Here is a 55,529-nt window from a genome sequence, read left to right on the forward strand (position 1 = left end):
CCCACGGCAGGGGATGGGCATAGGACAGTTTTTCAAAGGTCAGTTCTTTGGGTTGACCGGGTTTGGGCCAGAAATAGGTTGAAAAACCACCACCGGGTGTGCTGCCTGCCTTGACCAGATCCTTGATGAAATAGGCGCCGGTTGAATCCTGAACCGCAGAGAAGTCCTTGCCGGCCAGTGCGGGGTTTGCACCATGCATGACCATGATGTTGTCTTTGGTCAGAGCAAAGAAATAGCCGATATCACCATCGTACTTGCCTGATGCCGCGACCTTGTAGAAGGCGTCAATCGCCGCCTGCTGTTCTAGTTCGCCGGACGTGACGCGTTGCTGGAAATCATTGGCGAGCGAGACGACATATTCCGTGGTCGCACGGATTTTTTCCTTTCGGTCTTCAAGCAGCGTGGTTCGCAAGTTCATCAATTCCACGAAGGAAATGACGATAAGTCCGATAAGAGCAACTATTGAAAGACCCGCAATTTTTCGGCCAATTTTGATTTTTTGCAGCATGAGACGTTTTCTCCCGGTGACGCCAATGGGAAAATGTCGGGCGGGACACCCCGGCCCGAACCCCTGATAGTCTTTATATCTACCACCATTTTTGTATAGCTAGCTATACAAAAGCGCTATGTTTGGGCGCAGTATCTCACGCGCAGGATATCAAACGTCGCGCGGGAATAGAAAACACCTGCCATCGGTTCGAGGGCAGGTGCCCGGTGTGCGGCTATTCGGAAGGGGCGGGGCCGTTGGTCAGCCGAGGTGTTTTTGCAGGAATTTTGTCGCCAGCATGATGCCGTCTTCGTCGATGCCGTGCTGAAGACCCGGGCGTTCGTGCAATTCGGCGGCAAAGCCGTTGGAGGTTAGGGTATCACGTGCCAGGCGCGATGCCTCGATCGGGACGACCGGATCAGCGGTGCCATGGACCAGCAAAACTGGCGGTCTGGTTTTGATCGCGCTTGCAAATGCTTCGTCGCCCAGAAGCGCGCCAGAGAAACCGACGACACCGGCCAGAGCCGGATCGCGACGCGGTGCGGTTTGCAGGGCCATCATCGTGCCCTGCGAGAAGCCGATCAGAGCCAGTTTATCCGCCGGAAGGTCATGTTCGGCGAGAAGGGTGTCGATGAAGCGGTCGATATAGGCGGCATTTTTCGCCGCCCCCTCGGCCATGGCGCGCAGCGCGCCCGACATGGTTTCGGGCTGCCGACGGAGGAATTCCGGATCATATTCGGCCAGACTGAACCATTGCCGTCCGAACGGCGACATTTCGCATGGAAACGGGGCATTGGGCGAATAAAACGCGGTGTCGGGCAGGGCACGGGCGAAATGCGGTGCCAGCCCGATCAGGTCATTGCCATCGGCACCATAGCCATGCAGCAGGATCACGATGCTTTTGGTCGTGCCTGATGCGGCCGACAGCATCGGGCCGTTCAATGCGGTTTCAGCGGTCATCTCAGATCAGATCCCTTTGTTTGTCTTTGTTCCTGATTAGCAATGCTGCGTGGCAACGGCCAGTCTTTTTATATCTGCTGATTCCTGTGGCAGCAATTTGACCGGCCTGGGTTCCCCTAAATGATGCGAGAGATGATCGGTTTGCCAAGGATTGCATCAGGCCAAAGAGCGGGTCCGTCGGACAAATGCCGGATGGGTATGCATCTGGCATGTAAATGACGGAACAGGGGTGTGATCCAGGTTGTGATAGCGCCTGTGGATAACTGTGTGGATGATTGGCCCGGTATAGTCGGAATTGATTAGTATTTATGCTGTGAAAGTATGAAATTGGGTCGAGAGGCTATGCATTGGGATAGTATTTTGGACAGGAAACATAGCCAAATGGCCGAAAATTTTTTTATAAATTTATCGCAGTTTCACAGTCGTTTGAGGGGGATTGTGAAAAAACTGTGAAACGTCGTTCCACGACAAACCGGAAATTTACCGATGCCGCGTACGCGCAAAAATCACCTAAAGGGTGAATAAGCCGCGGAGGTTGTTCACGAATGTGGATTCTTTGATGCATAACAGTTCCAAAGGTGCCTTTTGCGCCGGTGCAAACTGTGTCACAAGAAGTCCTCCGGGTGATCCGGAATTCGCCCCATCCGATCAGACGATTTTCCGAGGCCCCGATGAGTTCCCCGACGAGTTCCCCAGTGAGCCGCACGCGTCGCTGGTTCGGCAAGGGGGATCGACGCGTTCTGGCGTTGACCCTGCCGATTATCCTTTCGAATGCCACCGTTCCGTTGCTGGGCGCGGTTGATACGGCTGTGGTCGGCCATCTGGACAGCCCGCATTATATTGGGGCGGTTGCGGTCGGGGCGCTGATTTTTTCCTATGTGTTCTGGAGCTTTGGCTTTTTGCGCATGGCGACCACCGGGCTTGCCGCACAGGCCGATGGTCGGCGTGATCCGAACGGGGTCCGGGCGGTGTTTGCCCGTGCGGCCCTGATTGCGGTGACGGCGGGGCTTGCGGTTATGGTGCTGCAATGGCCGATCATTGAGCTTGCGATGGCCTTGATCCGGCCGACCGCAGCGGTCGAGGCGGCGGCACGGGATTATTTCCATGTGCGCATCTGGGCATCGCCCGCGACATTGATGCAGTACTGCATGCTGGGCTGGTTGCTGGCGATGCGTGATGCGCGCGCGGTGTTTATTTTTCAGGTGGTTCTCAACAGCCTGAACATGGTTCTGGATATCCTGTTTGTCCAAGGCTTTGGCTGGGACGTCAAGGGGGTGGCAGGGGCCACGGTGATTGCCGATTATTCCGGTGTGATGCTGGGCTGGTTTTTGATGCAGCCGCATTTAAAACGGCTTGGCGGAACGTGGCGCGGGATTGGTATTTTTGATCGTACGCAACTGGCGCGCCTGATGAAAATCAATGGCGATATCTTTGTGCGCACCATGGCGCTGACATCGGCCTTTGCAATTTTCACCGGTTTTTCCGCCCGCTTTGGCGAGGTGACATTGGCGGCGAATGCGGTTTTGCAGAATTTCCTGATGTTTGGCTCCTTCGCGCTGGACGGGTTTGCCCATGCGGCGGAAACGCTTGTCGGGCAGGCCTATGGGGCGGAACGGCGCAAACAGTTCCTTTGGGCGGTGCGCAAAACAACGATCTGGGCGATTGTATCGGCGGTGGTGATGGCGGCGATCTTTGGCCTTATGGGGCCGTGGATCATTGATGGCCTGACGTCGATCCCGGAAGTCCGCGCGGCGTCTTACAGCTATTTGCTGTGGGCGGTGATGTTGCCGATTACCGGGGTGCTTGGTTTTCAGTTCGACGGGGTGTTTCTGGGTGCGATGCAGACCAAGCACTGGCGGAACATGATGCTGTTGTCGGTGGCGATCTATGCCGGGATGGCATGGGGGGCGGTGGTGGCGGACAGCAACCATCTGCTGTGGGCGTCGTTTAACGCGTTTTTCCTGCTGCGCGGGGTGACGCTGGCGGTGCTGTTTCCGACGATCATTCCTGCCCGCCGGGTTGCCACGGTTTAGGGCAGGGGGCCGCGTGTCCCTTATGCCTCTGGCACGGGCAGGGTGGTGCTGTTTTTGACTTCGTGCAGGGTGAAGCTTGATTTGATGTTGGCGACACCAGGCAGCTTCATCATGACGTCGGACAGGAAACGCTGATAGGCGGCCGGGTCCTGCACGACGATGCGCATCATGTAATCCTGATTGCCGACCATGGCATAGCAATCAACGATTTCCGGGTGGGATTGCACGGCGGTTTCAAAACGGCGCAGCGACGGTTCGTCATGCTGGGTCAGGGACACGGTGACAAAAACATTCACCCCCAGACGCAGATGTGATGGGGCCAGCAGGGCGACATATTTACGGATCACGCCGCTTTCTTCGAGCTTGCGCAGGCGACGCAGGCAGGGAGAGACGGAAAGACCGACCTTGTCGGCCAGTTCGACCATCGAGATGCGCCCGTCTTCCTGAATCTCGCGAAGAATTTTGCGATCAATTGCGTCGAAACCGTTGCGCGCCATGGCGTGCCCCACTCCTTATACTCGATGGATATTATTGTGATCCGGGTTGATTTTGCCGCATTGCGGGCTTTGCATAAATTACCCGCCAGCGCAAAAATCATGCTGCGCGATAAGCCATGACTTCGCGTTCCTGTCAATCCTTGCGTGATCCGGGCGTGATCTTTTTACGGTAACAGATTGTGATTTCGAAGCCGGACCAAAAGACCCCGAAATTCCCGGTTGCCGGACAGGGCAAAACAGTCTGGTTTGCAGTGCGAAAAGCGTTAGGACTTGCATAGAACAAATATCGGCGTTATGTCGTTCAAATCCTTGCATTGCTTTGCTTTGTTCGCACTTGCGGCGGAACTTATCGTTGCCGCGCGTGGTAATGACAGTGTAGTATAATCGTACCAATTTACGTATTTTTACGATGGTTATTCTCCTGTCAGGAGCTGGGGGGTTGGGGTTTTGCCAACCTGCAGGACAAGAAAGGCATTACGTGGTGGACGCTGCGCAAGATACACCGGGATATAACCTAGTCTCGATTGGCGAGCATAAAATCAATATCCGTCCGGCGGTCAAGGATGACCTTGCCAATGTGGTCGCGCTTGACGACCGCACAACGGGCCTTCGCAAGCCGGAATATTGGGATGACCTGTTCACCCGTTATGGCAACAGGAAGGATTCCCGGTTTTTCCTGATTGCCGAAGAAGGCGATACGTTGCTGGGCTGCATTTTCGGGGAAGTCCGGTCATGGGAATTCAACTCGGTCCCGTGCGGCTGGGTCGGCACTGTCAGTGTCGAGCCGAATTTGCGCATGGGCGGGATCGGCAGCATTCTTTACAAGGAAATCTGCCGCTGTTTCCGCAAGGCCGGTGTGACCAAGATCCGCACCATGATCCCGCGCGATGCGACCGACCTTATGTCGTTTTTCCGCGCGCAGGGTATGATGGCCGGACCCTTTATCCAGCTTGAAACCGATATGGACGAAGGGGTGTAACGCCATGATGTCTTTGCAAAAGGCGACCCTGTTTGCGCTGTATGCCGTGCTGGAACTGGCCGAGGATACGGACCGGCAGCTTTCGGCATCCGAAATCGCCGAGAGATACAATATTTCGACCAACCATCTGGCGAAGGTCCTGCGCGATCTGGGCCGGGCGGGGCTGGTTGAATCGGTCCGTGGGGCCGGTGGCGGTTATCGTTTCTGCGGCAATGCCAAGCGCACGACGTTGCTTGATGTTGTCAGGCTGTTTGAGGAAGTCGGTGCAGGCCCGACAAGCGGCATTGTGCAGGACACCAATGCCGGTGTCGCGCTGTCGCAGGTGATGGACGAGATCGAGGAAATCACCCATGCGACGCTTCTGTCGATTTCGATTGAAACCATGCTGAAACTGATGCGCAAGCGCCGACCGGAAAAACCGCGGTCGACCGGATTGTTCCGCGCGGTATAAGCCGCCATTTAAGATAATCGCACCAAAATCAAAAGGCCGTCAGAGCAATCTGACGGCCTTTTGTGTATTCGATGAACCGGTAGGGATCAGCCTTCGCTGCCGGTCGTTTCGGCGTCCGCAGCAGTTTCGGTTTTGGCGGCCTTTTTCGGGGCCGGTTTTTTGCGCGGACGACGGGCGGCTTTCGGTTTTTCTTCCTTGGCGGGCGCGTCATCGGCCACCGGTGCAGATGCCGGTTCCTGAGCCGGAGCTGTAGATGCAGCAGGAGCAGAAACGGCTGCTGCCTCGTCCTTGGGCTCTGCTGCCGGGCTTGCCTTTTTTGCGGTTGCCCGTGTGGTTCTGGTGCGCGTCGGTTTGGCGCGTTCGGTTTTCGCCGTACCGGTTTTTTCCGACGCGGATTTTTCAGCCGTTACTTTTTCGGCAGAGGCCTTTGACGATGTTTTTCTGGCCGGTGCTTTTTTCTCGACCTCGTCGGCGCGCGGCTTGCCAAGGCTAGAGGCCGGGACCGGGGTCAGAAGGAAGGCCGGAGTATGGTCAGCAAAACCGATGACCGGCTTGTCGTCACGATCATGCCGGTCATGACGATCATAACGATCATCGCGATCACGACGCGACGCGGAACGGCCCGAAGAACGATCATTACGATCCTGACGTTCAGGACGGTTCGAACGTTCGTTACGCGGCTTTGCGTCACGCTGCGGCGTATTGTCTCGCGGCTGCTGGGCCGGGCGTGTGTCCTGCTGCTTTGCTTCTGGCGCGGCGGCAGGGGCATTGGCACCAGCATTGGCGGCCTTGCTGTCGCGTTCTGCGCGGTCGTTACGGTTATTGCTACGCGCCGGACGATCACTGCGCGGGGATGCATCACGCTGCGGCGCCTTGCGGCTTTTCTTCACACGGCGTTTCTTGCCGGTGAAGTCCAGTTCAAGGGTTTCGATGCCTTCAAGCTCGGTCAGGGGAATATCCATGTTGATGGATTTGTTGATCGCAGCAACAAGTTTGCCGTCTTCGGGCACGGCCAGCATGAAGGCCTTGCCTGCGCGACCTGCACGACCGGTACGGCCGGTACGATGGACGTAATCCTCGGCGTTGAAGGGCACGTCGAAGTTAAAGACGTGCGAGACATCAGCAACGTCAATGCCGCGTGCGGCAACGTCCGAGCAGATCAGCAGGGTGATTTCGCCCGTTTTGAATTTATCAAGCGTTTCGGTGCGTTCGCTCTGGACCAGATCGCCATGCATGCGACCGGCATTGAAGCCGTGCTTGGTCAGCGATTTGAACAGGATATCGACGTCTTTTTTGCGGTTGCAGAACACAAAGGCGTTTTTGACGTCTTCCTGACGGACAAGTTTGCGAAGGGCTTCGCGTTTGTCCATTTCATCCATGACAAGGAGTTTATGTTCCACCGTGGTCGCCATGGTCGAGGGCGGGGAAACGGTGATTTCCTTGGGATTGGAGAGGAATTTGTCGGCAAGGCGACGGATTTCCTTGGGCATGGTCGCCGAGAAGAAAAGCGTCTGGCGCTGTTTGGGCAGCATATTGACGATTTTTTCAATGTCGGGAATGAAGCCCATATCAAGCATGCGGTCGGCTTCGTCGATCACCAGCAATTTGCAGTCCGACAGAAGCAGTTTGCCGCGTTCAAAGGTATCGATCAGGCGACCCGGGGTCGCGATGATGACGTCGGCACCTTTTTCAAGGATTTTCTGCTGTTCGACGAAAGATTCCCCGCCGATGATCAGTGCCTTGGACAGCGACATGTATTTGCCGTAAATGTCGAAGTTTGCTGCTACCTGGGTCGCGAGTTCGCGGGTCGGTTCGAGAATGATCGAACGGGGCATCCGCATGCGCGCACGGCCATGATGCAGGATATCAAGCATCGGCAGGACGAAGCCTGCGGTTTTGCCTGTACCCGTCTGAGCACAGCCCAAAATATCACGTGCCATCAGAACGGACGGAATGGCCTGGCTCTGAATGGGGGTCGGGGTATCATAGCCGGCGTCTGCGACGGCTTTGAGGATATCTTCGCTCAGACCGAGATCGGCGAAATTCATATGGTTCGTTTTCCCGCAATAGAATGCGTTATGATGTGATTATCGCTGCGATAAAGCAGCTTGCGTCGTAAAGCGAAGCCTTAATTAAGTCAAGAAAAACGCCTCAAAAAAGGGTTAAAGAGGCAAATTAACCCGGTGCGAGAGGCTTGTTTGCCACAGACCGGAAGCGTAATCTGGTGAAATAGACAATGAAACGGGGAGAAAAACGGTGTTGATGGATGCATCACGTGCAAGTCTGGTGATTATCGATGTTCAGGAGAAACTCTATCCGGCGTGTCAGGACCCTGATCAGACCGTCGAGAATTGCTGCTTTCTTGTCAAATGCGCCAATCGTTTGAATGTTCCCGTCATTGTGACTGAGCAATATCCCAAGGGGCTTGGCCATACGGCGGCCCCGATCCTTGATCTGGTGATGAAGGCATCCGATACGGTCGATGGCGGCAATGTCGTTTCCAAGGTCAGTTTTTCAAGTGTGCCGGCCGATGGGTTCATGGAAAAGATCGAAGAAACACCGGGCCGCGACCAGATCGTCATTGCCGGGATGGAAACCCATGTCTGTGTGCTTCAGACCGTGATGGAGCTTATTGATCGCGGGCGAGAGGTTTATGTGGTGGCCGATGCGGTGACATCGCGCAGCATGCATGACAAGATTTTCGGCCTGGAACGGATGCGCGATGCCGGGGCGAAAATCGTGACGCGGGAAAGCGTTATGTTTGAATGGCTGCGCGTGGCAGGAACGCCGGAATTCAAGGAATTGAGCGCACTGATTAAATGACGGCCAATCCCCATACGACCATTCCGGTTGTCTTTCTGTCGGGGATGCTGGCCGATTATCGGATGTGGCAGCCGGTGATCGCACGCATGGAGGCGCGTGGCCGTATTGGTGCGGCCCCGGTGATCGCACCGATGATCCCGGCACTTGATACCAAGGAGGATGTGGCGGTGATGGCAAGGGATGTCCTTGATCTGGTGCCGGATCGTTTTGTGTTGGTCGGGATGTCGATGGGCGGTTATGTCGCGTTTGAAATCCTGCGCATGGCGCGGGAACGGGTATCGCATCTGATGCTGGTCAATACGCGCGCGACGGCCGATGACCCGCTGATGCGTCGGCGCAGGCTTTTGCTTGCCCGGCTTTCGGGTGTGAACCTGCCGTTCAGGGGGATCAATGACGCGATGCTTGACGACATGCTCCATCCCGATCATCGGCACAATCGAGAACTTGTCGGCCTGCTTTCGGATATGGCGGAGGATCTTGGCGAGGATGTTTTCAAACGTCAGATCATAGCTGTTGCCAACCGACCGGACAGTATGGCGTTGTTGCCGGAACTCGATATCCCCTGCACCGTGATGGTGGGGGAGGCTGATCGGGTGATCAGCCCGGCATCGCATCATGACATGGCGGCCCGCATTCCCGGTGCACGCATGATCGAGGTTGCCGGGGCGGGGCATTATGTGCCGCTGGAACAGCCCGATATATGCGCCGATGCGCTTTGCGAGCTTATTACCTAGGGCGTTGATGTTTTGGTGTCGGACGGGGTGAGTGTATCGCTCAGGACCATTTCGATGGTGTTTTCATTGGTCAGATACTGCGCATAGAGTTTTTCCAATGCGCCACTGCTGCGCTGTCTGGCGAGGTAGCTGTTAAAGTGCCGCATCAGGCGGGCATTGTCGGGGGTGGCGGGCAATATCAGGCGGTTGATCGTATTCATCAGTGATGTCGGGTGGATCGACAATGCGGCAATTTCATCATCGGTCAAATGGGCGATCTGTTTAAGCGATGCCTTTTGCGCATATCCGCAATAGATCAGCGCAACATCAACCCGCCCGGCAAGCAGCAGGGCAATTGATTGTCGAATTGAATTGAACCGGGTGATATCAAATCGACCTTCGCGCAGATGGCGGGCCAAGGGGCCATGCAGTTCAAGGCCGCGCGCGATGGAAACCTGAAGCCCGTCAAGGTCGGCGGCAGTTGTGATGTTCAGGTCGCGCTGCTTAAGGGTAAGGGCATGCAGGCTTGTCGTGCTGATACCGTCCGAAAATATGACGGTATTGCTTGCCGTGTTGCCGGGAATGCCGATGAAGCCTGCGCGATTGTTGCCGCTGTTTTCAAGCGCGCGTTTGAGCGGCAATTGCTGAAAGGACATATTGATCTGCTGAAACTTGCTGAAATCACGCAGCAGATCGTATAGCGCGCCATTGGCATGGCCGTTAAGCTGATAGCTTTGCGGATAGAATTCCTGATCGGCAAGCACGGTCAGATGCAGGTCATCGGCACTGGTTGCATTGGCGGCATCGGGCGCAACATCGGGATGGCCATCACTGGCCTTTGCCCCCGCGCCAAAACCGGTGATTACAACGGCGATGACAAGACCGGCACATGCCATGCGGAACAAGGATGGCCGGATCGATTGCCAGACGGACAGAATATGCGACGTCAATTCTACCCTGTTTTTCATTTCAGGGTCGCCAGCCAGTGCCAGAGGCAACCAGATGGGCGCGCGCAATTTGCCGATACGTGCCATTTCTGGCAACGGTTCTTCCCCATTCGAGTAGTCTTCCCTGTTTTTATCGGCACTTATTTTCATGCCTGAAACCTACCCTTCAGAGTAGTTGGCAACAGGGTGCCCGGAATAAAGGGCAAGAGCAAGCATGATAGGGGCAGAATTATACCAATTGCTATTTCGGGTTTAGCAACCGGCACGGAACATGCCGCAACGACGATCACTGTCATCGCGGATTTCGCGTGGGAAAAGCTGTGCGATGATGCTACCACCATTATTGGTAACCTGTTGTTCAAAATCAGCTTTTACGAAATTCGCATGCAGTTCCGAGATCGGTTTGTCGCCTGCGCAAAAGGCAATGCGTGTCGGGATTCTGGTTGTATCTGCGGGGTAGTTGGTAGCCTCGGGCGTGGTGCAGATTTTTTCACCCATCGTGGCTTGTGACGGGCTTACGACGACGACAACACGATACCCGTCACGCAAGACCTGATTCGGGCCGAGTTGGGTGGCATCGGTGATGAAATCAAGGCGCGGTGGAAATCCGTGACCGGACAGGGCGGATGCCCATGTTTCGGGCGATACAGATGATTGTTTGTCGTGGACTTCGACCATCATGATCTGGTTTGGCGCACCGTAAACCTTGAAGGTCTGCACATCATTGACCTGATAGGTTGGTGGTTCAATCGTTGTGATGTTGCCACATCCCGCCAGCAGCAGGGCACTTCCCAAAACGCCCCCTGCAAGCACGCGCAAGGTGACACGCGGAGACAATCGTTTGGGCGCATTGAAAAGGATTCTCATGGGGGCTCCTTGCGGGTGCGGGGCGATAAAAGTCCGGTCTGCGACAAATTGATACAGATGCGACAAAACCTTGCGAAACTTTGCGGCTAGATTGGTGCCGGGATCAGTTACGTCATAGTCAGCAATGAGGTTACAATTATGTCAGATGTCTCTGAAACGCAAATTTCGCGATGGCCGCACTGGTCTGTTCCGGCGCTACACTGGATCATGGCATTGTTGATGGCGGCCGCCTTTGGCATCGGTCAGGTCATGGAAGAAGTCCCGCGTGCCGAACGGGCTGAAATCATGGGATATCACGCGCTTGCTGGCCTTTCGGTACTGGTCCTGTTCCTGCCGCGGATTTTGGCGGTTTTGCACCTGTCCCCACCAGCGGTACAGGACGATCCCCGTCTGGTTAAAATCATGGCGCGCATTGCGCATGGTGTGCTGTATCTGGCGATGATTGCGATGCCGGTTACCGGGCTTCTGGCGGTGATGACATCGGGACGCAATTTTCCGGTCGCAGGATTATTTTCCCTGCCGGATCTGGGACGGATCGAATGGCTGCATGAAGGGGCCGAGGAAATTCACGAATTTTTCGTGCCGGTTCTGGTGACGCTGGTGGTGCTGCATGTGATTGCCGCCATTTGGCACCATTATATCCGCCATGATGATGTGCTGGCGCGTTATGTGCCATCGTTGCGAAGGCGCGATTCCTGATCCTTTTTGACCGGCAAATCCGGTCAGAAAACGGATCGTCCGATGGCGCGGATCAGCATTTCAAGCGCCTTGATGCCGGCTGCGGAATTGCCGCGTGTATCAAGGCGCGGCGACCAGACACAGACGGAAAATTCACCCGGAATGACGCCGATGATGCCGCCGCCAACCCCGCTTTTGGCCGGGATGCCGACGGTAAAGGCAAAATCGCCCACCCCGTCATACATCCCGCAAGTCAGCATCAGGGCATTGATCCGGCTGGTTTCTTCGGGCGTGATCACGGTGCGGCCATCAATGCCAACGCCCTTGTTGGCAAGGAAGAAGGCCGCACGCGCCATTTCACGTGCGGTCATCGCGACCGAGCATTGCTTGAAATAGGCCCGCACGACGTCTTCGACCGGGTTGTCGAGCTTGCCAAAGCTTTTCATCAGATAAGCAATCGCACGGTTGCGATCACCGTGCTGATCTTCGGACAGATAGACATCGTTATCGACGCGAATGCCGGGATTGCCGCAAAGCTGACCAAGGAATTCCGCAACCGAACGGTCCGGATTGGCGTAGCGCGAGGCGATCAGATCAGCAACACGGATCGCCCCGGCATTGATGAAGGGATTGCGCGGGATGCCGTGTTCCTGTTCGAGCAGGATCAGGGAATTGAAGGCCGAACCGGATGGTTCGCGCCGCACGGCTTTCCACAAATCATCACCATGCGCACGCTGGGCCAGCACAAGGGCGAAGACCTTGGAAATGCTTTGAATGGAAAAGGGCAGGTCGGCCTGGCCAATGGCAAGTTCGTTTCCGCCTGCGGTGCGCAGAACCATGGCAAAGTGATCATCCGGGACGCTGGCAAGGGCCGGGATATAGTCGACCTTGCGGGCGTCGGCAAAATCGGTCTGATGGATCGCGTCCGAAATATCCTGGAGGATGGCGGCATAATTGTGGGTCATTATGTGTCCGCTTTGTTTGGTGTTATGTTTTTCTGGTCGTCAGGGACAAAAAACCCGGCGCAAGGCACCGGGTTTTTGATGTGAAATTCTGTTCCGATCAGACGTCAATATCCTCGACAAAGCGGGCATGTTCCTGAATGAACTGGAAGCGGAGCTCCGGCTTTTTGCCCATCAGGCGATTGACCAGATCCTTGGTCTGGCCACGGGCATCGGGTTCGGCCGCATCGGGCAGGCAGACGCGCAGCAAGGTGCGTTTTTTCGGGGCCATTGTGGTTTCGCGCAATTGTGGGGGCGGCATTTCACCCAGACCCTTAAATCGGGAAATCTCGACCTTGCCGCGGTTTTTGAATTCGGTATCGAGCAGGACCTCTTTTTCCGCGTCATCCATCGCATAGATGGACTTTCCGCCCTGTGTCAGGCGGTAAAGCGGCGGCATGGCAAGATACAGGTTACCGTTTTCAATAAGGCCGGTCATTTCCTGATAGAAGAAGGTCATCAGAAGCGATGCGATATGTGCGCCGTCGACGTCCGCATCAGTCATGATGATGATGCGTTCATAACGCAGATCGGCAAGCCGGAAATCGGACCCGGAACCGCAGCCAAAGGCTTCGATCATGTCCTTGATTTCCTGGTTGGCCATCATCTTTTCACGCGTCGCGGATGCGACGTTAAGGATTTTACCGCGCAGCGGCAGGACGGCCTGTGTTTCACGATCACGTGCCTGTTTGGCTGAACCACCTGCCGAGTCACCCTCGACCAGGAAGATTTCAGTGCCAGCCGCGATGGAACGTGAACAATCGGCAAGCTTGCCCGGAAGGCGCAGGCGGCGGGTTGCTGACTGGCGCTTGGTTTCTTTCTTTTCCTTGCGGCGCTGGCGTTCTTCGGCGCGCAGGATGATGCGTTCAAGCAGGCGTTTGGCATTTTCGGTATCACCGGTCAGCCAGTGATCGAAATGGTCGCGAACCGCGGTTTCAACCAGCTTGGTTGCCGATGCGGTGCCAAGCTTTTCCTTGGTCTGGCCCTGGAACTGCGGATCGGGAATAAAGACCGATAGCATGATGCAGCCACCGCCAAAGACGTCCTCGGCGGTGATGGCCGCGGCCTTTTTCTGACCGACCATGTCGCCATAAGTCTTGATCGCCTTGGTCAGGGCATAGCGGAAACCGGCCTCGTGCGTGCCGCCAAGCGGGGTCGGGACGGTGTTACAATAGGAATGGAAGTACCCTTCGCCGCCGTCCGGCCATGCAATTGCCCATTCAACGCGACCGGCACTTTCGGAAAACTTGGCTTCGCCTGCGAACGGACGTTCGGTGATCAGATCACGACCTTCGATGGTCATGTTCAGGTAATCGAGAATCCCGTTGGGGAATTTCAGGACTTCGCTTTGCGGGGTCGGATCATCGCTTGTCAGCAATTCCGGATCGACCGACCAGCGGATTTCAACACCCTTGAACAGATATGCCTTGGAGCGCGCCATACGGAAGATCGTGGCGGGTTTCAGCTTGGCCCGGTTGCCGAAAATTTCGGGATCGGGGCGGAAGATGACCGTGGTGCCACGGCGGTTATTGACCGCACCGCCATCCTGAAGCGGACCGAGCGGGGTGCCTTTGGAATATTCCTGAAACACCAGTTTGCGATCACGTGCGACTTCGACCCGGAATTTGTCGGTCAGTGCGTTCACCACCGACATACCCACCCCGTGCAGACCGCCCGAGGTTTCATACGCCTTGCCCGAAAACTTGCCGCCCGAATGAAGCGTGGTCAGGATGACTTCAAGGGCGGATTTATCGGGGAATTTCGGATGCGGATCGGTCGGAATCCCACGGCCGTTATCGCGCACCATGACGGTGTTGTCAGGGCGCAATTCCAGCTCGATCCAGTCGGCATGGCCGGCAACGGCTTCGTCCATCGAGTTATCGAGGATTTCGGCAACCAGGTGATGCAGTGCGGCATCGTCCGTACCCCCGATATACATACCGGGACGGCGGCGCACAGGCTCCAGGCCTTCGAGAACTTCGATATCCTTGGCGGAATAGGCGTTTGTGGTCGATTGGTTTGAATCTTCGAAAAGGTCGGTCATGCCCCGGAACGCAACTTCTTTATTATGTTAAAACAAGGTCCAACGACGCATATCTGTTGATTGATTTTACGGGGTTGGATGCCTTTAGGCTTAACGAGTATCATATGTTTTCAGATGCGGCCCATAAAAATGTTTTTTGATCGCGAATGCAAGCGGTGGTCTTGCCAGAGATCATAATTTCGTTGTGGCAGCGCAGAAAACGATGACAAGGTTGTGACGAAAACCGTGACCGATTGGTCCAATAACAATGTCGGCCCAGACAGGAGTAAGCCCGATGGCGAATGAGAGTGAGATCACACACGGTACCGACAACAGCATGCCGCGCGGCGACATGTGCACCCGAACCCTTGCCATGCCCGCCGACACCAACCCGAGCGGCGATATTTTCGGCGGCTGGCTGATGTCGCAGATGGACATCGCGGGCGGCGTCATGGCAAGCCAGATCGCCGAGGGACGCGTTGCCACGGTGGCGGTGGATGGCATGACGTTCCATCGCCCGGTCTATGTCGGGGATGTGGTGTGCGTGTATGGCGATATCGAACGGATCGGCAATACATCGATGGTGCTGCATCTTGAAAGCTGGGTGCTGCGCAAAAACCAGCCGCCGCGCATCAAGGTGACAGAGGCAACCTTTACCTTTGTCGCGATTGACGCCGAAGGCCGCCCGCGCCCGGTGCGCAAGGATGAGGTTGCGGTTTAAGAGATAAGGGGAGGGGACATTTTGCTTTTTGGAGATGTCCCTTTTCCGGCATTGTCAAAGCCCGGACAAAACGGGGTTTTCGCGGCCTAAAATGCGCATGATGAGAGTGACGTTTTCATCCATGCGATAATAAATGGTGTGCGCGGCAAAAACACAGCGGCGATATCCGGGGAGGATATCATCGGCAGACTGATAAATTGTGGGCGACCGCGCGATTTTGTCGAACTGTTCAAACAACGCGTCGAAATAGATGTCTGCCTGTTGTGGCCCGAAAGTTTCAATGCCGTATCGATACAGGCGTCTGATATCGTCTTCTGCGAGTTTGCTAAGACGATAAGAGGTCATTTGAGCTTCAGGTCCGCCTTGACGGATGCGCGGATGTCTTCTTTATCCATCGCAGAAAAGCCGCTTTCCTCGGCGGCATTCAGAGCATTGCGAATGCGTTCGATTTCTGCCATGCGCATCTGTTTTTCCCGCAGGGCTTCGCGTACCACTTCGCTGTCGGAGGCGTATTGACCGGTTGAAAGCTGCGCCTGAATCCAGGCTTCCTGCGTTTCGGTGACCGTGATGCTTTTTTTGATCATAAGGTCATCTTTCGTCTTTTGATCCTACTTTATCCTACCATCAAGGCCGTGAACAACGCAAAGACATACGGCAAAGAGGGGATCACAAGACCAGAATAACACGGGAAAAACGGTGCCCTTGCGGCGGAACCGCAAGGGCAATTGAAGGCTGCCAATTACCATTCCTGCTGTGTGGGCATGACAAACATTTCCGCCATATTCATATGTGTAGGCGCTTTCAGGGCATAGAGAACCGTATCGGCGATATCGTCACCCTCCAGAAACGTCATTTGTGTGCGCAGGTCTTCCATCTGCTGGCGCGCGACGGGATCGCTGATTTGTTCGTACAACTCGGTCGATACGGCACCGGGTTGAATGCAGGTCACGCGTATATTGTGTTTTTTGCCGATCTCCATGCGCAGTCCGTCCGAAAAGGCGGTAACGGCGTGCTTCGTTGCACAATAAACCGTTAGTCCCTTGAAAACTTTGCGTCCTGCAATTGAAGACGTGTTGAATACGTGACCGGACTTCTGCGCAATCATGTGCGGCATGGCTGCGGCAGTGGTATTGAGTAGTCCCTTCATGTTGACATCGACCATGCGATGCCATTCATCGATCTTGAATTCGTCAATATCTGACAGCGGCATCAGGCCTGCATTATTGAACAGGATATCAATTGTTCTGGCTTCTGCGACAAGATGACCAACCCCGGTTTCAACGGATTTGACATCGGCCACATCCATTTCGATGGTGATGGCTTTACCGCCATCTTTTTCGATGTCGCTTTTCAGTTCTTCAAGTCGATCAAGGCGTCGAGCGGCGATGCCGACTGTAATGCCTGCCTTTGCCAGTTTTCGTGCGGTTGCGGCGCCAATGCCGCTGGACGCACCGGTGATCAATGCAACTTTGCCTTCAAGGTTCGCCATTTTGGACTCCTGTTACCCGTAATGGGCCAGCCAGAACGGATCATCGGATCTGGCTGGCGTGTTTGACAGGAGCAATCTAATCTTTCGGCGAAATGCGATCTTTCGGCCGATTGCGAAAACTATTGTGATATTGCGATAATTTTATTCAACCGTCGGCGACGGTTGATCAATTTGAACGGTATTGCCGGGGCGTTAATCCTGTTTCGCGTTTGAAAACCTGGGAAAAGTGACCGGGATTTTCATAGCCGACCGCAAGAGCGATCTCGATGATGCTCATCTCGGTTTCCTGCAAAAGAATTTGGGATTTTGCGATCTTTTGACGAATGAAATATTGCGAAGGGGAAATGCCGGTTGTCTTTTTAAACAGGCGCGTAAAGTGGAAAGGGCTTAGGCCTGCCTCTTTGGCGCATTGTTCCAGATCGAATTTTTTGTCCAAGTGGGCCTTTAGATAGGCTTGGACCCTGCTGAGCTTGAAAGCAGGTAATCGCGAGCCGTAAAGTGTTTTACCGGAATCCGAGAGGCCGTATTTCCGAACGAGATGAACAGCGATGCTTTGGGCAATTCCAGCTATATAAAGCGCGCTTTTCAAGTGTGGCGCGCGAATTTCCTGAGAAAGCAGCGTGAGGAGATTACCGATGATTTCGTCGCGTTCCCCAGATACCTCGCGAAGGGAGATCTGCTTTGCGCTTAATCCGAGTATTTCGGAGGCAGCTTCTTCCAGAAGAGGGATCGACAGATACACATGCATGACTTGGAAGGGTTCTTTGTCCCGAACCTTCCAGCGCATTTCATAGGGTGTTGACGAATAGGTGAGAAAAAAATCCCCGGCACTTACGTCCGAGGATACCCATTCTCCGTCAAGTTCTCGTTCCGCAACAGTTGCTGCACCGCTTAGGACCCAAACAAGCATTGGTTCTGCTACTGCAGGAACCAGAAACGGTTTTCTGAGGCTCCGGTGGGAAAATATCTGGATCTCGATATCTTTCCACGTACCGGCCTCTTCACGCAACAAGGTGTCTTCCTGCAGGAAAGACATTATCCCCTGTGGTGATGTCCGCGCGGGAAGGTCGATGTTTTCAGGCGACGAAAAGTTATCATTTTCTGTCATTTACACAGGATACCAATTGATATCGGATAGCGCTGCTGGCTTCTGGAAAATCAGTTACCAGAATCGCTCCATGTCAACAGAATTACCAGCTTTCCCTCGCGACGCGGACAAAGTTTTCACCCATGATTTTATCGACGTCGTCGGGTTTGTAGCCTCCGGCGATCAGGGCGTCGGCAAGGGCGGGTAGCTTTTTCGGATCGAACACCGCGGCACCACCGGCACCGGGGCCATAGCCGCGTTCGGCGGGCCAGTAATAGGCGCGGTCAACACCATCGGGAAAGTCGTTGGTGCCCGCGACACTGGGCATCGTATCAAGGCCGATGCCGACATGGTTCACACCGACCAGTTTTACCGCATAGTCGATATGGCGGATCATGTCAGGGACTTCGGGGGCGTTCGGTGATTTGATGAAGCGCTGGAAGCCGCAAATGCCGATCACCCCGCCGGTATCGGCACAGGCCTTGATCTGTTCATCATCGATGCAGCGTTCATGCCCGCCAAGCACCCTGGGGTTGGCGTGGCTGAAGACGACCGGTTTGGTTGATGCCCGCATGATATCAAGGCTGCTTTGGCGACCGGTGTGGGAGCAATCCATGATCATGCCGCTGTTATTCACCGCCCGGACCATGGCATGGCCCAGCGCGGTCAGCGGGATATCATCATCATGACAGCCACCGGCCACCGAATTGTTGCGGTTATAGGCAAAGTGGATTTGTTTCACGCCCAGTTTGGCAAAGACCGGGACCATTTCGGGCACGTCCTGCAACATGACCGAGCCTTCGAGATCGAAACCAACCCCCAGCAAGCCCTTTGATTTGGCGATTGCCAGATCATCAAAGCATTCGATCTGCATGTATTTGTCGGGGTGGGCGGCGATTTTGGCCCGGAAGGCGGCAATCACGCGCAGGATATGGGCAACGGAATTCATATCCATGCCGACATTGACACAGACATAATCAACATCGCCCGCGACATAGTTATCCAGCAGGGTAATCGGTGTTTTGGGATCAAGCGGCAGGCAGGCATGCGCATCCCACGTGAAAGCGGGGCGATGGCGTGACCTGTTGGCGGTGGTGTTCGGGGCGGTGGTGACGTTCATGATGTCCCTTGTTGTTCTGGCGCGTGCGGGGCCGGTGTTCAGTCCCAATCCACGAAGCTGTCGATGACGGCGCGGTCATATCCCGCGGCGGCCTTGAAAAGCTGCTGCGAATAGGGATTTTCCAGTTTGCCTTCGGCAAGTTCAACTGCGGTGGCGCGTTCGACGATGCGGCCGTGGTTCATGATCGCGATATCGTCGCACATATGGGCGACCACAGCGAGATCGTGACTGACCATGATATAGGTAAGTCCCAGATCATTGCGCAACCGGGTCAGCAGGTTCAGCACCTCGGCCTGGATCGAGACATCAAGGGCTGATGTCGGTTCATCAAGCAGCAGGATTTTCGGTTCGAGAATAAGCGCACGGGCAATCGCGACACGCTGGCGCTGCCCGCCGGAAAGCTGATGGGGGTAGCGGAAGCGGAAGGAGTTATCGAGACCGACCTGTTTTAATGCCTCGACCACGCGGGCATCGGAATTGCCGAGCCCGTGAATATTGACCGGTTCGGTCAGGATGCGGTCAATGGTGTGACGCGGATGAAGCGATCCGAACGGATCCTGAAAGACCATTTGCGCCAGACGGTAAAAGGTCTTGTCGCGCTTTTTGGTCAGTTCCCTGTCATTGACGATAATATTGCCTTCCCAGTCATCGACAAGACCGGTGATGGTGCGAAGGACGGTTGATTTGCCCGAACCGGATTCGCCCACCAGACCGAATGATCCGTTGGCCGGGACCGAAATATCGACATCCTTGAGCACGTGGTTGTCGTCAAACCAGGCATTGAGTTTGGTGATTTCAATCATTGCAGTCATTTTTATCTCAGGCCTCCGCCCAGCTTGCTTCGCGGGTCAGGACGGGAAGTTCGGCGTGATTGCCATCCATTTTCGGCAGGCAGTTCAGAAGGCCCTGCGTATAGGGGTGTTTCGCCTGATCGAGTTCGGATGCGCGGATTTCTTCGACGACATGGCCCTGATACATCACCAGAACCCGGTCGCAGAAGCTTGAGACCAGATGCAGATCGTGGCTGATGAAAACCAGCGCCATGCCGCGTTCACGCACCAGATCATCAAGGATCGCCATTACCTGGAGCTGTACCGTGACATCAAGGGCCGATGTCGGTTCATCGGCAATCAGGATTTCCGGATCGGGGATCAGCATCATGGCGATCATGACGCGCTGGCCCATCCCGCCCGATACTTCGTGCGGGTAGGATTTGAACACGCGTTCGGGATCGCGGATTTTGACCGCGGCGAGCATATCGAGGGCGCGGCGTTTGGCCTCGGTCGCGTTGACCTTGTGGTGTTCGCGATAGGCTTCGATGATCTGATCACCTATGGTCATGACAGGATTTAGCGAATATTTCGGGTCCTGCATGATCATGGAAATACGCGCACCACGGACCTTGCGCCAGTCGCGTTTCGAAAGGTTGCGCAGGTCCAGATCGTGGAACTGCATCTGATCGGCGGTGATTTTGCCGTTTGCCGCCGTCAGGCCCAGAATGGCGCGCCCGGTCTGGGATTTGCCCGAACCGGATTCGCCAACAATACCGAGCCGTTCCCGTCCGAGATCGAAGGACACACCACGCACGGCATGGACTGGTCCCTTGGATGTGGAAAAGGTGATGGCGAGGTTTTTGACAGACAGAAGGGTTTCGTTCGTCATGATCAGTCGCCCCCACGTGGATCAAGAACATCGCGCAGGCCATCGCCCAGAAGGTTGAAACCAAGGCTGACCACGAAAATCGCAAGGCCCGGTACGGTCGATACCCACCATTGTTCCAGAAGGAACTGGCGGCCTTCGGACACCATTGCGCCCCATTCGGGCATGGGCGGCTGTGCGCCAAGGCCAAGGAAGCCAAGACCCGCCGCAATCAGGATCATGCCCGCCATATCAAGGGTGACACGCACAACAAGCGAGCTTATGCACATCGGGGTGATGTGACCAAGGATCAGACCCATATTCGAGACACCCTGCAACCGGGCGGCTTCGATATAGTCGGACCTGCGGACGGTGATGGTTTCGGCGCGTGCAATGCGGGCATAGGGTGGCCATGCGGTCAACGCGATGGCCAGAACCGCATTTTCGATCCCCGGTCCCAATGCAGAAACGAAGGCAAGGGCCAGGATCAGTTTCGGGAAGGCCAGAAAAATATCGGTGATGCGCATCAATGTCGCATCAATCCAGCCGCCAAAGAACCCGGCAGCGGTGCCGACCAGAAGCCCAACGGGGGCCGCGGTAATCACCACGAGGGCCACGATCATCAGGGTGTATTGCGCGCCGTAAATCAGACGCGACAGGATATCGCGACCCAGCTGATCGGTGCCAAACCAGTGTTCGGCACTGGGCGACTGTATGCGATTGGCAAGGTCGGCGGCCAGCGGATCATAAGGTGCCAGAAGCGGGGCAAATATGGTGACAAGGATCAGGGCCAGCACGATCGAAAGACCGATCATGGCGAGCCTGTTTTCAGTAAATTTAAGCCAGCCCAGCCATGCGCGGCCACATTTGGCCTGCCAGCGTGATTGCGGGGTGTCGGATGTCAGCCACTGTTTCAGGCTGGGTTTGACGGCGTTGCTTGTGATATTCATGGTAACCTATCTCCGTGCGCGCGGGTCAAGCAGGCGATAGAGCACATCGGACAGCATATTGACCCCGATGAACACCGCACCCACGACGACGGTACCACCCAGAACCGCGTTCATATCGGCATTGAGCAGCGAATTTGTGATGTAAAGACCCAGTCCCGGCCAGGCAAAGATGATTTCGGTCAGAACCGATCCTTCGAGCAGATTGGCATAGGACAATGCAATCACGGTCACCAGCGGCACCATGACGTTGCCAAGGGCATGGTGCCAGATGATCCGGGTTTCGGAAATGCCTTTTACCCGGGCGGTCAGGATGTATTCCTGACTAAGCTGTTCGAGCATGAAGGATCGCGTCATGCGCGCAATATAAGCCAGCGAGAAATAGGCAAGGATGGAAGCGGGCAGAATGATGTGCGACACCGCATTCCAGAACAGGTCCATATCGCCTTCTATCAGGGTATCGATCAACATCAGACCCGTGGTCGGTTCGATGAAATCGACATAGAAGGCATCCAGTCGGCCCGGACCCGCAACCCAGTCGAGTTTCAGGTAAAACACCAGAAGCCCCATCAGGCCGAGCCAGAAAATCGGCATCGAATACCCGGCAAGCCCGATAATGCGCACGATATGGTCGGGCCATTTGCCCTTGTTGATCGCGGCAAAAACACCAGCCGGAACCCCAAGGAAAACACCGATAATGGTGGCAAGGGTTGCCAGTTCCAGCGTGGCCGGGAATACGCGTTTGATGTCTTCGAGGACCGGGTTTGATGTCAGAACTGACGTTCCGAAATCACCCTGGACAACATTGCTGATATAGACAAAGAACTGCTGCCAAAGCGGCAGGTTCAGGCCCATTTCTTCTTTGACGCGCTCATAGACCTGTTCGGAGGCATGATCGCCGACAGCGGCCAGTACCGGATCGATTGGCAAAACGCGCCCGATCAGGAAGGTGACCAGCAAAAGTCCGAAAAAGGTTATGGCGAGCGATGAAGCAATACGCACAAGGCTTGCGCCCGTGCTGGAAAAGAGACGGGCGCGTGTGCGCCCGTCCCGTGATTTTCGCGTAGCTGCGGTCATCCGACCGTTGCCTCCCTAGTCCTTGGTGACAAAACGATAATAGTTGTTATCGAACGACGGACCGAGGACGAAATTGTTCACATTGTCCCGCATCGCGGCGATTTCGGTTTCCTGGAACATGATTACGAACGGGCCGTTTTCGAGAACCTTTTTCTGAAGGTCCACATACATTGCAGCACGTTTTTCGCCGTCACGTTCAAGAATGGCCTTGTCGACCTCGGCGGTCATGTCACCCGGGTTCCAGGAGTTACGCCATGCAAGCGGCTTGGCCGATGCATCGTCGGAATTGTCGGGGTTCCACGCGAAGGTGGAGGCGTTGGTGTGCGGATCCTGATAATCCGGGCCCCAGCGACCGATATAGATATCGTGCTGGCGGGCGCGGTATTTGGTCAGGGTCTGTTTGTTATCACCCGGAATGATTTCCAGATTGATACCTGCCTGTGCCCAGGTCGCCTGGATCGACTGCGCCATCGACATCACTGCCGTGGTGTTGCGCGTATCCATGGTCACTTTGAAGCCATCGGCAAGGCCAGCGTCGGCAAGCAGCGACTTGGCCTTTTCGATATCAAGCGAGTAGGGGTTTTCGTTATAGGCACCAAGGAAACCTTCGGGCAGGAATGCCTGATGGGTCTGGGCGCGGCCCGCCATGATGGTTTCGGTAATGCCATCATAATCGACGAGATATTTAAGCGCTTCGCGAACTTCCGGTTTGGACAGGAATTCGTTTTTCTGTGACAGGCCAAGATACCAGAGTGCGCCTTTGCCTTTGGACAGCAGCTTGATGTTTTCGTCACCCTTGACCGAGGCAAGCTGATCGGCTTCGAGGTTACGCGCAATGTCGATATCACCTTTCTGCAACAGGAGCTGCTGGGAAGCGGCTTCCTTGACGTTGCGGATGATGACGCGCTTCATGGCTGGTGCGCCGTCCCAGTAATCCTCGTTCGCCGTCAGGCTAAGGCTTTCGCCCGGGGTCCATTTGTTCAGGACAAACGGACCGGAACCGGCATAGTTGGTTTTCATCCATTCTGCGCCAAGGTCGCCGTCCTTTTCATGTTCAAGGACGAGTTCCTTGTCGACAACAGCGCCCACGCCCGAGGTCAGGCAGTATAGCACGAAGCTAGGCGCATAGGGCTTATCGACTTCCATGACCAGCGTGTTTGCGTCGGTCGCGCGAATCCTGTCCTTGACGTTGTCGGCGGTAAAGCCGAACTGGCCGAGAATGAAGGCCGGGGACTGATCCATCAGGACGACACGTTGCAGCGAGAAAGCGGCGTCTTCGGCGGTCAGGTCGTTGCCCGATGCGAATTTGATGCCGTCGCGAATCTTGAAGGTAAAGGTCAGGCCGTCTTCGGAGACGTCCCAGCTTTCGGCGACGACACCATAAATTTTCGAGACGTCGTCATTATCAAAGCCAATCAGGCGGTCATATGTGTTGCCAGCATATTCCAAGGCAGTAAATTCGAACATCCCGGCCGGATCGAGTGTGATGAGGTCGTCGATGGCAAATGCCATGACGAGGGCGTTTTTCGGTGTTTCTGCCTGTGCCGCCATTGGTGCGGTAGCCAGTGCGGTTCCCAGAACCAGCCCTGCGATCAGTTTGCGCATTTTGCGCCTCCCGTTTTGTTGCTTGTTGGATCAACAGGTCATTCTGTGTGGGGCGACCTGTAGGATCTTCGACTAGAACCTGTAGAGCGAAGCATAAATTATACGATTAATCAATGACCAGACGGTCAGGAATGCCTAAAAAGCACGCAAGATATTGTGTGGTATCTTGCCTGTTCACGTTTGGGTTGTGATGGTCTGGTTGGTGAGGGGCAGGAGATAGGAGGGACCTGATTTCAGGCACAAAAAAAGCCGCTGTTAAAGCGACTTTCCGTACTCTTTAAAAAGAGTGGCGCGAGTGACGGGACTTGAACCCGCGGCCTCCGGCGTGACAGGCCGGCGCTCTAACCAACTGAGCTACACCCGCTTGGTGTGGCGCGGTTTATATAAGGGGTGGTTCGGTCTGGCAAGGGCTTTTTTTCAAAAAAATGAAGCCCTGATTGGTCAGGGTAAAGGGGGCTTTGCAAATGCATTGAAAACCGGGTGTCGGAATGCTTGGGCGGTGGGATGGAAATGCCGTTTTCGCGTGGTACCGTATTGGGAAATCGACTTGCCTGTTTTTGCAACATGTTGCGCATGAGCGATGGACGCCATGTCGCTCGTCGGCATGTCAGTCCAATACGAAAAAGGGGATGAGAAACAAAAAAAACGCCAACGGCGAACCGTGGCGTCTTTTTTGAACTTTCCATCAGGTGGAAAGTGGCGCGAGTGACGGGACTTGAACCCGCGGCCTCCGGCGTGACAGGCCGGCGCTCTAACCAACTGAGCTACACCCGCTCGGTGTGTGGCGCGGTTTCTAACAGCAGGTCCGAGGGGGCGCAAGACCTTTTTTGATCGTGTTCGATACTTTTTTGGCTGTCGCCACCATGGCGCGTTTTGTGTCGTGCAAAATATATCCTTGAGGTGATGGATATCTGCTGAAGATTGTTTCCGGGACCTGTTTGATGCTGATCAAAGTACAGGTCGGTAAGCAGATGTAAAAGTTTGGGATGATTCAAAAACAGGGTGCGGGGCCCTGACAGGGAATAACCGAAGCGGGGGCTTCATGGGGAACACGATCCTTGCCGTGCTTGATGATATAGATGCCGGATTAAAAGCTGATCTTGCGACGAGATCAAACGCGATATCGTCTGCAATCCGCCCCAGAGGCGGCGTGACGTGCGATATGCGGATCGTGCGCAGCCTGATTTTGCTGTGGAGTGGACAGAACGCCGCCTTGGCAGGGGGGAGTGATGAAGTCCGTCAATGGATCATGGATCAGCTGCCCGAAATTACCGAGCGGCTGGAGAGGATCGAGGCGCGCATGGAGCATGCCATTGATGACAATGAGCGTGACGCGGCCAGACAGATCATGCTTTTCGCGGTGAACGGGAACGCACGGTGATGGCATGCATCGTCAGCATCCCTGTCCGATGCGGGCAAAGGCCTTTGATGGCTGGTTTGCTGGCAGGCTATTCGCGTGGCAGCTCGTAGCGTTCGGCAAGCTTGGTCAGTGCAGCAACGGTTGCCTGTTCGACGGTGGTGCCAAACCCGGTGACGCGGCTTGCCAGAATGACGTAAAGAGAATCAATATGAAGCTGAATGACAAGAAGCTGCTTCATATTGGCGGTGGTCCGGTCTGCGACAAAGATTTCAAGTGACTTTGCGATCTGTGTCATCAGCGGATACTGGAATGTTCCACCCAGTGCCTTCACCGAATAGGCAAGGTCGGCACTGTTTTCCAGCGCGGTTGATGCCTTTGAATTATCACTGATGGCGGCAACGACCAGTTTGCGGCAGTCGGCAAGGTCCTTGCCTATATCGCGAACAAAGGTTTCCGTGCTGCGCTGGACGACCTGCTCAAGTTCGTCGAGCTGTTGAGGGGACAGATTGATGTCAAAGCCCTTGACGAAATTGACCGTACGTCGCTTCAGATCCGTCTGTGGCGGAATGATCTGGGCTTTTTTCTTTTTCTTTTCGGGCGTCACGATTGCTCCGGTCCCCCAGTCAAAATGGGTCATTAATCATCGGGGCTCCGTCTGTCGGGGCCGTCGAAGGCGACCTGTCTGCGGCGGCGATCCGGCCCGAAATAGGTGCCGGTATTGACGAAATGCCGCGGACGGGTGATGACCGATACCAGTCTGCTATAAAGTGCCTTGGCATTGAACGGTTTGGCAAGAAATTCCGTGATGCCGAGGTCACGCGCAGTGGTGACGTATCGCTGCTCCGAATGTGCTGTCAACATGATTACCGGAATGAACCGGTTGGGCGAATTGACCGAATTCCTGAGAACATCAAGGAATTCAAGGCCATCCATCCCGCGCAGACGCCATTCGGTGACGATGATATCAATCTGCTGGGTCCGGAGAACCTCGAACGCATCGTTCGGGGAGCGGACACGCTGCACGGCTGTCGCACCAAGATACGAAAGTGTATCGAAAACTACCTGGGCCGAAATCTTGTCGCCATCGACGACCAGAAAACTGATTTTACTGAAATCGATCTTTGCGCTCATTCGGCCTTTTATCCTGTGCGTCGTCACGGTCCCGGTCCTTGTTCTGGTCAGGGCCTTTTTTCGCGTGATGATCGTACTAGCGTGATCCTAATTGCTTATACCTTTGTCTGATTAGCAGCAAGGCTAAAGCGGCGTTTTGTCAGCTTGGAATTCTGACAAATACTGACGCCTAACCTTGTGCAGATATTGAACAAACGACGTTTACGTTCTTTTTGTTCATGCTCATGATCCCACAGATCACCCTATATTGGGCGGGTCTGCAAAATTAAAAGGGCAAGATCAGGAATGATCGGGAACGGTGTCGGGCAGGGGTTCGGTTGTGCCTTCTTCGTCAATGACCTGAACGGCCACGCCCGCCTCGCCAAACATTTCGGTCGAGATGGTCATGTCCTGCTGCCAGCGTTCGAGAAAATCGGCGGTCAGTTTGCTTTTATCGACAAATACTTCGGCGATGCCAGCCTGAATGATGGCGCGCGCGCAGTCACAGCAGGGGAAATGGGTGACATAAAGCGCGCAGCCATCAAGCGATGTGCCGGTGTAGCTGGCATTATAGATCGCATTGCGTTCGGCATGTTCGGTATAGGCGTATTTTTCCGGGCGTTGATGGCGGCTTTCGACATTGTCATCGACGCCGCGGGGAAACCCGTTATAGCCAACGGCGCGAATTTCTTTTTTCGGGCCAATGACAACCGCGCCGACCTGGGTGCTACGGTCTTTTGACCATTCGGCAATATGGGATGCCAGTCCCAGGAAGCGATGATGCCATTTGCTCATTTGTCCGATCCCCGATGTGTTCGCGCACGGTTGTAAATGTGCGGTTATCAAAAGCGATTGCCGGGCAGGGCCGCCTGCCAGCAATTGATTGCTGCACTGCTTCTTTAAAGGAGTGCCTGCTTGTAATTGTCCAGAGAAAAATCACATTTTTGTAAAGGCATTTAGCGAAAAGTCCCTGTTCAAACAGGGCTTGATTGACTATTAAGGGGATACCCCCAGAGAAAAATCAGGACGTCTCGACGCCTCGCCGGGAAGCTATGGCCGAAGCGGAGAGACCCAATGGAAACCAAAAAACAAGAGGTAAGAGCCGATGCGCCGACAACGTAAGGCGAAGATCATCGCAACCCTGGGGCCAGCGAGCTCTCATCCGGAAACTCTGGAAAAGATCGTAAGGGCGGGTGTTGATGTATTCCGGCTGAATTTCTCGCATGGTGAACATGCAGAGCATCAGGCGCGTTTTGAAACAATCCGTGAAGTCGAGGCCAAGCTTGGCCGTCCGATTGGCGTGCTGATGGATTTGCAGGGGCCAAAGATCCGCTGCGGTACCTTTGCCGACGAAAAGATCGAACTTGAAGCCGGTGCGACCTTCCATTTCGATATGGACAAGAAACCGGGGGATAAAACCCGCGTTTCATTGCCCCATCCCGAAGTTTTTGCCGCACTCAAGCCCGGTGCGAACCTGTTGCTTGACGATGGCAAGCTGCGTATGCGGGTGGAAAAATGCGATAGCAAATCAGCCGAGTGCACCGTTATCACCGGTGGGCCGCTGTCGAACCGCAAGGGCGTTAACCTGCCCGACGTGATGCTGCCGATGTCGCCCCTGACCGACAAGGATCGTATTGATCTGGATTACGGTCTTGAGATGGGCGTTGATTTCGTCGCACTTTCATTCGTCCAGCGTCCCGAAGATGTTGCCGAGGCGCGCAAGATCATCAATGGTCGTGCGGCAATCGTTTCCAAACTGGAAAAGCCGCAGGCGATTGAGCATCTTGATGAAATCGTGGCACTTTCGGACATCATCATGGTCGCACGTGGCGATCTGGGTGTTGAATGCCCGCCGGAAGATGTTCCGATCCTGCAGAAACGCATCATCAAGGCGTGCCGCGAAGCTGGCAAGCCGGTGATTGTTGCGACCCAGATGCTGGATTCGATGGTCAGCAACCCGGCCCCGACCCGTGCCGAAGCATCCGACGTTGCGACCGCCATTTATGACGGTGCCGATGCGGTGATGCTGTCAGCCGAAAGTGCGGTGGGCAAATATCCGATTGAAACCGTCAGCATCATGGACCGGATCATGATCCGGGTGGAGCAGGACGAGCTTTATTATCGTCTGCGCGATGCCAACCGTCCGGATCCCGAGCATAATGCGCCGGATGCGATCAGTGCTGCAGCCCGTCAGGTTGCCGGAACGATTGGTGCCAAGGCGGTCGTGACTTATACCACGTCGGGTTCAACGTCGCTTCGTGCGGCGCGTGAACGCCCGGAAGTCCCCATCCTTGGACTGACGCCGAAAATCCAGACGGCACGCCGGATGACGTTGTGCTGGGGCGTGCATGCGGTCTTTACCCGTGATGCGACCAACTTTGCCGAGATGGTCGGCATTGCCTGCGAGGTGGCCAAACGTGAAGAGTTTGCTGCGGCTGGGGATTCGCTGGTGATTACCGCAGGTGTCCCGTTTGGGACCCCGGGGGCGACCAATATCCTGCGCATTGCGTGGTTGTCCGCGAAAAACTGATCAGACTATTGCGTGACGAAACGAGACGGGCGGCAACAAGCCGCCCGTTTTTTTGTGCGAGAGTTTCGCGATGTTTGAAATACCGGCCATACCGCCGGATAGTGGTTTGTATTGTTAATGTTTTTTTGAGTGTTTGCCGTGATAGTCAAAGTGTTCTGACCTGTATCCTTGGTGTTTCCGAGAAACGGTCATGACCATGAGTTTAAAAGGTTTTTGGCTCTTGTATTGTTGTTTGGGGTGGATTGCTTTGCTATAAGCGATCCAAGGCCAGATAAAAAATGTTGGCGTTGCAAGGGGTTGACGCCGATTTGCCGAAAGGCAGGGGACAGGGGAATTACTGCGATAATGCTGAACTGGATGTTCAATCGGCAGAAATCGAAGGATGACGGCGCGCTTGACGACAAGTCGGCGGCGAAACTTCGTGATCTGGCGGAAACGGTCCGGAGCATCGCGCCAGACGAGTTTGGCGCGGCCGAACAGGCAAATTCGCGTGCCCCCCGTATCCCGCGTAAAAAAGATTCCGATGGTCAACTGGCGCAAAGTGGCCTTGATTATGCCGCGCGCCTGTCGGCCGACCTTGCCGATGATGACGAAGATGAAGACGGCCAGCCGGATTTTGACAGCGACGTCCGCATGGATGTTGCGCGCCGCCTGCGCCGTCATCTGAATGATCTTAGCCCGTCCGAACGCCTTGATATGGTCGAGGAATTCGTAACGGCGATCGGCAATATGGCCGATTGTTATCGTCCGCAGGTCATTGCCCTGATCGAGCAGGAACTGAGCCATACACCTTATATGACACGCCAGGCCGCGATGCGTTTGCGTCAGGATATTGCGGCGATTGGCCGGGTGTCGCTTGGCGAATATGTCGAACTTTTAAGCGATGCCGATTTCCTTGATATTCTGCGTGGGCGTGGCGAGTTTGTGCAAACAGCCGCCGAAAAGCTGGAAGCCGAACAGGAGGCCGCGGCACAGGCACGTCTGGCACGGGATCGTTCGGAAAAGGGCGGGTTGCTTAACCGGTTGCTGTCATCGGATGACGCGCCGCGCAATGTGGTGGCCCTGACCCCGAAATTCGGCAGCAGGAAAGAAGCCGCCAGCAAGACGCCACATGATGAAATGGCGGATGGTCGCAACAAGATTTCCCGTCAGGCGCAGCGCCGTGTGGCGCATTTCATTCTGGCATCGTTGTTCGACACGCTGGTCGAACGCGGTCGCATGCGGGCCGAAGTGGCACGGGCCATGCGCCAATTAGTGCGCCAGCGTATTGAAAAAGCAAAGTTCGAGAGTCGCATTGTAAGCCGCACGGCACCGGTTCCGGTGGAACATGAGTTTGACGATGTGATGCATGACGATGCTGGCGAGCAGGGCGGACCGGTCGAGCCGGTCACCATTGATCATTACATTCTTGATGCGTTGTCGCGTAACGAAGACGCGCTGGTGGTTCAGAGCCTTGCGCATTATGCGCAGATGCCTGCTGCAATCGTTTCCAAAATCCTTGATTCGGGAAGTGCGCGCGCCATTACCGCCCTGGCCTGGCGCGCGGGTATGAGTGCCCCGTCGGCGGTTGTCCTTCAGATGAGCGCTGCGATCCCCGAAGACAGCATCGAGCGCCCGGCGGCGGGTGGCCGTTATGCCATGGCATCAACGGATATGGATTGGTATATCGATTTCTTTAACGAGCTTCAGCCTTCCGGACCGCGTGGTCGTGCGGCGGGTACGACGGCTGCGGCATCGCCGCACGATTCCGAAAAGTCTGGTCGTACACGCCGCTTGCCGCATGAACGACCCCAGGGGCCGAAGGGAGAGTAAACGGGATGCGCAAGGATCTCGGAATCTCCTATGACGGGCTGAAATATGCCCTTTCCATCAAAGATAATTATCGCAGTGGCGAACCGCTGACCGTTACCGGGGCAGGGGCGCAGCAGCGGCTTCTGATGCCGGAGCATTTGCTGAGCAATGATCTGGCGTTGATGCAGTATGATGATCCACTGGCACTTGCGGTGATTGCAACCAAGGATCCGGAAAGCCCGATGGCATTGGCCGCAGCGATCCGTATGGGACCGCACGCCAAGTGCAAGGAACTTATTACCGGCGTTTTTGAAGTGGTGTCAGAAGCAACCAAGCATGAACTGGTGGCCGATTGTGCCAAGCTTCTGTCGCGGAATGCGTTCAGTCCGGAAGCGTTCCAGTTGGTGCGCAACCGCGCAAGCAACCATGTTGTCGAAATTCGCGAAGCCTATCGCCGGGCGATGGCGGGCAATTTGCGCGCGCTTCTGGATGGCAAGATGGCCGCGCGCGAATTTGTCGAGGAATTCATCGAACTGGCATCGCATGGCAATCTGCGGATTGATATCTATCGTCGTCTGGTGATGAAGCTGATGCGTTCCGACGCCGTGCGCCCAAGTGTCAAATTCATGCTTCTGGAGCGGCTTGATAAATTTCCGCAGATGGTCAAGCTGCAGATTGTTAACGAAGTTAACTCTGCGCCCGATACGCCGGAATACCAGACCCTGAAACAGGAACTGCGCTGGATCTACGAAAGCAAGGCGCGGGAAAAGACCACGCCAGAAGCGCCGGAAACATCGAAAAACTGGTTTGGCGGTTCGTCACTTGATTACGGTGCCGCAGCAGGGCTTCAAAGCCGCAATGCGATCATCAAGCCCCAGCAGCCAACCCTGAAACGGCAAAGCGTTCCGTCGATGATGGCCAGTGGCGGGTTCAGCTCACGTGAAATTTCATCCTGGCTGAACTGATTTAAGCCAGACGTGCTGCAACACCCGGCAATGCCTGTTCAGCCCGCCAGACGACTGGCGGGTTTTGTTGTTTCCGGGTGCGTGGCCAAGCCTGCCTGATGTTCCAGATAAACCGTGCAGACGACGCGCAGAAGCGATGCGAAATTGGGAATATCGCCGCGCTGGCTGACAACTTCATCATGCAGTTTGCCAAGAAATTGCGGGGTGCTGAAGCCTTCGCCCGCGGCGATTTCATCAAGAATCTGCCAGAATCGCTGTTCAAGGCGGACACTGGTTACAACGCCATTGATGCGCAAAGATCGACTGACGGACTGATAGAGTTCGGGGTTGGTGCCGGAATAGATCTGACACATGATGACGACCTCTCCTGTTTTTGCCACCGACGATGGAACGTCGGTGGCCGGTTACAGGGTCATGGTCCGGCAAACCGTGCCGAAAGGCAATCGCCGATTGTTCTAGAGGCTGATTTCAGTCCCAAGCAGGGTCAGGAAACTGGCCAGCCATTTTGGATGTGCCGGCCATGCCGGTGCGGTGACAAGATTGCCGTCGATGCAGGCATCATCAATCGCGATTTCAGCATAAGTCCCACCGGCAAGGCGTACTTCGGGGGCGCAGGCCGGATAGGCAGATACACGGCGATCTTTGAGGATATCCGCCGCAGCAAGAATTTGCGCACCGTGGCAGACCGCGGCAATCGGTTTGTCGGCGTCGTTGAAGTCACGAACCAGACGAATGACATCCTCGTTTAAGCGCAGATATTCCGGGGCGCGCCCGCCGGGGATCAGAAGGGCATCATAGTCCTGCACCCGGGCTTTTTCGAAATCGGCATTCAGCGCAAAATTGTGCCCGCGCTTTTCGCTGTAGGTCTGATCGCCTTCGAAATCGTGAATGGCGGTCGCAATCGAATCACCGGCTTTTTTGTTGGGGCAAACGGCGTCAACCGAATGACCAACTGCAAGCAGCGTCTGGAACGGAACCATGGTTTCGTAATCTTCGGCATAGTCGCCGACCAGCATCAGGATTTTTTTTGCTGACATTATTTTATCCTCCCGTTTGTTGTGATCTGAAAACTATAGATCATGGCAGGGATCAGCGGGTAACAGCGGGCTACTACGCGTCAAAACGGGCGAAACGGATTGCGTGAAACAAAAAAAGACGGCCCGGATGGGGCCGCCTTTGGCAGATCAAATTTTTATGACAAATCAGCTTTTGGTGGTTGTTGATTTGCTGGCAGCGGGGTTTTTGGCTGCTGTGGTTTTGGCCGCCGTCGCCTTGGTCGCCGGTTTTGCTGCCGTGCTGCGTGTTGCAGGCTTTTTCGCCGGGGCGGCCTTTGTCGGAAGGGCCGTTGATGCGGTTTCGACACCTTCTTTGATATGCAGGTCGCGCTGCGGGAAGGGAATCGCGTAACCGGCGGCTTCAAGTTCCGTTTTCGAACGGCGGCTGAGATCCCAGAAAGTCGCCCAGTAATCGGGCGTGCTGGTCCAGCCGCGTGCTGTCAGATCGACAGAGCTTTCGCCAAGGTTGGCGACGAAGCTCATGGGTTCGGGGTCCTTTAGAACGCGCGGATCGCTTGCGACCATATTTTTAAGGAAATCAAGTGCGGCATCGACATCATCGTCATAAGAAATACCAACCTTGATATCCAGACGACGGGTCGGATTGCGCGAATAGTTTTTGATCGCGCTGTTCCAGATTTGCGAATTCGGAGCGGAAACAAAGACCCCGTCTGCCGTTTTGAACAGCGTCGTGAACAGGGTGATTTCAACCACGGTGCCCGAAACAGAACCCGCTTCGATGAATTCGTCGACTTTGATTGGTCGCAGGATCAGGATCATTACGCCAGCGGCAATGTTGGACAATGTCCCTTGCAGGGCCAAGCCGATAGCAAGACCGGCGGCACCAAGTACGGCGATGATGCTTGCGGTCTGGACGCCGAAATTCGACAGAACGGCGATCAGGACAAAGATCAGTATCAGGTAGCGCACAATGTTTGCGGCAAGGGGTTTGATCGTCGCGTCGACAAATTTTGCATTCTTCAGGGAATGGCGGACCAGGGCGGAGGCGCGACCAGCGACCCACCAGCCGACAATCAGAATCAGAACCGCACCCAGCAGATCCATCCCGAAGCCCAGCGCAAATGCCTTTAGCATTTCGGCAATCGTCGCCATATCTGTTTCCATCATTTAAACCTCACTTGCTCAGAGATTGTATGTGCTGCTAACATGGGTTGTAGTATAAAGCCCACATACTAGCTTATGATGCTTCAGCATCGCAGGTTTAGGCGATCTTGAAAAGTGACCTCAAAGTACCACCTGAACCTAGTGTTATGGAACTTTTCGTATTTTCGGTCGTTTAGAGACATAATATGACCATCATTGGTGATATTGTTGGTTAGTGAATAACAACCTGAACTATAGGGGCAAAAACATGCAGCTTCGTCCGTCTTTTATCTGTGCTATCGGGGGCATCGCCCTTCTTAGCGCGTGTAGCAGTGTCGACAACTCGGGTACGGCAGTCCCGTATGGCGGTAACCCGTTTACTTACGGTAACTCCGTGAATGGTGCGATTACCGGCGCGGAACCTTCAACCGCGTTTGGCAAGGCGCTTAAAGCCGAATATATCGCATACGCACAGCGTGAAGCCGATGAATGGTACGATTTCTTCGACGCCGACTTCTTTGCGAAGAAAGCAGGCAAGGTCGCTGAAAACGAAACGATTCTTCCGGAAGATCCGGCCAACTGGCGTTTTGACGCCGAAGAAATCGCACAGAAGCGCGCAGTTCGTGATGAACTGATCGCTCTTCTTGACGATGGCAAGCGTGAAGCAAAACCGGATACGGCCGCAATTGCGCAGGCTCGTTTCGATTGCTGGATCGAAGAAAGCGAAGAAGGTTGGCAGACCGATCTGATCAGCCAGTGCTGGAAAGATTTCGAAGCCGCAATGTCAGAATTGCGTGCGGAAGAGCCGAAAGAAATGGCACCGGAACCGGTTGCAGCCGCGCCGCGTCTGTTCACCATCTTCTTCGACTTTGACAGCACCGCGATCACCCCGGTTTCCGAGCGTGTTCTTGATGCCGCTGCCGAGCAGTGGGCGTCGAGCATGAGCAACGTGACCGTCGTTGGCCATACCGATGCGTCGGGTGCGGCTTCTTATAACCAGGGTCTGTCGGAGCGTCGTGCTTCTTCGGCACTGTCAGAGCTGACCAAACGTGGTGTTAAAGGCGACATGGTTGACAGCGAAGCTGTTGGCGAGAGCGATCTGCTTATCCCGACTCCGGATGGTGTTCGTGAACCGCGTAACCGTCGCGTGACCATCTCGATCGACTAATCCGCGATCGTTTACCAAATCTTCGGCAACGGGGTGGCATGATGCCACCCCGTTGTTTTTTATGGATAGTCGATTAAATACAGATTTAATCCTGTGAATAACGGTTGAAATTGGACGCAATACACCTAATGTCTGCGGGATATCCGAGCCGCGAAAGGGAGAGACGGGGGAAGATGATCAGAAATTTGTGCCGTTCATTGCGCGGTGCCGGTATCTGCGCGATGGCCGTTGTTATCATGGCCGGAAGTTTTGCCCGACCAGGGGCTGCTGCAGATAAAACGCCACCAGTACCATTTGAAAAGCTTTATGCCGCCGAGCGCGGTGACGGCAAGTATCTTCGTTTCAATGCCTTTTCGGGCGAAATTCCGGGCAAGCGGATCAAGGCACTTTTGCGGTCCGGTCAGGTCATCGGTGATCGCATCCTTCTTGCCGAGGACGTCGCTGTTTATTTCCCGGACGGTTATATCGTCCAGTCACAGGTTCGTTTTGGCAAATATATTCCCCGTCCCGGTCTGATTGCCGGTGCTGTTGCCAAACGTGACCATCTGATCGAAAACCCGCGCTATGCGCTTGTCGGGCAGTTTGACCAGATTCTTGGCAAGGAATGCGCCCGTACCGAATATGCCAATGGCTTTGCTGCGCTCCGGATCAAGTCCGATGGCGTGATGTCGCTGGTGATGGAAACGTCGGGACTTTACGATCCGCTGGTTGACGAAGCGACGACGACCTACACGGTGACCAGTGCCGTGCAGCCGGATTTCATCGGCAATCAGGGGCTGGTTCCCGATTTGATGAAAATGTGCGGTCGCGGCTGATTTCGGCCTGCTTGGTATGAAATGAAAGGCACCGCCATCACGCGGTGCCTTTTGTGTTTTTGGCGTCGGTCCGGCGCGCCGTGTCAGGCGACTTTCCAGTCCGGGGCGAAAAGACGGGGGATTTCGATTGCCGGGCAACGGTTCATCACGACATCAAGCCCGGCATCCTGCGCGCGGGTGGCACCACTGATGTTGATGACGCCAAGCTGCATCCAGACGGATTTGGCACCAATCGCAATGGCCTCGTCAATCACGCCACCGGCATCCTCGCTATTGCGGAAGATATCGACCATATCGACCGGCTCAGGAATATCGCCAAGGGTTGCGAAGACCTTTTGACCGTGGATTTCACCGCCAGCCTGGCCGGGATTGACCGGAATGACGTGATAGCCGCGCGATAAAAGGAACTTCATCACACCGTTTGACGGGCGTTCGGGTTTCGGGCTGGCGCCGACCAGCGCAATTGTCTTGGTACGTTCAAGCAATGCCTGCGTGGCATTGTCGTTGGGATTTTCAAAATCGCTCATGTCATCTGCCTTTGGTTTGCGATGCGGCATCGTTATGTCTGTATGATACATAAGGTTTTGATCTGCTGCTGCAATCTTCTGGCGTCGGGATTATGTGATGCCGCGACGCTCGCAGAAAGTTGATGGCAAATTTAACTGACGGATTGAACGGAACAGGGTTGAGTAAGGATATATTGCCCATTATCCAAAACACCAAAGGTATCCCGCATGTTTCCATGGCTTGATCCGTCCGGCAGATTTTCGGTTTTTAAGCTGACCGTGTTTGTGCTGCTGCTTGTGCCGGGCTGTTTCATTCTCTGGCCGGTGATTGCCGAAGGCGGGGCGACCATTCCGGTCAAGGAGGCGATCCTTGAAAGCGGTGATTGGGCGATCCGGATGTTGCTGATCTCGCTTCTGATCACGCCGCTTCGCCGGATTATACGTGCCAGCAAGCTTGTCCAAATTCGCCGTCAGGTTGGTTTGGCGGCGTTGGGATATGCCTTAACCCATCTGTTGTTATATATGCTGAGCCAGTCATGGGATGTGCTGCGTGTGGCTAATGAAATTCTGGTGCGGATTTATCTGACCATCGGCTTTGTTGCGCTGACGGGGCTTGTCATTCTTGGGATGACATCGACCAAATCAGCCATGCGCAAGCTTGGCGGGAACTGGACCCGGTTGCACAAGATCAGTTATGGCATTGGCGTGTTGGCGGCCCTGCATTTCTTTATGCAGTCAAAGATCGATGTCAGCGAAGCGACCCTGATGTCGGGATTTTTTGTTGCACTTATGCTGTATCGCGTGGCGCATGCGCGTGACTGGTCGTTGAGATCACCGTTCGTTCTGGTCTCAATCGCGGTTCTGGCCGGGCTGGTAACCGCAGGGATTGAATATGCGTGGTACGGGCTTGCGACCGGTGTGCCGCCGTCGGCCGTTCTGGTCGCCAATCTGGATTTCATGTGGCCGTTGCGACCAGCATGGAATGTGTTGCTGTGCGGATTGGTTGTCGCGGTGATCAGCCTGTTCGGGCGAGATGCGATCGGCCGTGAATGGCTGGGCCAGATCGCATCGACCCTGTTCGTCAGACCGCAGCGTTCGCGCGGCGGGTAAGGGCGGTCAGGAGGCCCGCACCGATCATGACGGCACCGCCTGCACGGGTCAGGCGCAACATGGCGGTCGGTTTGCGGAATTTTTCGCGCAGGGCACCGGCCATGATTGCCCAGATCGCAACATTGACCGCCGCCAGCGAGACAAAGGTTGCGGTCATAATCACGAATTGAGGCAATATGGGCATCGAGGCATTGACGAATTGCGGCACAAAGGCAATGAAGAACACGATGCCTTTGGGGTTTAAGGCCGTCACGATATAGGCCTGCAGGAACATGCGTGACGGTCGGTTGCGTTTGGCATCCGGGTTATCTTCCAGTAATCCCGGTTTTTCGCGCCACATCTTGATGCCAAGATAAATCAGATATCCCGCGCCGCATAATTTCAGCACCGTAAACGCATTTGCCGATGCCGCCAGCAACGCACCGGCACCGGCCAGCGAAACCGTCATCGCGGTTAGGTCGCCCAGCGCAACACCCGGAACCGTCGCCCATGCGGTCTGGCGGCCCTTGCCAAGGGCATAGCTGACCACCAGCATGATGGTCGGACCGGGAATGGCCAGCACGATTGAGCAGGCCAGAACGAAGGTAAGCCAGATTTCCAAATTCATCATTCCCCTCCTTCGGGTGATTTTCAGCAATTATCAAGCCAGAGCCGACGGGGGAAGTCGAGGGCAAAGTAACGGGCGATATCGCGCCTATTCGTGCCGCCATTCCGGATGCCGTTTTTCAACGAATGCGCCGATCCCTTCGCGGGCATCATGTTTTTGCATGTTGTCGGTCATCACCCCGGATGCATAGGCATAAGCGTCGGACAATGGCATTTCGAGCTGGCGGTAGAATGCTTCCTTGCCCAGTTTTACCGTCATGCCCGAACGTGATGCGATGCGTTTGGCAAGGTCGTCAGTTGCGGTGATCAGGTCGTCATCTTCGACGACATCGGAAATCAGCCCCATCTGCCACGCGGTTTGGGCATCAATCGGGTCACCGGTCAACAGCATGCGCATGGCATGTTTGCGCGATACATTGCGGCTGAGTGCGACCATCGGGGTCGAACAGAACAGCCCGATATTGACGCCGGGTGTGGCAAATTTTGCAAATGTTCCGGCAACGGCAAGATCGCAGCTTGCCACCAGTTGGCAACCGGCAGCGGTCGCCACGGCATGAACGCGTGCGATCACCGGCTGGGGCAGGGTGACAATCCGCATCATCAGCGCGCTGCATTGGGAAAACAGGGCCGCATGGCCGTCGCAGGTGGAAATGCCGTTCATTTCCTTAAGGTCATGACCGGCACAAAAAGCCGGACCGTTTGCCGCAAGGATCACACAGCGAATGGCAGGATCGCCTGCGATCTGATCCAATGCCGTGTGCAGAGCCGCCATCATCGCCCCGGAAAGGGCATTGCGGCTTTTGGCGGCATTCAGGGTCAGGGTTGCGACCGGGCCCTCGTCTTTGCGCAGGACAAGGCTGGTTTCATCTGTGTGGCTGTTGGGCGAGTTTCTGGTCATTTATGCCTCCCTGTGATGGCGCGCACTGTATGTTTTTTACTTTTACGTCAATATACTGTCGTTGTAGAATTTCACGTCCCGGTTTTGTTGGAAACCAAAAATACCACAATAATGATCCTGACCTGTGGGGCGGTCCCGTTTATGGGCAGTGGGAAATGACCGACGACGAAAAACGTAAACCACAGCGGGCTCCTGGTCGTTTTGTCACGACCAAGGAAATCGTTAAAAAGCGCCAGCCGGTTTCGCCGGTCGCCAAGACGAAAATGAAACGCTATGACCGTAAGGAGGCCATAGACTGGGACATGGAACGTCAGCGCGCCGAGGCACGCGCCCGGTTGTTAAGCCGCGGGTTTGACGTTCCCGAAATCCTTCAGCCCCGCCGACCGGAAAAGGATCCGGATAACCCGGATGTCAGCGCCCCTGATCCCGATATGGCGCGTGATATTTCCGGGACGGCAATGGCGGGACCGAAACCCGCCGCGCCGAAAAAGATAAAGCCGGTTACCGCAAATGATCTGCGCAGTACCGGTAAACCGGGCGACAGGCCGAAACCCAATCGTCACGTCCTTGCCGGAAATGCCGCCCTGTATCAGGCCCAACCCAATGGGGCGCAGACAAATGCCGCGCAGGAAGACCCGCGGGGCGGGGGTGACGGGACAGGAAATGCGTATAAGGAATATCTGGAAAGTCTGGGCGATGGGGTGCAAACCGGTCTGGATATGCATAACGATATTGCCGGTCGTGTAGATGATCTGAAATCCACATCGCGCAATGGATCTGGCAATATCGATCTGCCTGATAACAGTGCAAACTGGCTTAGTCAGGAAGAAGCCCGTCGACTTAATGCCGGCATCGTATCGCCGGCACATTCGGCACGCGTGGGCGGCCGGAAAGCCACCAAGCAGCGCCGGGCCAACAAAAAAGCAACGGAACGCAGAAATGCTTTGGCGATTGATAAAGTCCTGCCGAAGCTGGGTGCATATATGGTTGCAGCCATTGCTGTCGGCTATGTTCTGGTACTGGTTTATACCGAGCTTGGCAAATTGATCAGCGGATAGCGTAAAGGCAATCCAGGATAGAATATCAATTCCTGAACTTTGCCTCAAACCTGCCTAAATGTGGGGACTATTATACCGTGTTGCACGCTTAAGCGTGTGACAGGGGATTTTATGATTCGTAATTATGCGTAATGGGGAGAGTGCAAGACGAGGGGGAACCCTGTATTGGCTGGCAAGGTATGCCGGGTAAGGCAGGGGCTGGAATGTGACATTAACCCTTGTTGCAGGAGACGGCGGAGGTAGCGCCGTAGTCGCCATGGAAAGTGACGTAAAAGGTCAGGAAGACCGCCACCCGGTTTACCTTCCGGAAAACCGGTATCACTGGGCGTCCAACGATGAAGTGGACAAGCCCACAGTTATCCTGCGTGGTCCGGTCAGGCCAAGATTTAAACGTCCCACATCCGATATCAGTTCCAATTTCGATCTGAATGACTGGTTGCGGAAAAAATTACCGCGCGCCAGTGCATCCCTGATTGTCAGTATCGTAATTGCGAGTGTGATCCTCGCGACCTATTCAGAACTTGCTGTTCTGTTATCACGATGATGGCACGTATATCAGGGGTGGATCGCGCGGCGCCAGCGCGTCTGGTGTCGGCCGGTGTCCGCCATCGGGCGCACATGCAGGGCATGGATAATCCCCAGCCTGATGGTAATATATCGGGGGAGCAGGACCCGATTGATCCTAACCCGGATCAGGATGCCCGCGACAGTGATCCGCGCGAAAGCGGGGAGCAACCCAAAAAAACAAATCCCAGTACCGCAGCGACCGAAACGATATCCGAAGACGTTAAACCGTTTGCTGATTTCATTTCGATCCTGACTCCCTTTGGACACCGCTCCGTTACCCAAGATGGTGACGACACGATGCATTCCAAGCTCCCACAAACCCGGCCCGGTGTGTTTTCCGAAGCCTTGCCGGGGCATCCACCAGAAATTCCTGTCCACGCAAATGCGCTCAGGCCGACTGCATTGTCTGGGGCTGCCGTGAAGCGGCGTGGAGTGGAAAAGTGGTTGCCCAATATCGGATCCTTCCTGATTACGGTCATTGTGATTCTGGCCGTGATCTGGATAACGGTGATCGAGCTTTCGTCAATTCTTGGCGGGTAGGAGAGGGGATTGTCGGGGGCGTTTCTATGCGGCACCGGTTGTGATCATCAAGGGTGTCTGGTTCTTCGAAAATATTGACGTTAACGTAAACGTTATGTCAGGCTGTGTTCAAAGGGAACAGTGCTACCAAAGGCAAGGGTGGCGACAGGGAGGAACCCGCAATGACAGCCATGCCACCCCGCACGGGTATAACGCCTGCTGATTTTGATGTGATCATGCGCGAGAAAGTTCCGTTCGTCGGGGACATGAACGTACGAACCGAAGAACTTTCGGGGGACCGTGCCCTGTTACGTCTGCCGTTTAACGAACGGCATATCCGGCCGGGCAATGTGATTTGTGGCCCGGCGATCTTTGCGCTGGCCGATATTGCGCTTTATGCGGTGGCGTGGCTTGTGGTACCCAAGGCCGATCTGGCGGTGACGACCGAGGCGACGGTGCATTTCCTTTCCGGGGCGAAGCCGGGTGATTTGCTGGCAGAGGCGAAAATCCTCAAGGCCGGGAAGCGGCTTCTGATTGCGGAATGTCATATCCGGTCGGCTGTTGATGGCGCACTTTGTGCGCATGTCATCGGGACCTATGCCATGCCGCCGGAAAAGGGGGCGGAGCCGAAACCGGTATGAAAATGATGAAAATCAATGTGGTAAAATAATACCTATTGATTTAAGTGTTTGAAATACAACGAAATATTCCTGTTGCTTTCCTGTTTAATGCTGGCATACTGCGCCGACTTTCAACGAGGGGCGATTCCCTCCGTGGAACCCAGTTTTCGAGTATTAAATTATGAAAACCTTCACTGCGACACCGAGTGACATCGAGCGCAAATGGTTTGTAGTCGACGCAGAAGACGTCGTACTCGGCCGTCTTGCAGCCGTTGTTGCCAACCGTCTTCGTGGTAAACACAAAGCAATGTTTACCCCGCACATGGATTGTGGCGATCACATCGTCATCGTCAATGCCGAAAAAGTCAAACTGACCGGCCGTAAACTTCAGAACAAGAAGTTCTACTGGCACACCGGTTATCCGGGCGGCATCAAAGAACGCACCATGGACAAGCTGCTGAATGGCGAGCATCCGGAACGTGTGATCATCAAAGCTGTCGAGCGTATGATGTCCCGTGGTCCGCTGCGCAGCCAGGTTCTTTCCAAGCTGCACGTCTATGCCGGTACCGAGCATCCGCATGATGCACAGAAGCCGGAAGTTCTCGATCTTGCCGCAATGAACGACAAGAATAAGCGGAGTGCTAAGTAATGGCCGACACCAAAACTCTTGAAGATCTCAAAGATCTGGCACAGGGCGGTGAAGCTGCTGCTGCAGAAGGCACCCTGCCGGAACCGAAGATCGACGCACAGGGCCGTTCCTATGCAACCGGTCGTCGTAAGAACGCAATTGCACGCGTCTGGATCAAACCGGGCTCGGGCAAAGTTACCGTCAATGGCCGCGAATTCGAAGATTACTTCGCACGTCCGGTTCTGCGCATGGTGATCAACCAGCCGTTCGGCGTTGCCAATCGTAAAGATCAGTTCGACGTCGTTTGCACCGTTACCGGTGGTGGTCTTTCCGGTCAGGCCGGTGCCGTTCGTCACGGTATTTCGCGCGCGCTGACCCTGTTTGAGCCGGCACTGCGTCCGTCGCTCAAGGCAGGCGGCTTCCTGACCCGTGACTCCCGTGCAGTCGAACGTAAAAAATACGGTCGCGCCAAAGCACGTCGTAGCTTCCAGTTCTCGAAACGTTGATTTTGTCAATCCTTCCGAGGCATCCGGATACGGAAAACCCGCTACCATTTGGTGGCGGGTTTTTTGTTGCGGCTAATAAGTGGTTTTCACAGGTTAGCTAATTTGAGACCTATGTTTCGCATTTATTCTCTAGAACATCAATAATATGATCTAAAAGCTCAACGAAGGTTATTTTATTGAAATAATTATTGAGTGAATCGCTCACCACAACTTTGCTCTCAAATTCCATAATTTTTTGTCTTAAGTTTTTTAGTTCGGAAACGGCATTTTCATAATTGAGATTTTCGGTGTTTTTAAGAATTTCTTCTGGCCAAAAACAAAATGCATCAATTCCGCAGCACTTAGCTTCGCAGTTAGTCTCTATAGATTTCCAAAAATCAGCCAATTCATCCATAAATGGGTCTATGTGAACAGCAGATTCTCTACCTTCATTAATATTGCGAAATTTTATCCATAAGTCTTTTCCAATGCTTATGTCATCGGTGGGATTATATTTAGAATATTTGGGCAATTGAATTTCCTTAAAATAATATGAGTATAATTATATGCCAATTTAATTTATCACTGGTTCTTCTCGCTGAAAACACTATTGAAGAGGTGAGGAATTGGCTGCAGACTATTTTTACACTCTATAATGCATTGAAATTAAAAAATTTACACAAGATTTCATTGTTTCAAGCGTTAAGTCGTTTTCGGGCATCGGGCTCGCGATTTTATTGGAAAAGCGTCACCTTCGGGTGGCGCTTTTTCTTTTTGCGGGATCGTCCGGCAGGACAACAAAAAAAACGGCGTCTTCACCATGGAAGACGCCGCTTTTTGTTTGGTTCAGCGGAATGTAACAGCGGGTATTGCGTTACTGCCAGCGGTCCGAAAAATCGCGCGGGATCATAAGGATGTCGCGATCCACCTTGGTCACGTCCGTACGCCCGCAAAGCGCCATGGAGACTTCAAGCTCCTTGTGAATGATCTCAAGCGTCTTGGTCACACCGGCTTCGCCCATTGCGCCCAGACCATAAACATAAGCGCGCCCGATATAGGTGCCCTTGGCACCCAGTGCCAGTGCCTTCAGCACATCCTGGCCGGAACGGATCCCGCTATCCAGATGGACCTCGATCTTGTCACCGACGGCATCCATGATTGCGGGCAATGCACGGATTGAGGACAGGGCACCATCAAGCTGGCGTCCGCCATGGTTGGAAACAATGATGGCATCTGCGCCAACGTTAAGGGCTTCCAGGGCATCACGCGGATCAATGATCCCCTTGATGATCAAGGGCCCATCCCACATTTTGCGGAACTCGCGAATACGGTCCCAATCAAGTGATTCATCGAACGCTTCGGCGGTCCAGGTACTCAGTGAAGAGGGGTCGGCAACCCCCTTGGCATGACCGACGATGTTACCAAAGAAGCGGCGCTTGGTACCAAGCATACCCAGCCCCCACTGCACCTTTGTCATCATGTTGGCGACCGATTTGACGGTCAGCTTGGGCGGGGCAGACAGACCGTTCTTCAGGTCCTTGTGGCGTTGCCCGAGCATCTGAAGATCCACCGTGATGACCGCGGCGGAGCACTTGGCTGCTTTCGCCCGGTCAAAAAGCCGCTTCATGAAATCGTCGTCTTTGAGCGTGTAAACCTGTAACCAGAAGGGCTTGGAGGTGTTCTCGGCAACATCCTCGATCGAACAGATCGACATGGTCGACAATGTGTAAGGGACGCCGAACTTCTCCGCCGCACGGGCAGCCTTGATTTCGCCGTCTGCGCATTGCATGCCGGTCAGTCCGACCGGGGCAAGGGCGACAGGCATGGCGACATCCTGACCGATCATCCGGCTTTTGGTTGAGCGCCCGGCCATGTCAATCGCGACCCGCTGACGCAGGTGAATATCCTGAAAGTCGGTGGTGTTTTCACGGAATGTCTGCTCGGTCCAGCTTCCGGATTCTGCGTAATCGTAAAACATGCGCGGTGCGCGACGTTTATAGATACGTTTCAGGTCTTCGACGCAGGTAATCACTGGCATGAGGTCAACTCCGAATAAAATGCGCTCGGTAATGGTAATACCAGTTTCGGAGGTTATCGCAAACCGAATTGAAAATCAGCTTCTTGTAGGGCCCAAATTGTTTCCGTATTCCGGAATCAGGGTGATGTTGTGGTCGGAAAAGAATTTTAAAAAGGAGGATCGAAAATTCGGAAGGTTGTGATAATAACAATGCATCGAAGAAACATTTTTTGAATTCAAGGTGACATCCAATGGTTGGAACAATGCGACGAGCTTTCAAGACATAAGTGTTTGAACCTCTGTTGGATTACCTTGTGATATGTGAAGGGCCGCTAATGGAGCGGTCTTTTTTTATGCCAATTCGGAAGGTTGGCAATTACCTGAAGCCCAAAGAAAGGGACCCCCGATATGCAGTACAGAAAGCTGCAAGATGATGATCTTCATGCCCTTGACGCATTTCTCGCGACCCATGCCGAAACCAGCATGGTTCTGCGCAGCAATTTGCGAAAAACCGGCATGAACCGACGTCATCATCCGCTTTCAGGCTGCTATTACGGTGAAGTTTCCAGCGATGGCACGGTGACGGCGGTTTTGACTATATTTGGCAACGGTAATGTCTTTGTGCAAACCGGCGGTAAGCCGGTGCCGCGCGATTTGATTGACCAGTTTCGTGCAGAGAATACGCAGGCAGTGGCTGGTTTCTATGGTCCGGCGGATCAGGCGAAAAGCGTGATCGAGATGCTTGGGCTTGGCGATGCGGAATTTGCAATCAATGCATGCGATGCCTTTTATCGTCTTGATCTTGCCAACCTGATCCTGCCGCAAAATGTGCGGTCGGACAGTTTCCAGATGGTTGATGCCGAACGGATTGATCGCAATACGCTGCTGCGTTGGCTGCGCGCCTACGAGATCGAGGCACTGGGCGGACAGGATACGCCAGCTCTTGATAGCCGGATCGCCAGTCGCCTTGTCCATGCGCTAAATGACCGCAACATGTGGGTGCTTGTGGTGGATGGTGTGCCGGTCAGTCTTTCGGGGTTCAACGCCGAACTGCCCGACATGGTCCAGATCGGCCCGGTCTGGACGCCGCCCGAACAGCGCGGCAATGGCTATGCCCGTATCCTGGTCGCCAAAACGCTTCTGGCGGCACGGGCGCGCGGCGTGACCCATGCGGTGCTGTCAACAGATAGCCCGGCGGCGGCGAAGGCTTATGAGGCCATCGGGTTCGAATGTGGCGGCGCGTATCGCTTGGCGTTGTTGGCGAGCCCGGTTAAGCTGCCCGAACCGATTTCATGTCCGTGAGGTGCGCCCGTGACCGGGCCTGAGAGATTGCTGCGTTTTAAACAAATCCTGCTGCCGGTCCTTGGACTGGTGGCAGGGCTATTTGCCGGTATAATGCCGGTTGATGCAGCCGCACAGAATTTATCCCAAGTCCTGTATCGTTTTGAAGACAGGCCGCTGGTTTTGGGGAAATATGGCGCGGTTGCCGATTTTCAGGGTCGGTTGTTTGTGGCCGCGGCAAGTTGCAAGCGCGGCAGCACGTCGGCCTATGGCGCGACGGATGGTATTGTTGGCGCCAAGACGCGCAACGCGATCATGGATTTACAGCCCTGTCTTGATCCGAGTGTTAAAGCGGCCATCGGTGGTGCGAATCCCGGCGCGATCACGGTCGGGCTCTGGAGGTTGCTGATGCCGGCAGAACAGCCCTTTCCCGATGCGATCACGCGGGCCAATCATCTGACCTTCGCACTGGAAGGCACGGATTACGACGCCATCCAGTTCAATTTCTGCCAGTCGCGCAACCCGAGGAGCGGCAAGCGATATCTGGAAGGGGATCCGTGGTGTTATACTAACGATCCCAATGCCTATCTGACCTGGGGGCCGCGCGGGGCGACCGCCGGGGCAGGGGCGGAAATCCAGCAGATTGTCTTTGCCGCCGAATGGGCCAATCCCGGGTTGCTCAATGCCGTCTTTGGCCCGCATACCGATGCGATTCACCGGTTGGCGCTGGGCAATAATCAAAGTGCGTTTGATATCCTGTGTGCGATCTGGATCGATCCGAAACGTCGGGCCGATTTCACCGAAAGGTTCGCACGATATGGTGCATTGCCCGAAGTGCAGCGTGCCTATCGCCGCGTTTATGATGCAGCCAATGCCGATGGCGGAAAAATCGCCCGGTTTTTCAAGATTTATGCTGCGCTAAAGCCTGTTATCGGTCGTGATCCGACGGAAATTGATCTGGCTTATTTTATCGACATGGCGACACATGGCATGGCCCCGCCCGGCAATGTTTCCGATCTGTCGGCAAAGATGGTCAAGTTTGCCAGCCGGACGCGCAAGGTGCCAAGCCCGGGAGAATTGCGCCGCCAGCTTGCCGCGTGGTTGCCATCACAGCACAAATATAACGACCGGATCGCACGTGATGCGATTTTCCTGATTGATGATCCGGAAATCACATTGTCCGATACCCATCGCCGTATCTGGCAACAGCGATCAGGCTTGAAAGCCAGCGATTTTGGTCTTTCGGATCATCGATATGTTTCGGATTATCCGGTGGCAGCGCCGACGGGTTTTGAGAAAATCGAACGGTTTTATACTGTTCTGCCTGAGGATAAGCGCGCCTGTCCGGCCAATGTGCGCAAATCCCGACGTCCGTAAAAGGCAACTTTTCCCTGTGATGCATGTCATCCCTGCATGGGGCATGATCGCGCAATGCAGGGGAAATACCGCCTAAGGGCTTGCATCTGCGGGGCTTGTTTGCCAACATCCGCCCGTTAATCGCGCCCGGTGACCATAAAGGTCCGGGCGAGCCTAAAGGAGCAGGATTTGAAATGAGCGACGTTAAGGTCAAAGTCGGAATTCTCGGTGCCAGCGGATATACCGGGGCGGAACTGGTTCGTATTCTTGCGCACCATGCCGCTTCTGAAATCACCCTGCTGACCGCAGACCGACGCGCCGGGCGTCCGTTCGGGGAGGTTTTCCCGCATCTTGCCCATCTGAAATTGCCGACCATGATCCGGATCGAGGATGCCGACTGGTCGATGGTTGATGTCATTTTCTGTGCGCTGCCGCATGGCACGACGCAGGAAGTGATTGCCGGGTTGCCTGATCATGTCAAAGTTGTCGATCTGTCGGCGGATTTCCGGTTGTTTGATGCCGCGACCTACAAGGAATGGTACGGGGCGGAACATGCCGCACAGGATTTGCAGAAGGATGTGGTTTATGGCCTGACTGAACTGCACCGTGAAAAGATCAAAAAGGCGCGTGTAGTGGCCAATCCGGGATGTTATCCAACCCCGGTGCAGCTTTCGCTGACACCGCTTCTGGAACAGAAGCTGGTGCATGCCGATGACATCATCATTGATGCGAAATCCGGTGTCACCGGTGCGGGCCGTTCGCCCAAGGAAGGCATTCTGTATGCCGAGGTCACCGAAGGCATTCATGCCTATGGCACCGGCGGGCACCGCCATGCGCCAGAAATCGAGCAGGGCCTTGCCTGGGCTGCCGGGCAGGATGTTGTGGTGAACTTTTCCCCGCACCTGATGCCGATGAGCCGGGGCATCCTTGAGAGCATCTATGTCAAAATGACCGATGGCACGACGGCCGAAGACATTCAGGCCGCCCTTGAAAAACGTTATGCCGATGAGCCGTTCGTGCGGGTCCTGCCGTTTGGCGTAACCCCGCAGACACGTCACGTACGTGGATCGAACTATGTTCTGATCGGGGTGGTCAAGGATCGGGTGCCGGGCCGGGTGATCATTGTGGCGGTCGAAGACAACCTTGTTAAAGGGGCATCTGGCCAAGCAGTTCAGAACATGAATGTCATGCTGGGCCTGCCGGAAACCATGGGGCTCGAGATCGAGCCGCTGTTCCCGTAATCCGGTATCGGATCGTCAAAACAGAAAAAAATTGGGGCGCTGTCCAAAAGGATTGCGCCCCTTTTTATTTTTCAAGCGCGCGTTCAAGCACCCTGAAGATACGTTCATCCTGACATTGGGCGACGTTAAAGCGCATCAGGTTTCCAGCTGTTTGCGAGATGCTGAAAACATTTCCGGGGGCAAGAACCACACCATCGGAAAGCGCGTTTCGGGCTAGGGTTGCCGCATCCATGTGATCGGGCAAGCGGCACCATAAAAACAGACCAGCATCGGGATTGATAGCCGGTGTGATGCCAAGGTTGCGAAGCCGGGTTTCTGTGATGGTCATCGTGCGTGCCAGTCTATCGCGCAGGGTTTCCATATATTTGCGATAGGTGCCGTCCTTGAGAACCGCAAAAATCAGTTCGGCGGATAAATTCGGACCGGAAAAACCGGTTGCGATTTTAAGATCGGTCAGACCGTCGATCCAGTCGGCAGAGGCCGCTATATATCCGCATCGAACCGACGCCGAGAGGGTTTTGGAAAAGCTGCCGATATGGATTACGCGCTCTAGCCCGCCCAGTGCGGCCATCCGCGGGGCAGGGGTGTTTTCGAAGTCGGCAAAGATATCATCTTCGATGATGATCAGGTCGTGCTGTTCGGCAATATTCAAAAAACCCGATGCGCAACCATTGGCGAAAGTGACGCACCGGTCGGGTTGTGCAAGCCGGAATTGGTAATGTAAAGGCGCGGTTTCGTTGTTGCGGCGATCCGGGCAAAGGCATCCACATCCGGGCCATTTTCGGTAAAGGGGACGCCAACGATATTGGCGCGATGCGCGCGCAAGAGTGCCTGAAAATTGAAGTAACACGGATCATCAACCAAAACCGTATCGCCCGGTGCGATCAAAAAACGGCACAGCATGTCGATTGCCTGGGTTCCTGACTCTGTCAGAAGCAGATGGTCGGGATGGGCATCAATGCCGTATCCCGCCATGCGACGGGACAGGAAATGACGCAAGGATGCCAGGCCAAGCGGAGTTCCGTAATCGACCAGTGTGGCGTCATCGGCGCGCGAGAGGCTGCGCAAGGCGCGCCTGATTGCGGTTTCGGGCATCCAGTCCGCCGGAAGCCAGCCGCAACCGGGTTTTAGCATATCGGGGCGCGCATCAAGCGACTGTCGTGAGACCCAGAACGGATCAATCGCCCGATCCAGTTTCGGTCCGATCCGGGCGATTGAAAGCGGGGCGGTATGAGGGGCGACATAAAACCCCGATCCGCGTCTGGCCTGAATAACGCCTTCGGCCACCAGTCGATCATAGGCTTCGACAACCGTCGAATTCGACACCTTCATTTGACGGGCAAAGCCACGGATGGATGGCAGACGATCCCCCGCAAGCAGGTTGCGCGTGCCAATCCGGTCACGAATGACATTCATGACGCGGGAGACAAGTGTTCCGTCATCGGGTTGTTTCAATGCCCCGTCAGGTGCCACTGTATTGCTCCTGTAATCAGTACAGTTTGTTCAAATTGTATTTTATTGTGTCTGTTCGGTTCGATGCTGGCAAGCCATAGATAAACCTTCGCACATGACGGAGGTTTTGATGGCAATTGCAGTTCAAAGATCAAGTGGCGGCTGGATTAGCGGGTTGATCGGTATCCTGATTTTCAGTGGATCGCTGCCTGCGACCCGGATTGCTGTCATGGATTTCGATCCGCTGTTTCTTACGGTGGCGCGCGCAACGATTGCCGGACTGCTTGCCGCGACTTTGCTTCTGATATCGCGGCCAAACCGTCCACAGAAATCAGACTGGATGTCGTTACTGGTGGTTGCCGGTGGGGTGGTTGTCGGGTTTCCATTGTTAACGGCCCTTGCGCTTGAACATATCACGTCAGCACGATCAATTGTCTTCATCGGTTTGCTGCCTTTGGCGACAGCGATTTTTGGCGTCTTGCGCGGTGGTGAAAGGCCACAACCCGTATTCTGGCTGTTTTCGATTGTCGGTAGTGGCTTGGTCGCCGGATTTGCCGCCACAGGAAGCAGTGCCGGGGCGTTACGCGGTGATCTTTTTATGCTTGGCGCGGTCATCGTTTGCGGGCTTGGCTATGCCGAGGGTGCAAAACTGTCGCGCCGTCTTGGTGGATGGCAGGTGATCTGCTGGGCGTTGGTGATATCGCTTTTGCCGATGGCGGCATTCTGCGTTGCGACCTTGCCAGATAGCTTTGCCGGAGTTGGCGGTCCGGCATGGTTTGGTCTTGGTTATGTTTCTCTGTTCAGCATGCTGATCGGTTTTTTCTTCTGGTATCGGGGACTGGCGCTTGGCGGCATTGCCGGGGTCGGGCAATTGCAATTGTTGCAACCGTTCTTTGGTCTGCTTTTGGCGGGGATCGTCTTGGCGGAACCTGTTGGCGTGACCATGATGGCGGTCACCGTCGGGGTCGTTGCCTGTGTTGCCGGGGCAAAGCGGTTTTCCAGATAGGGCGGCGGCTTTATTCATTCGCTGTGGATTGGTTTGCCTGCATCCGCTGCATCGTCACTGGCAGGCCAGTAACGTGCATGTACCCTGGCAATAAAACCCTCTTCGCGCAGGTCGGTGATGATTTTCGATATCTGGTCTGTCTGGCTCATTAGCGGGGAATTGCGCGATACCGCAATGTGGATGTCGTTGTGATGGTCCGGGCGAAATGCGGCCTTGCTAATGATATCATCAAGGTTGTTGCGCCGGATTTCAAAATCGACATTGGCATCAGACCCGACAATGGTATCGACGCGATTTGCCTCAAGCATACGCAGAAGCAGCATTTCGCTGCTGGCTTCGAATTTGTTCAGCGATCTATCGCTATCGAATGGTTCGAAATAGCGGGAATCAACGACCGACCCGACTGCAAGCGTTTTAAGATCGGCATATTGCGCGATGTGCGTATTTTTGCCTTGCCGGACATAGAAAACCGGGCTGACGCGGCTATAAGGTGGTTTGATGTAAAACGCGAATTTTTCGCGTTCGGCGGTGTAGGCAAAGCTTGAAAGAATATCGATATCGCCATCTTCAAGCATTTTAAGACATCGCCGCCACGGGCAGGGATGTAGCGACAGAGCCTTGTCCATGCGATGGGCCAGTTCTGTCAGGATCGCCATGTCGATTCCGTGTCGTCCTGTTTCATCGTCGATCACGAATGGTTCCCAGACCGAAAATGCCACGCGCAATTCGCTTGAGCTTGGCCCGGTGGACTGCGCGTACGCATCGCCATTCGTAAGGATTGTGCCGCAAAACGCCGTTGCCACCATCATTATCATGATGCTGGCGCGACGGAAGCCTGCAAAGAGGGAAAAATACTGAATTGCGTGCATCTTCACGATTTGAATGAGAACGGGGTTTCCATATCCACATGTTAGAATTTAAACTGCCAAATCAAGATGCCGCTATTTTCCCGGTAACGGGCAAGTGCAGTGCCAGTGAAAACCGATCCCAGAAGTGAAAGGTCGTTAGACCATGATCCTGTCCTATCGCGGGGTACGCCCGACTATTGACGAGACGGCCTTTATCGCGCCGAATGCGACCATCATTGGCGATGTTGAAATCGGGGCGGAGACCGGGATCTGGTTTGGCTGCGTCATTCGTGGTGACGTGCATGAAATTCGCATCGGATCGCGGACCAATATTCAGGACCTGACCATGGTGCATGTCGCCAAGGGAAAGTTTGGAACCTATATCGGCGACGATGTTACTATTGGCCATTCCGCCGTCATCCATGCCTGCACACTGGAAGACAGAAGTTTCGTCGGCATGAGTGCCACGGTCATGGATGGTTGTGTGATCGAGCAGGGCGCAATGCTGGGGGCGGGGGCGCTTCTGGCACCCGGAAAACGCATTCCGGCGGGGGAGCTTTGGGCCGGTGTCCCGGCACGCAAGGTGCGAGATCTGACGCAGGAAGAAATCGAGTTTTTCAAAGTATCTGCGGATCGTTATGCCGATCTTGCGCAGGAATATCGTGTGACAATTCCCGATGACCTGAAATCTGAGTAACAATCGCGATTGTCAAACGCAAAGGATCTTCTTGCCTGTGGCAGGACGCTACGATAGCAAGTAATTCAGAAAAACCATATAAACAGGCCGCGCGCCACCACGCCCGGCGATCAGGAAACGGAACCGGGAAATGACGCGTTGGCAGGCGAATGCCGTAATCGTCTTTGTTGCCCTTATTTGGGGTACGACTTTTGTCGTCCAGCAAACCAGCATGGACAATATTGGCCCGCAATATTTTACCGGTGTGCGGTTCCTTCTGGGGACGTTTGTGGTGCTGCCGTTTGCGCTGCGTGAATTGCGCAAAATGAAGCGCGAAGGACGGACGCTTTCGAGGGTCAACACGCTTGGCCTTATCGTTACCGGCGTTTCAATGTATCTGGCCAGCATCCTGCAACAGATCGGCATCATCGATACGACCGTGACCAATGCTGCGTTTCTGACGGCGTTTTATGTGCCTCTGGTACCGGTACTGGCTTTCGCTGTTTTCCGGGCAAAGCCGCATTGGTCGGTTTGGCCGGGCGGAATAATGTGCGTTTTGGGTACATATCTTCTGAGTGGCGGGAACCTCTCGGCACTTGGTAAAGGTGACTTCTGGGTGATGGGAAGTGCGCTGTTCTGGGCTGTTCAGGTGGTGATGATCGGTGTAATGGTGACGCGCACCAATACCCCCGCGCTGGTCGCTGCCGTTCAGTTCTTTATTACCGGTCTGCTTGGCATGGCGATGGGCGGCATGTTCGAGACTTTCAGCTTTGCCGATATCCAGAATGCCGGATTTGAAATTCTTTATGCCGGGATCATGTCGGCCGGGATCGCCTTTACCCTGCAGGCGGTGGCGCAGAATTATACCGAAGCAGCAGATGCCGCGATCATCATGAGTGCCGAGGCGGTATTTGCCGCAATTGCCGGGGCGTTTTTCCTGGGCGAGCGGTTGGCACCCGCCGAATATGCCGGATGCGGTGTTATCCTTGCCGCGATCATTGGGGTGCAGTTGTTGCCGATGATGGGGCGTCGGCCCAAAGTTGCCATTTGATCAATATCGGGGGTTTCATCGCCCCGAATTAAAGGACGGTAACCATTGACCTTTATCAAGGCAGAGTGCAATTAAGGTATTGTAAGTGATTATTGGTCGCGATCATGCGGCCACCAGTGAATACCGGATATCGAACATGCCTGTCTTGTCGCGCGTTTCCAGCATGCCCCTTCGCGGGTTTCTTCACCTTGGTTGTGCGTTTGCAACTACGATGCTGATGATTGGTGCCGGTGGTGTCGGGATTACCAGTGCAAAGGCGCAAAATGGCCTTGGTGCGCCGAATTCGTCCGCGGCCTTGCTGGCGGAACTGGCAAGCAATACGTCTTCGTTTGCAGATAAAGCGGCACTGGGCGAAGCACTTTATTTCGATACCAACCTGTCAAAAAACCGGACGCAGGCCTGTGCAAGTTGTCATGAACCGACAACTGGGTTCCGTGATCCGCGTTCCGAAATCGCCCATGGAGCCTATTCGCTTGGCGATGATGGTGCGTCGCTTGGCGACCGCAATGCGCCGATGGCGGCATATGCGAAGTTCGCACCCGATTTCCATTTCAAAGAAGACGGCACGCCGGTTGGCGGGCAGTTCTGGGATGGGCGCGCGAAGGATTTGGCCGAGCAGGCCGGTGGGCCGCCGCTTAACCCGGTTGAAATGGGCATGCCTGACAAGGCAACTGTTGTCGCGCGCCTTCAGGAAGATGAAGATTACGTCGAAAGCTTCAAGTCATTGTTTGGTGACGATGTCTGGAGCGATACGGACCGTGCTTATGCTGCAATGACTGATGCGATTGCCGCGTTCGAACGCACCGATCAGTTCGCACCCTTTGATTCAAAATATGATCGTTTCCTGCGCGGGGAATACAAAATGACGCCGCAGGAAGAATTGGGGCGTGTGCTTTTCTTCTCGCAGCAATTCACCAACTGCAATGTCTGCCATCAACTTAAATCGTCGCCGACGGCAGAGGGCGAGACATTCACAAATTACGAATATCATAACATCGGCGTCCCCAGAAACGTTGCCGTACGGTTGGAAAATGCCAAGGACCCGGACTTTACCGACAATGGATTGCTTGATAATCCGGCAATTGATGATCCGGCCCATAAGGGCAAGTACAAAACGTCGTCGCTGCGTAATGTCGCCGTCACCGGACCGTATATGCATAACGGTGTGTTTTCCGATTTGCGCACGGTGATCAAGTTTTACAACAAATATAACAGTCGCGCGAAATCGGCCCAGTTGAATCCGGAAACCAAACAGCCGTGGGGCGATGCCGAAGTCCCCGAGACCATTTCCCTTAAAGAGCTGGAGCAGGGGGACGCCCTTGATACCAAGCGCATAGATGCGCTGGTCGCGTTCCTTAAAACACTGACCGACGCCCGTTACGAGCCGCTTCTGGCCGAGCAGGAAGAAGTCGCAGCCAAGGCCAAGAAGAAATAGGATTACCGGCCGCGAATGGTTTCCAGCACGGCACTTTGTGCAAGATCGCCAAGTCCGGCTTCGATGGCGCGGTCAAACATTTCGGTGGCTGATCTGCCAACCGGCAGGTCAAGGCCAAGTTCATCGGC

At 54.8% G+C, this 55,529-nt stretch carries 60 protein-coding genes and 2 tRNA genes (2 of these 62 running past the window's edge); 27 read left to right on the top strand and 35 right to left on the bottom strand.

Annotated elements, in window-relative coordinates:
- Together TH3_RS07770 and TH3_RS07775 are read right to left on the bottom strand one after the other, a co-directional pair.
- A protein-coding gene (locus TH3_RS07770) for a methyl-accepting chemotaxis protein (protein WP_233421853.1) crosses the window boundary here: on the bottom strand, positions 1–418 show its start. 1,193 nt of this gene lie to the left of the window's left edge; 418 of the gene's 1,611 nt are visible here — the first part of the coding sequence; its start codon is at positions 416–418; its stop codon lies off the left edge, out of view.
- A gap of 330 nt (positions 419–748) precedes the next feature.
- The gene (locus TH3_RS07775) at positions 749–1,447 is read right to left on the bottom strand and encodes an alpha/beta hydrolase (protein WP_007091955.1); all 699 of its coding nucleotides are present in this window, start codon (positions 1,445–1,447) and stop codon (positions 749–751) included.
- Between the two features lie 695 nt (positions 1,448–2,142).
- On the opposite strand from TH3_RS07775, the gene TH3_RS07780 reads away from it, so the two are divergent.
- A complete protein-coding gene (locus tag TH3_RS07780) occupies positions 2,143–3,480 on the top strand; it encodes an MATE family efflux transporter (protein WP_007091954.1) in 1,338 nt (445 codons plus the stop codon).
- A gap of 20 nt (positions 3,481–3,500) precedes the next feature.
- Here TH3_RS07780 and TH3_RS07785 read toward each other — a convergent pair whose 3' ends face one another.
- Positions 3,501–3,977, bottom strand: a complete 477-nt coding sequence (locus TH3_RS07785) for an Lrp/AsnC family transcriptional regulator (protein WP_007091953.1) — start codon at positions 3,975–3,977, stop codon at positions 3,501–3,503.
- Between the two features lie 481 nt (positions 3,978–4,458).
- On the opposite strand from TH3_RS07785, the gene TH3_RS07790 reads away from it, so the two are divergent.
- On the top strand, positions 4,459–4,956 hold the full coding sequence (locus TH3_RS07790; protein WP_223305055.1) for a GNAT family N-acetyltransferase: 498 nt from the start codon (positions 4,459–4,461) through the stop codon (positions 4,954–4,956).
- Between the two features lie 4 nt (positions 4,957–4,960).
- Positions 4,961–5,407 (top strand): Rrf2 family transcriptional regulator, encoded by a 447-nt coding sequence (locus TH3_RS07795; protein ID WP_007091951.1) that lies wholly within the window; start codon positions 4,961–4,963, stop codon positions 5,405–5,407.
- Between the two features lie 86 nt (positions 5,408–5,493).
- Here the strand turns inward: TH3_RS07795 and TH3_RS07800 are convergent, their stop codons facing one another.
- Positions 5,494–7,455, bottom strand: coding sequence for a DEAD/DEAH box helicase (locus TH3_RS07800; RefSeq protein WP_007091950.1), 1,962 nt, complete (start codon positions 7,453–7,455; stop codon positions 5,494–5,496).
- Positions 7,456–7,669: 214 nt separating this feature from the next.
- Here TH3_RS07800 and TH3_RS07805 point away from each other — a divergent pair, with 214 nt between their 5' ends.
- Together TH3_RS07805 and TH3_RS07810 are read left to right on the top strand one after the other, a co-directional pair.
- Positions 7,670–8,230 carry a hydrolase gene (locus tag TH3_RS07805; protein ID WP_007091949.1) on the top strand — a complete coding sequence of 187 codons (561 nt, stop codon included), beginning with the start codon at positions 7,670–7,672 and terminating at the stop codon, positions 8,228–8,230.
- Positions 8,227–8,964: an alpha/beta fold hydrolase gene (locus TH3_RS07810; protein ID WP_007091948.1), complete on the top strand. Its 738-nt coding sequence runs from the start codon at positions 8,227–8,229 to the stop codon at positions 8,962–8,964. The genes TH3_RS07805 and TH3_RS07810 overlap by 4 nt, the downstream gene beginning before the upstream one ends.
- Here TH3_RS07810 and TH3_RS07815 read toward each other — a convergent pair.
- Together TH3_RS07815 and TH3_RS07820 are read right to left on the bottom strand one after the other, a co-directional pair.
- Positions 8,961–10,040 (bottom strand): substrate-binding periplasmic protein, encoded by a 1,080-nt coding sequence (locus TH3_RS07815; RefSeq protein ID WP_007091947.1) that lies wholly within the window; start codon positions 10,038–10,040, stop codon positions 8,961–8,963. The genes TH3_RS07810 and TH3_RS07815 overlap by 4 nt on opposite strands.
- A 102-nt stretch (positions 10,041–10,142) precedes the next feature.
- Positions 10,143–10,757: a hypothetical protein gene (locus tag TH3_RS07820; protein ID WP_007091946.1), complete on the bottom strand. Its 615-nt coding sequence runs from the start codon at positions 10,755–10,757 to the stop codon at positions 10,143–10,145.
- A 138-nt stretch (positions 10,758–10,895) separates the two neighbouring features.
- On the opposite strand from TH3_RS07820, the gene TH3_RS07825 reads away from it, so the two are divergent.
- The gene (locus TH3_RS07825) at positions 10,896–11,456 is read left to right on the top strand and encodes a cytochrome b (protein ID WP_076519537.1); all 561 of its coding nucleotides are present in this window, start codon (positions 10,896–10,898) and stop codon (positions 11,454–11,456) included.
- A gap of 23 nt (positions 11,457–11,479) precedes the next feature.
- Here TH3_RS07825 and TH3_RS07830 read toward each other — a convergent pair whose 3' ends face one another.
- Positions 11,480–12,400, bottom strand: coding sequence for a glutaminase (locus TH3_RS07830; RefSeq protein ID WP_007091944.1), 921 nt, complete (start codon positions 12,398–12,400; stop codon positions 11,480–11,482).
- 97 nt (positions 12,401–12,497) lie between these two features.
- Positions 12,498–14,480 (bottom strand): DNA topoisomerase IV subunit B, encoded by a 1,983-nt coding sequence (parE, locus tag TH3_RS07835; protein ID WP_007091943.1) that lies wholly within the window; start codon positions 14,478–14,480, stop codon positions 12,498–12,500.
- A 274-nt stretch (positions 14,481–14,754) separates the two neighbouring features.
- Here parE and TH3_RS07840 point away from each other — a divergent pair, with 274 nt between their 5' ends.
- Positions 14,755–15,180, top strand: a complete 426-nt coding sequence (locus TH3_RS07840) for an acyl-CoA thioesterase (protein ID WP_007091942.1) — start codon at positions 14,755–14,757, stop codon at positions 15,178–15,180.
- A 54-nt stretch (positions 15,181–15,234) separates the two neighbouring features.
- Here TH3_RS07840 and TH3_RS07845 read toward each other — a convergent pair whose 3' ends face one another.
- The 12 genes from TH3_RS07845 to TH3_RS07900 form a co-directional block, all read right to left on the bottom strand.
- On the bottom strand, positions 15,235–15,525 hold the full coding sequence (locus tag TH3_RS07845) for a type II toxin-antitoxin system RelE/ParE family toxin (RefSeq protein ID WP_007091941.1): 291 nt from the start codon (positions 15,523–15,525) through the stop codon (positions 15,235–15,237).
- Positions 15,522–15,764 (bottom strand): type II toxin-antitoxin system ParD family antitoxin, encoded by a 243-nt coding sequence (locus tag TH3_RS07850; RefSeq protein WP_007091940.1) that lies wholly within the window; start codon positions 15,762–15,764, stop codon positions 15,522–15,524. Before TH3_RS07850 ends, TH3_RS07845 begins: the two co-directional genes overlap by 4 nt.
- A 155-nt stretch (positions 15,765–15,919) precedes the next feature.
- A complete protein-coding gene (locus TH3_RS07855) occupies positions 15,920–16,669 on the bottom strand; it encodes an SDR family oxidoreductase (RefSeq protein WP_007091939.1) in 750 nt (249 codons plus the stop codon).
- Positions 16,670–16,835: 166 nt separating this feature from the next.
- Positions 16,836–17,777, bottom strand: a complete 942-nt coding sequence (locus TH3_RS07860; RefSeq protein ID WP_040059741.1) for an AraC family transcriptional regulator — start codon at positions 17,775–17,777, stop codon at positions 16,836–16,838.
- A gap of 82 nt (positions 17,778–17,859) precedes the next feature.
- A complete protein-coding gene (locus tag TH3_RS07865) occupies positions 17,860–18,876 on the bottom strand; it encodes a dipeptidase (RefSeq protein WP_007091937.1) in 1,017 nt (338 codons plus the stop codon).
- A gap of 38 nt (positions 18,877–18,914) precedes the next feature.
- On the bottom strand, positions 18,915–19,688 hold the full coding sequence (locus TH3_RS07870; RefSeq protein ID WP_007091936.1) for an ABC transporter ATP-binding protein: 774 nt from the start codon (positions 19,686–19,688) through the stop codon (positions 18,915–18,917).
- Between the two features lie 7 nt (positions 19,689–19,695).
- Positions 19,696–20,538: an ABC transporter ATP-binding protein gene (locus TH3_RS07875; protein ID WP_007091935.1), complete on the bottom strand. Its 843-nt coding sequence runs from the start codon at positions 20,536–20,538 to the stop codon at positions 19,696–19,698.
- Between the two features lie 2 nt (positions 20,539–20,540).
- The gene (gene nikC / locus TH3_RS07880) at positions 20,541–21,464 is read right to left on the bottom strand and encodes a nickel transporter permease (protein ID WP_007091934.1); all 924 of its coding nucleotides are present in this window, start codon (positions 21,462–21,464) and stop codon (positions 20,541–20,543) included.
- 6 nt (positions 21,465–21,470) lie between these two features.
- Positions 21,471–22,538, bottom strand: a complete 1,068-nt coding sequence (locus tag TH3_RS07885; RefSeq protein ID WP_007091933.1) for an ABC transporter permease — start codon at positions 22,536–22,538, stop codon at positions 21,471–21,473.
- 15 nt (positions 22,539–22,553) lie between these two features.
- Positions 22,554–24,143, bottom strand: a complete 1,590-nt coding sequence (locus TH3_RS07890; RefSeq protein WP_007091932.1) for an ABC transporter substrate-binding protein — start codon at positions 24,141–24,143, stop codon at positions 22,554–22,556.
- Between the two features lie 287 nt (positions 24,144–24,430).
- Positions 24,431–24,507 (bottom strand) — tRNA-Asp (locus tag TH3_RS07895).
- A gap of 333 nt (positions 24,508–24,840) precedes the next feature.
- Positions 24,841–24,917: transfer RNA gene (locus TH3_RS07900), tRNA-Asp, on the bottom strand.
- A 268-nt stretch (positions 24,918–25,185) separates the two neighbouring features.
- On the opposite strand from TH3_RS07900, the gene TH3_RS07905 reads away from it, so the two are divergent.
- Positions 25,186–25,524, top strand: coding sequence for a hypothetical protein (locus TH3_RS07905; RefSeq protein ID WP_007091656.1), 339 nt, complete (start codon positions 25,186–25,188; stop codon positions 25,522–25,524).
- Between the two features lie 67 nt (positions 25,525–25,591).
- On the opposite strand, the gene TH3_RS07910 is transcribed toward TH3_RS07905, so the two are convergent.
- From TH3_RS07910 to TH3_RS07920, 3 genes are all read right to left on the bottom strand, one after another.
- Positions 25,592–26,140, bottom strand: a complete 549-nt coding sequence (locus tag TH3_RS07910; protein ID WP_007091655.1) for a hypothetical protein — start codon at positions 26,138–26,140, stop codon at positions 25,592–25,594.
- Entirely contained in the window at positions 26,140–26,634 is a 495-nt protein-coding gene (locus tag TH3_RS07915; RefSeq protein ID WP_007091654.1) for a response regulator, read from the bottom strand. Before TH3_RS07915 ends, TH3_RS07910 begins: the two co-directional genes overlap by 1 nt.
- Positions 26,635–26,913: 279 nt before the next feature.
- On the bottom strand, positions 26,914–27,408 hold the full coding sequence (locus TH3_RS07920) for a deoxycytidylate deaminase (protein WP_007091653.1): 495 nt from the start codon (positions 27,406–27,408) through the stop codon (positions 26,914–26,916).
- Between the two features lie 310 nt (positions 27,409–27,718).
- On the opposite strand from TH3_RS07920, the gene pyk reads away from it, so the two are divergent.
- From pyk to TH3_RS07935, 3 genes are all read left to right on the top strand, one after another.
- Positions 27,719–29,143 carry a pyruvate kinase gene (gene pyk, locus TH3_RS07925; RefSeq protein WP_007091652.1) on the top strand — a complete coding sequence of 475 codons (1,425 nt, stop codon included), beginning with the start codon at positions 27,719–27,721 and terminating at the stop codon, positions 29,141–29,143.
- A 345-nt stretch (positions 29,144–29,488) separates the two neighbouring features.
- Positions 29,489–30,955, top strand: coding sequence for a DUF2336 domain-containing protein (locus TH3_RS07930; protein WP_007091651.1), 1,467 nt, complete (start codon positions 29,489–29,491; stop codon positions 30,953–30,955).
- A gap of 5 nt (positions 30,956–30,960) precedes the next feature.
- Positions 30,961–31,899, top strand: coding sequence for a hypothetical protein (locus TH3_RS07935; RefSeq protein ID WP_007091650.1), 939 nt, complete (start codon positions 30,961–30,963; stop codon positions 31,897–31,899).
- Between the two features lie 38 nt (positions 31,900–31,937).
- Here TH3_RS07935 and TH3_RS07940 read toward each other — a convergent pair whose 3' ends face one another.
- The 3 genes from TH3_RS07940 to TH3_RS07950 form a co-directional block, all read right to left on the bottom strand.
- Positions 31,938–32,252 carry a ribbon-helix-helix domain-containing protein gene (locus TH3_RS07940; protein ID WP_007091649.1) on the bottom strand — a complete coding sequence of 105 codons (315 nt, stop codon included), beginning with the start codon at positions 32,250–32,252 and terminating at the stop codon, positions 31,938–31,940.
- A gap of 102 nt (positions 32,253–32,354) precedes the next feature.
- The gene (locus TH3_RS07945; protein WP_007091648.1) at positions 32,355–32,936 is read right to left on the bottom strand and encodes a DJ-1/PfpI family protein; all 582 of its coding nucleotides are present in this window, start codon (positions 32,934–32,936) and stop codon (positions 32,355–32,357) included.
- 165 nt (positions 32,937–33,101) lie between these two features.
- Positions 33,102–34,082, bottom strand: a complete 981-nt coding sequence (locus TH3_RS07950; protein ID WP_139328169.1) for a mechanosensitive ion channel family protein — start codon at positions 34,080–34,082, stop codon at positions 33,102–33,104.
- Positions 34,083–34,326: 244 nt separating this feature from the next.
- Between TH3_RS07950 and TH3_RS07955 the strand changes: the two genes are divergently transcribed.
- Both TH3_RS07955 and TH3_RS07960 read left to right on the top strand, forming a co-directional pair.
- A complete protein-coding gene (locus TH3_RS07955; protein ID WP_076519535.1) occupies positions 34,327–35,226 on the top strand; it encodes an OmpA family protein in 900 nt (299 codons plus the stop codon).
- A 173-nt stretch (positions 35,227–35,399) separates the two neighbouring features.
- Positions 35,400–36,041, top strand: coding sequence for a hypothetical protein (locus TH3_RS07960; RefSeq protein ID WP_007091645.1), 642 nt, complete (start codon positions 35,400–35,402; stop codon positions 36,039–36,041).
- An 83-nt stretch (positions 36,042–36,124) separates the two neighbouring features.
- On the opposite strand, the gene TH3_RS07965 is transcribed toward TH3_RS07960, so the two are convergent.
- Positions 36,125–36,568 (bottom strand): CoA-binding protein, encoded by a 444-nt coding sequence (locus TH3_RS07965; RefSeq protein WP_052268409.1) that lies wholly within the window; start codon positions 36,566–36,568, stop codon positions 36,125–36,127.
- 207 nt (positions 36,569–36,775) lie between these two features.
- Here TH3_RS07965 and TH3_RS07970 point away from each other — a divergent pair, with 207 nt between their 5' ends.
- Positions 36,776–37,657: a protein-methionine-sulfoxide reductase heme-binding subunit MsrQ gene (locus tag TH3_RS07970; protein ID WP_007091643.1), complete on the top strand. Its 882-nt coding sequence runs from the start codon at positions 36,776–36,778 to the stop codon at positions 37,655–37,657.
- On the opposite strand, the gene TH3_RS07975 is transcribed toward TH3_RS07970, so the two are convergent.
- Together TH3_RS07975 and TH3_RS07980 are read right to left on the bottom strand one after the other, a co-directional pair.
- On the bottom strand, positions 37,629–38,267 hold the full coding sequence (locus TH3_RS07975) for a LysE family translocator (protein WP_338057531.1): 639 nt from the start codon (positions 38,265–38,267) through the stop codon (positions 37,629–37,631). The genes TH3_RS07970 and TH3_RS07975 overlap by 29 nt on opposite strands.
- An 84-nt stretch (positions 38,268–38,351) precedes the next feature.
- On the bottom strand, positions 38,352–39,161 hold the full coding sequence (locus TH3_RS07980) for an enoyl-CoA hydratase (protein WP_007091641.1): 810 nt from the start codon (positions 39,159–39,161) through the stop codon (positions 38,352–38,354).
- Positions 39,162–39,316: 155 nt separating this feature from the next.
- Here TH3_RS07980 and TH3_RS07985 point away from each other — a divergent pair, with 155 nt between their 5' ends.
- The 6 genes from TH3_RS07985 to rpsI all read left to right on the top strand — a co-directional run bounded on the left by TH3_RS07985 (position 39,317) and on the right by rpsI (position 43,059).
- A complete protein-coding gene (locus tag TH3_RS07985) occupies positions 39,317–40,219 on the top strand; it encodes a hypothetical protein (RefSeq protein WP_007091640.1) in 903 nt (300 codons plus the stop codon).
- A gap of 205 nt (positions 40,220–40,424) precedes the next feature.
- Positions 40,425–40,763, top strand: a complete 339-nt coding sequence (locus TH3_RS07990) for a hypothetical protein (RefSeq protein WP_139190014.1) — start codon at positions 40,425–40,427, stop codon at positions 40,761–40,763.
- Positions 40,760–41,326 carry a hypothetical protein gene (locus TH3_RS07995; protein WP_007091638.1) on the top strand — a complete coding sequence of 189 codons (567 nt, stop codon included), beginning with the start codon at positions 40,760–40,762 and terminating at the stop codon, positions 41,324–41,326. The genes TH3_RS07990 and TH3_RS07995 overlap by 4 nt, the downstream gene beginning before the upstream one ends.
- 161 nt (positions 41,327–41,487) lie before the next feature.
- A complete protein-coding gene (locus tag TH3_RS08000) occupies positions 41,488–41,946 on the top strand; it encodes a PaaI family thioesterase (RefSeq protein ID WP_007091637.1) in 459 nt (152 codons plus the stop codon).
- Between the two features lie 160 nt (positions 41,947–42,106).
- The gene (gene rplM, locus TH3_RS08005) at positions 42,107–42,574 is read left to right on the top strand and encodes a 50S ribosomal protein L13 (protein WP_007091636.1); all 468 of its coding nucleotides are present in this window, start codon (positions 42,107–42,109) and stop codon (positions 42,572–42,574) included.
- Positions 42,574–43,059: a 30S ribosomal protein S9 gene (gene rpsI, locus TH3_RS08010; RefSeq protein WP_007091635.1), complete on the top strand. Its 486-nt coding sequence runs from the start codon at positions 42,574–42,576 to the stop codon at positions 43,057–43,059. Before rplM ends, rpsI begins: the two co-directional genes overlap by 1 nt.
- A gap of 109 nt (positions 43,060–43,168) precedes the next feature.
- On the opposite strand, the gene TH3_RS08015 is transcribed toward rpsI, so the two are convergent.
- Positions 43,169–43,570 carry a DUF6331 family protein gene (locus TH3_RS08015; RefSeq protein ID WP_007091634.1) on the bottom strand — a complete coding sequence of 134 codons (402 nt, stop codon included), beginning with the start codon at positions 43,568–43,570 and terminating at the stop codon, positions 43,169–43,171.
- A 342-nt stretch (positions 43,571–43,912) separates the two neighbouring features.
- Positions 43,913–45,076 carry an alpha-hydroxy acid oxidase gene (locus TH3_RS08020; protein ID WP_007091633.1) on the bottom strand — a complete coding sequence of 388 codons (1,164 nt, stop codon included), beginning with the start codon at positions 45,074–45,076 and terminating at the stop codon, positions 43,913–43,915.
- Between the two features lie 387 nt (positions 45,077–45,463).
- On the opposite strand from TH3_RS08020, the gene TH3_RS08030 reads away from it, so the two are divergent.
- The 3 genes from TH3_RS08030 (at position 45,464) to argC (ending at position 48,933) form a co-directional block, all read left to right on the top strand.
- A complete protein-coding gene (locus tag TH3_RS08030) occupies positions 45,464–46,357 on the top strand; it encodes a GNAT family N-acetyltransferase (RefSeq protein ID WP_007091631.1) in 894 nt (297 codons plus the stop codon).
- A 27-nt stretch (positions 46,358–46,384) separates the two neighbouring features.
- Positions 46,385–47,713 carry a hypothetical protein gene (locus TH3_RS08035; protein ID WP_007091630.1) on the top strand — a complete coding sequence of 443 codons (1,329 nt, stop codon included), beginning with the start codon at positions 46,385–46,387 and terminating at the stop codon, positions 47,711–47,713.
- Positions 47,714–47,886: 173 nt separating this feature from the next.
- Positions 47,887–48,933: an N-acetyl-gamma-glutamyl-phosphate reductase gene (argC, locus tag TH3_RS08040; RefSeq protein ID WP_007091629.1), complete on the top strand. Its 1,047-nt coding sequence runs from the start codon at positions 47,887–47,889 to the stop codon at positions 48,931–48,933.
- A 64-nt stretch (positions 48,934–48,997) separates the two neighbouring features.
- On the opposite strand, the gene TH3_RS23515 is transcribed toward argC, so the two are convergent.
- Positions 48,998–49,585 carry an aminotransferase class I/II-fold pyridoxal phosphate-dependent enzyme gene (locus tag TH3_RS23515; protein WP_338057532.1) on the bottom strand — a complete coding sequence of 196 codons (588 nt, stop codon included), beginning with the start codon at positions 49,583–49,585 and terminating at the stop codon, positions 48,998–49,000.
- Positions 49,582–50,406, bottom strand: a complete 825-nt coding sequence (locus tag TH3_RS23520) for an aminotransferase-like domain-containing protein (RefSeq protein ID WP_338057533.1) — start codon at positions 50,404–50,406, stop codon at positions 49,582–49,584. Before TH3_RS23520 ends, TH3_RS23515 begins: the two co-directional genes overlap by 4 nt.
- A 109-nt stretch (positions 50,407–50,515) precedes the next feature.
- Here TH3_RS23520 and TH3_RS08050 point away from each other — a divergent pair, with 109 nt between their 5' ends.
- A complete protein-coding gene (locus TH3_RS08050) occupies positions 50,516–51,391 on the top strand; it encodes a DMT family transporter (protein ID WP_007091627.1) in 876 nt (291 codons plus the stop codon).
- A 14-nt stretch (positions 51,392–51,405) separates the two neighbouring features.
- Here TH3_RS08050 and TH3_RS08055 read toward each other — a convergent pair whose 3' ends face one another.
- Positions 51,406–52,200, bottom strand: coding sequence for a substrate-binding periplasmic protein (locus TH3_RS08055; RefSeq protein WP_167710559.1), 795 nt, complete (start codon positions 52,198–52,200; stop codon positions 51,406–51,408).
- Between the two features lie 202 nt (positions 52,201–52,402).
- Here TH3_RS08055 and TH3_RS08060 point away from each other — a divergent pair, with 202 nt between their 5' ends.
- From TH3_RS08060 to TH3_RS08070, 3 genes are all read left to right on the top strand, one after another.
- A complete protein-coding gene (locus TH3_RS08060) occupies positions 52,403–52,936 on the top strand; it encodes a gamma carbonic anhydrase family protein (protein ID WP_007091625.1) in 534 nt (177 codons plus the stop codon).
- A 130-nt stretch (positions 52,937–53,066) separates the two neighbouring features.
- Positions 53,067–53,966 carry a DMT family transporter gene (locus TH3_RS08065; RefSeq protein ID WP_007091624.1) on the top strand — a complete coding sequence of 300 codons (900 nt, stop codon included), beginning with the start codon at positions 53,067–53,069 and terminating at the stop codon, positions 53,964–53,966.
- Positions 53,967–54,102: 136 nt separating this feature from the next.
- The gene (locus TH3_RS08070; protein WP_233421854.1) at positions 54,103–55,401 is read left to right on the top strand and encodes a cytochrome-c peroxidase; all 1,299 of its coding nucleotides are present in this window, start codon (positions 54,103–54,105) and stop codon (positions 55,399–55,401) included.
- A gap of 2 nt (positions 55,402–55,403) precedes the next feature.
- Here the strand turns inward: TH3_RS08070 and TH3_RS08075 are convergent, their stop codons facing one another.
- Positions 55,404–55,529: the 3' portion of an NAD(P)-dependent oxidoreductase gene (locus TH3_RS08075; RefSeq protein WP_040060734.1), read on the bottom strand. 750 nt of this gene lie beyond the right edge of the window; the window shows 126 of its 876 coding nt (coding positions 751–876); its start codon lies beyond the right edge, outside the window; its stop codon occupies positions 55,404–55,406.

The sequence above is a fragment of the Thalassospira xiamenensis M-5 = DSM 17429 genome (assembly GCF_000300235.2).
Classification (GTDB): domain Bacteria; phylum Pseudomonadota; class Alphaproteobacteria; order Rhodospirillales; family Thalassospiraceae; genus Thalassospira; species Thalassospira xiamenensis.

What these genes read in the sequence shown, in the direction of transcription:
- TH3_RS07775 (WP_007091955.1), bottom strand. Translation starts at nt 1,447, where the DNA reads ATGACCGCTGAAACCGCATTGAACGGCCCGATGCTGTCGGCCGCATCA.
- TH3_RS07785 (WP_007091953.1), bottom strand. Translation starts at nt 3,977, where the DNA reads ATGGCGCGCAACGGTTTCGACGCAATTGATCGCAAAATTCTTCGCGAG.
- TH3_RS07795 (WP_007091951.1), top strand. Translation starts at nt 4,961, where the DNA reads ATGATGTCTTTGCAAAAGGCGACCCTGTTTGCGCTGTATGCCGTGCTG.
- TH3_RS07800 (WP_007091950.1), bottom strand. Translation starts at nt 7,455, where the DNA reads ATGAATTTCGCCGATCTCGGTCTGAGCGAAGATATCCTCAAAGCCGTC.
- TH3_RS07805 (WP_007091949.1), top strand. Translation starts at nt 7,670, where the DNA reads ATGGATGCATCACGTGCAAGTCTGGTGATTATCGATGTTCAGGAGAAA.
- TH3_RS07810 (WP_007091948.1), top strand. Translation starts at nt 8,227, where the DNA reads ATGACGGCCAATCCCCATACGACCATTCCGGTTGTCTTTCTGTCGGGG.
- TH3_RS07815 (WP_007091947.1), bottom strand. Translation starts at nt 10,040, where the DNA reads ATGAAAATAAGTGCCGATAAAAACAGGGAAGACTACTCGAATGGGGAA.
- TH3_RS07820 (WP_007091946.1), bottom strand. Translation starts at nt 10,757, where the DNA reads ATGAGAATCCTTTTCAATGCGCCCAAACGATTGTCTCCGCGTGTCACC.
- TH3_RS07825 (WP_076519537.1), top strand. Translation starts at nt 10,896, where the DNA reads ATGTCAGATGTCTCTGAAACGCAAATTTCGCGATGGCCGCACTGGTCT.
- TH3_RS07830 (WP_007091944.1), bottom strand. Translation starts at nt 12,400, where the DNA reads ATGACCCACAATTATGCCGCCATCCTCCAGGATATTTCGGACGCGATC.
- parE (WP_007091943.1), bottom strand. Translation starts at nt 14,480, where the DNA reads ATGACCGACCTTTTCGAAGATTCAAACCAATCGACCACAAACGCCTAT.
- TH3_RS07840 (WP_007091942.1), top strand. Translation starts at nt 14,755, where the DNA reads ATGGCGAATGAGAGTGAGATCACACACGGTACCGACAACAGCATGCCG.
- TH3_RS07845 (WP_007091941.1), bottom strand. Translation starts at nt 15,525, where the DNA reads ATGACCTCTTATCGTCTTAGCAAACTCGCAGAAGACGATATCAGACGC.
- TH3_RS07850 (WP_007091940.1), bottom strand. Translation starts at nt 15,764, where the DNA reads ATGATCAAAAAAAGCATCACGGTCACCGAAACGCAGGAAGCCTGGATT.
- TH3_RS07855 (WP_007091939.1), bottom strand. Translation starts at nt 16,669, where the DNA reads ATGGCGAACCTTGAAGGCAAAGTTGCATTGATCACCGGTGCGTCCAGC.
- TH3_RS07860 (WP_040059741.1), bottom strand. Translation starts at nt 17,777, where the DNA reads ATGACAGAAAATGATAACTTTTCGTCGCCTGAAAACATCGACCTTCCC.
- TH3_RS07865 (WP_007091937.1), bottom strand. Translation starts at nt 18,876, where the DNA reads ATGAACGTCACCACCGCCCCGAACACCACCGCCAACAGGTCACGCCAT.
- TH3_RS07870 (WP_007091936.1), bottom strand. Translation starts at nt 19,688, where the DNA reads ATGACTGCAATGATTGAAATCACCAAACTCAATGCCTGGTTTGACGAC.
- TH3_RS07875 (WP_007091935.1), bottom strand. Translation starts at nt 20,538, where the DNA reads ATGACGAACGAAACCCTTCTGTCTGTCAAAAACCTCGCCATCACCTTT.
- nikC (WP_007091934.1), bottom strand. Translation starts at nt 21,464, where the DNA reads ATGAATATCACAAGCAACGCCGTCAAACCCAGCCTGAAACAGTGGCTG.
- TH3_RS07885 (WP_007091933.1), bottom strand. Translation starts at nt 22,538, where the DNA reads ATGACCGCAGCTACGCGAAAATCACGGGACGGGCGCACACGCGCCCGT.
- TH3_RS07890 (WP_007091932.1), bottom strand. Translation starts at nt 24,143, where the DNA reads ATGCGCAAACTGATCGCAGGGCTGGTTCTGGGAACCGCACTGGCTACC.
- TH3_RS07905 (WP_007091656.1), top strand. Translation starts at nt 25,186, where the DNA reads ATGGGGAACACGATCCTTGCCGTGCTTGATGATATAGATGCCGGATTA.
- TH3_RS07910 (WP_007091655.1), bottom strand. Translation starts at nt 26,140, where the DNA reads ATGACCCATTTTGACTGGGGGACCGGAGCAATCGTGACGCCCGAAAAG.
- TH3_RS07915 (WP_007091654.1), bottom strand. Translation starts at nt 26,634, where the DNA reads ATGAGCGCAAAGATCGATTTCAGTAAAATCAGTTTTCTGGTCGTCGAT.
- TH3_RS07920 (WP_007091653.1), bottom strand. Translation starts at nt 27,408, where the DNA reads ATGAGCAAATGGCATCATCGCTTCCTGGGACTGGCATCCCATATTGCC.
- pyk (WP_007091652.1), top strand. Translation starts at nt 27,719, where the DNA reads ATGCGCCGACAACGTAAGGCGAAGATCATCGCAACCCTGGGGCCAGCG.
- TH3_RS07930 (WP_007091651.1), top strand. Translation starts at nt 29,489, where the DNA reads ATGCTGAACTGGATGTTCAATCGGCAGAAATCGAAGGATGACGGCGCG.
- TH3_RS07935 (WP_007091650.1), top strand. Translation starts at nt 30,961, where the DNA reads ATGCGCAAGGATCTCGGAATCTCCTATGACGGGCTGAAATATGCCCTT.
- TH3_RS07940 (WP_007091649.1), bottom strand. Translation starts at nt 32,252, where the DNA reads ATGTGTCAGATCTATTCCGGCACCAACCCCGAACTCTATCAGTCCGTC.
- TH3_RS07945 (WP_007091648.1), bottom strand. Translation starts at nt 32,936, where the DNA reads ATGTCAGCAAAAAAAATCCTGATGCTGGTCGGCGACTATGCCGAAGAT.
- TH3_RS07950 (WP_139328169.1), bottom strand. Translation starts at nt 34,082, where the DNA reads ATGATGGAAACAGATATGGCGACGATTGCCGAAATGCTAAAGGCATTT.
- TH3_RS07955 (WP_076519535.1), top strand. Translation starts at nt 34,327, where the DNA reads ATGCAGCTTCGTCCGTCTTTTATCTGTGCTATCGGGGGCATCGCCCTT.
- TH3_RS07960 (WP_007091645.1), top strand. Translation starts at nt 35,400, where the DNA reads ATGATCAGAAATTTGTGCCGTTCATTGCGCGGTGCCGGTATCTGCGCG.
- TH3_RS07965 (WP_052268409.1), bottom strand. Translation starts at nt 36,568, where the DNA reads ATGAGCGATTTTGAAAATCCCAACGACAATGCCACGCAGGCATTGCTT.
- TH3_RS07970 (WP_007091643.1), top strand. Translation starts at nt 36,776, where the DNA reads ATGTTTCCATGGCTTGATCCGTCCGGCAGATTTTCGGTTTTTAAGCTG.
- TH3_RS07975 (WP_338057531.1), bottom strand. Translation starts at nt 38,267, where the DNA reads ATGATGAATTTGGAAATCTGGCTTACCTTCGTTCTGGCCTGCTCAATC.
- TH3_RS07980 (WP_007091641.1), bottom strand. Translation starts at nt 39,161, where the DNA reads ATGACCAGAAACTCGCCCAACAGCCACACAGATGAAACCAGCCTTGTC.
- TH3_RS07985 (WP_007091640.1), top strand. Translation starts at nt 39,317, where the DNA reads ATGACCGACGACGAAAAACGTAAACCACAGCGGGCTCCTGGTCGTTTT.
- TH3_RS07995 (WP_007091638.1), top strand. Translation starts at nt 40,760, where the DNA reads ATGATGGCACGTATATCAGGGGTGGATCGCGCGGCGCCAGCGCGTCTG.
- TH3_RS08000 (WP_007091637.1), top strand. Translation starts at nt 41,488, where the DNA reads ATGACAGCCATGCCACCCCGCACGGGTATAACGCCTGCTGATTTTGAT.
- rplM (WP_007091636.1), top strand. Translation starts at nt 42,107, where the DNA reads ATGAAAACCTTCACTGCGACACCGAGTGACATCGAGCGCAAATGGTTT.
- rpsI (WP_007091635.1), top strand. Translation starts at nt 42,574, where the DNA reads ATGGCCGACACCAAAACTCTTGAAGATCTCAAAGATCTGGCACAGGGC.
- TH3_RS08020 (WP_007091633.1), bottom strand. Translation starts at nt 45,076, where the DNA reads ATGCCAGTGATTACCTGCGTCGAAGACCTGAAACGTATCTATAAACGT.
- TH3_RS08030 (WP_007091631.1), top strand. Translation starts at nt 45,464, where the DNA reads ATGCAGTACAGAAAGCTGCAAGATGATGATCTTCATGCCCTTGACGCA.
- argC (WP_007091629.1), top strand. Translation starts at nt 47,887, where the DNA reads ATGAGCGACGTTAAGGTCAAAGTCGGAATTCTCGGTGCCAGCGGATAT.
- TH3_RS08050 (WP_007091627.1), top strand. Translation starts at nt 50,516, where the DNA reads ATGGCAATTGCAGTTCAAAGATCAAGTGGCGGCTGGATTAGCGGGTTG.
- TH3_RS08055 (WP_167710559.1), bottom strand. Translation starts at nt 52,200, where the DNA reads ATGATGGTGGCAACGGCGTTTTGCGGCACAATCCTTACGAATGGCGAT.
- TH3_RS08060 (WP_007091625.1), top strand. Translation starts at nt 52,403, where the DNA reads ATGATCCTGTCCTATCGCGGGGTACGCCCGACTATTGACGAGACGGCC.
- TH3_RS08065 (WP_007091624.1), top strand. Translation starts at nt 53,067, where the DNA reads ATGACGCGTTGGCAGGCGAATGCCGTAATCGTCTTTGTTGCCCTTATT.
- TH3_RS08070 (WP_233421854.1), top strand. Translation starts at nt 54,103, where the DNA reads ATGCCTGTCTTGTCGCGCGTTTCCAGCATGCCCCTTCGCGGGTTTCTT.